49 protein-coding genes and 1 tRNA gene (2 of these 50 running past the window's edge) are annotated in these 57671 nt (G+C 64.9%); 24 read left to right on the forward strand and 26 right to left on the reverse strand.

Going from position 1 to position 57671, the window contains the following annotated elements; genetic code table 11:
• The 16 genes from RT460_RS02580 to RT460_RS02655 form a co-directional block, all read right to left on the reverse strand.
• A protein-coding gene (locus tag RT460_RS02580) for a CHASE2 domain-containing protein (protein ID WP_313316974.1) crosses the window boundary here: on the reverse strand, positions 1–182 show its 5' portion. Its footprint begins 1462 nt before the window's first position; only the first 182 of its 1644 coding nucleotides appear in the window; it begins with the start codon at positions 180–182; its stop codon lies beyond the left edge, outside the window.
• A complete protein-coding gene (locus RT460_RS02585) occupies positions 179–1831 on the reverse strand; it encodes a FecR domain-containing protein (RefSeq protein ID WP_313316975.1) in 1653 nt (550 codons plus the stop codon). Before RT460_RS02585 ends, RT460_RS02580 begins: the two co-directional genes overlap by 4 nt.
• Positions 1832–1996: 165 nt before the next feature.
• Positions 1997–2860 carry a thioredoxin gene (gene trxA / locus RT460_RS02590; protein ID WP_313316977.1) on the reverse strand — a complete coding sequence of 288 codons (864 nt, stop codon included), beginning with the start codon at positions 2858–2860 and terminating at the stop codon, positions 1997–1999.
• Positions 2861–2978: 118 nt separating this feature from the next.
• Positions 2979–3704, reverse strand: coding sequence for a DUF2968 domain-containing protein (locus RT460_RS02595; protein ID WP_313316978.1), 726 nt, complete (start codon positions 3702–3704; stop codon positions 2979–2981).
• Between the two features lie 140 nt (positions 3705–3844).
• Positions 3845–5962: a TadG family pilus assembly protein gene (locus RT460_RS02600; RefSeq protein ID WP_313316980.1), complete on the reverse strand. Its 2118-nt coding sequence runs from the start codon at positions 5960–5962 to the stop codon at positions 3845–3847.
• Between the two features lie 32 nt (positions 5963–5994).
• Complete coding sequence (locus RT460_RS02605) at positions 5995–6396, reverse strand: DUF3613 domain-containing protein (RefSeq protein WP_313316982.1); 402 nt, start codon at positions 6394–6396, stop codon at positions 5995–5997.
• On the reverse strand, positions 6393–7232 hold the full coding sequence (locus tag RT460_RS02610) for a tetratricopeptide repeat protein (RefSeq protein WP_313316984.1): 840 nt from the start codon (positions 7230–7232) through the stop codon (positions 6393–6395). The genes RT460_RS02605 and RT460_RS02610 overlap by 4 nt, the downstream gene beginning before the upstream one ends.
• A gap of 1 nt (position 7233) precedes the next feature.
• Positions 7234–8166, reverse strand: coding sequence for a type II secretion system F family protein (locus tag RT460_RS02615; protein ID WP_313316987.1), 933 nt, complete (start codon positions 8164–8166; stop codon positions 7234–7236).
• A gap of 25 nt (positions 8167–8191) precedes the next feature.
• Complete coding sequence (locus tag RT460_RS02620) at positions 8192–9103, reverse strand: type II secretion system F family protein (RefSeq protein WP_313316989.1); 912 nt, start codon at positions 9101–9103, stop codon at positions 8192–8194.
• A complete protein-coding gene (locus tag RT460_RS02625) occupies positions 9100–10452 on the reverse strand; it encodes a CpaF family protein (protein WP_313316990.1) in 1353 nt (450 codons plus the stop codon). Before RT460_RS02625 ends, RT460_RS02620 begins: the two co-directional genes overlap by 4 nt.
• 2 nt (positions 10453–10454) lie before the next feature.
• A complete protein-coding gene (locus tag RT460_RS02630; RefSeq protein WP_313316992.1) occupies positions 10455–11705 on the reverse strand; it encodes a fimbrial protein in 1251 nt (416 codons plus the stop codon).
• A gap of 26 nt (positions 11706–11731) precedes the next feature.
• Positions 11732–13057 carry a type II and III secretion system protein family protein gene (locus RT460_RS02635; RefSeq protein WP_313316993.1) on the reverse strand — a complete coding sequence of 442 codons (1326 nt, stop codon included), beginning with the start codon at positions 13055–13057 and terminating at the stop codon, positions 11732–11734.
• Between the two features lie 14 nt (positions 13058–13071).
• Positions 13072–14124, reverse strand: coding sequence for a Flp pilus assembly protein CpaB (cpaB, locus tag RT460_RS02640; protein WP_313316995.1), 1053 nt, complete (start codon positions 14122–14124; stop codon positions 13072–13074).
• A 53-nt stretch (positions 14125–14177) separates the two neighbouring features.
• Positions 14178–14660, reverse strand: a complete 483-nt coding sequence (locus RT460_RS02645) for a TadE/TadG family type IV pilus assembly protein (RefSeq protein ID WP_313316996.1) — start codon at positions 14658–14660, stop codon at positions 14178–14180.
• Positions 14653–15183 (reverse strand): prepilin peptidase, encoded by a 531-nt coding sequence (locus tag RT460_RS02650; RefSeq protein ID WP_313316997.1) that lies wholly within the window; start codon positions 15181–15183, stop codon positions 14653–14655. The genes RT460_RS02645 and RT460_RS02650 overlap by 8 nt, the downstream gene beginning before the upstream one ends.
• Positions 15184–15205: 22 nt before the next feature.
• The gene (locus RT460_RS02655) at positions 15206–15397 is read right to left on the reverse strand and encodes a Flp family type IVb pilin (RefSeq protein WP_313316998.1); all 192 of its coding nucleotides are present in this window, start codon (positions 15395–15397) and stop codon (positions 15206–15208) included.
• A 463-nt stretch (positions 15398–15860) separates the two neighbouring features.
• Here RT460_RS02655 and RT460_RS02660 point away from each other — a divergent pair, with 463 nt between their 5' ends.
• The 11 genes from RT460_RS02660 to RT460_RS02710 all read left to right on the forward strand — a co-directional run bounded on the left by RT460_RS02660 (position 15861) and on the right by RT460_RS02710 (position 29892).
• A complete protein-coding gene (locus RT460_RS02660) occupies positions 15861–16841 on the forward strand; it encodes a helix-turn-helix domain-containing protein (RefSeq protein WP_313316999.1) in 981 nt (326 codons plus the stop codon).
• Positions 16842–17039: 198 nt separating this feature from the next.
• On the forward strand, positions 17040–21881 hold the full coding sequence (locus tag RT460_RS02665) for an ESPR-type extended signal peptide-containing protein (RefSeq protein ID WP_313317000.1): 4842 nt from the start codon (positions 17040–17042) through the stop codon (positions 21879–21881).
• Between the two features lie 49 nt (positions 21882–21930).
• Complete coding sequence (locus tag RT460_RS02670) at positions 21931–22701, forward strand: OmpA family protein (protein ID WP_313317001.1); 771 nt, start codon at positions 21931–21933, stop codon at positions 22699–22701.
• Positions 22702–22823: 122 nt separating this feature from the next.
• Entirely contained in the window at positions 22824–23423 is a 600-nt protein-coding gene (locus RT460_RS02675) for a DUF998 domain-containing protein (RefSeq protein ID WP_313317002.1), read from the forward strand.
• 180 nt (positions 23424–23603) lie between these two features.
• The gene (leuS, locus tag RT460_RS02680; RefSeq protein WP_313317003.1) at positions 23604–26246 is read left to right on the forward strand and encodes a leucine--tRNA ligase; all 2643 of its coding nucleotides are present in this window, start codon (positions 23604–23606) and stop codon (positions 26244–26246) included.
• 199 nt (positions 26247–26445) lie between these two features.
• A complete protein-coding gene (gene lptE, locus RT460_RS02685; RefSeq protein ID WP_313317004.1) occupies positions 26446–27012 on the forward strand; it encodes an LPS assembly lipoprotein LptE in 567 nt (188 codons plus the stop codon).
• 39 nt (positions 27013–27051) lie between these two features.
• A complete protein-coding gene (gene holA, locus RT460_RS02690; RefSeq protein ID WP_313317005.1) occupies positions 27052–28095 on the forward strand; it encodes a DNA polymerase III subunit delta in 1044 nt (347 codons plus the stop codon).
• Between the two features lies 1 nt (position 28096).
• Positions 28097–28774 (forward strand): nicotinate-nucleotide adenylyltransferase, encoded by a 678-nt coding sequence (nadD, locus tag RT460_RS02695; RefSeq protein ID WP_313317006.1) that lies wholly within the window; start codon positions 28097–28099, stop codon positions 28772–28774.
• Between the two features lie 58 nt (positions 28775–28832).
• Positions 28833–29246 carry a ribosome silencing factor gene (gene rsfS, locus RT460_RS02700; protein ID WP_313317007.1) on the forward strand — a complete coding sequence of 138 codons (414 nt, stop codon included), beginning with the start codon at positions 28833–28835 and terminating at the stop codon, positions 29244–29246.
• A 74-nt stretch (positions 29247–29320) separates the two neighbouring features.
• On the forward strand, positions 29321–29791 hold the full coding sequence (gene rlmH / locus RT460_RS02705) for a 23S rRNA (pseudouridine(1915)-N(3))-methyltransferase RlmH (RefSeq protein ID WP_313317008.1): 471 nt from the start codon (positions 29321–29323) through the stop codon (positions 29789–29791).
• A gap of 24 nt (positions 29792–29815) precedes the next feature.
• A tRNA-Asn gene (locus RT460_RS02710) sits at positions 29816–29892 on the forward strand.
• A 92-nt stretch (positions 29893–29984) separates the two neighbouring features.
• On the opposite strand, the gene RT460_RS02715 is transcribed toward RT460_RS02710, so the two are convergent.
• From RT460_RS02715 to RT460_RS02725, 3 genes are all read right to left on the reverse strand, one after another.
• Complete coding sequence (locus RT460_RS02715; RefSeq protein WP_313317009.1) at positions 29985–32804, reverse strand: TonB-dependent receptor; 2820 nt, start codon at positions 32802–32804, stop codon at positions 29985–29987.
• Positions 32805–32982: 178 nt separating this feature from the next.
• Positions 32983–33657 carry a TonB family protein gene (locus tag RT460_RS02720; RefSeq protein ID WP_313317010.1) on the reverse strand — a complete coding sequence of 225 codons (675 nt, stop codon included), beginning with the start codon at positions 33655–33657 and terminating at the stop codon, positions 32983–32985.
• Positions 33658–33877: 220 nt separating this feature from the next.
• A complete protein-coding gene (locus RT460_RS02725) occupies positions 33878–34615 on the reverse strand; it encodes an SIMPL domain-containing protein (protein ID WP_313317011.1) in 738 nt (245 codons plus the stop codon).
• Between the two features lie 131 nt (positions 34616–34746).
• On the opposite strand from RT460_RS02725, the gene RT460_RS02730 reads away from it, so the two are divergent.
• From RT460_RS02730 to tldD, 4 genes are read left to right on the forward strand one after another with little or no spacing between them, the layout of a single operon-like run.
• Positions 34747–35343, forward strand: coding sequence for a Maf family nucleotide pyrophosphatase (locus tag RT460_RS02730; protein ID WP_313317012.1), 597 nt, complete (start codon positions 34747–34749; stop codon positions 35341–35343).
• A gap of 5 nt (positions 35344–35348) precedes the next feature.
• Positions 35349–36839 (forward strand): ribonuclease G, encoded by a 1491-nt coding sequence (gene rng / locus RT460_RS02735; RefSeq protein WP_313317014.1) that lies wholly within the window; start codon positions 35349–35351, stop codon positions 36837–36839.
• 36 nt (positions 36840–36875) lie between these two features.
• The gene (locus RT460_RS02740; protein WP_313317015.1) at positions 36876–40700 is read left to right on the forward strand and encodes a YhdP family protein; all 3825 of its coding nucleotides are present in this window, start codon (positions 36876–36878) and stop codon (positions 40698–40700) included.
• A gap of 48 nt (positions 40701–40748) precedes the next feature.
• A complete protein-coding gene (gene tldD / locus RT460_RS02745) occupies positions 40749–42194 on the forward strand; it encodes a metalloprotease TldD (protein ID WP_313317016.1) in 1446 nt (481 codons plus the stop codon).
• A gap of 213 nt (positions 42195–42407) precedes the next feature.
• On the opposite strand, the gene yjgA is transcribed toward tldD, so the two are convergent.
• Positions 42408–43001, reverse strand: coding sequence for a ribosome biogenesis factor YjgA (gene yjgA / locus RT460_RS02750; RefSeq protein ID WP_313317018.1), 594 nt, complete (start codon positions 42999–43001; stop codon positions 42408–42410).
• A gap of 135 nt (positions 43002–43136) precedes the next feature.
• Here yjgA and pmbA point away from each other — a divergent pair, with 135 nt between their 5' ends.
• Both pmbA and RT460_RS02760 read left to right on the forward strand, forming a co-directional pair.
• Positions 43137–44501, forward strand: coding sequence for a metalloprotease PmbA (gene pmbA / locus RT460_RS02755; protein ID WP_313317019.1), 1365 nt, complete (start codon positions 43137–43139; stop codon positions 44499–44501).
• A gap of 108 nt (positions 44502–44609) precedes the next feature.
• Complete coding sequence (locus RT460_RS02760) at positions 44610–44984, forward strand: DUF4870 domain-containing protein (RefSeq protein ID WP_313317020.1); 375 nt, start codon at positions 44610–44612, stop codon at positions 44982–44984.
• Positions 44985–45079: 95 nt separating this feature from the next.
• On the opposite strand, the gene RT460_RS02765 is transcribed toward RT460_RS02760, so the two are convergent.
• The 5 genes from RT460_RS02765 to RT460_RS02785 all read right to left on the reverse strand — a co-directional run bounded on the left by RT460_RS02765 (position 45080) and on the right by RT460_RS02785 (position 49907).
• Positions 45080–45958 (reverse strand): farnesyl diphosphate synthase, encoded by an 879-nt coding sequence (locus tag RT460_RS02765; RefSeq protein ID WP_313317022.1) that lies wholly within the window; start codon positions 45956–45958, stop codon positions 45080–45082.
• Positions 45948–46208: an exodeoxyribonuclease VII small subunit gene (locus tag RT460_RS02770; RefSeq protein ID WP_313317023.1), complete on the reverse strand. Its 261-nt coding sequence runs from the start codon at positions 46206–46208 to the stop codon at positions 45948–45950. The genes RT460_RS02765 and RT460_RS02770 overlap by 11 nt, the downstream gene beginning before the upstream one ends.
• A 31-nt stretch (positions 46209–46239) precedes the next feature.
• Positions 46240–47538 (reverse strand): tRNA lysidine(34) synthetase TilS, encoded by a 1299-nt coding sequence (gene tilS, locus RT460_RS02775; RefSeq protein WP_313317024.1) that lies wholly within the window; start codon positions 47536–47538, stop codon positions 46240–46242.
• Between the two features lie 144 nt (positions 47539–47682).
• Positions 47683–48192, reverse strand: coding sequence for a WG repeat-containing protein (locus tag RT460_RS02780; protein ID WP_313317025.1), 510 nt, complete (start codon positions 48190–48192; stop codon positions 47683–47685).
• A 14-nt stretch (positions 48193–48206) separates the two neighbouring features.
• Entirely contained in the window at positions 48207–49907 is a 1701-nt protein-coding gene (locus RT460_RS02785) for an alkaline phosphatase (protein ID WP_313317026.1), read from the reverse strand.
• Positions 49908–50058: 151 nt separating this feature from the next.
• On the opposite strand from RT460_RS02785, the gene RT460_RS02790 reads away from it, so the two are divergent.
• The 7 genes from RT460_RS02790 (at position 50059) to RT460_RS02820 (ending at position 57343) form a co-directional block, all read left to right on the forward strand.
• A complete protein-coding gene (locus RT460_RS02790; RefSeq protein WP_313317027.1) occupies positions 50059–51384 on the forward strand; it encodes a dicarboxylate/amino acid:cation symporter in 1326 nt (441 codons plus the stop codon).
• Positions 51385–51674: 290 nt separating this feature from the next.
• Positions 51675–52205 carry a hypothetical protein gene (locus tag RT460_RS02795; protein ID WP_313317028.1) on the forward strand — a complete coding sequence of 177 codons (531 nt, stop codon included), beginning with the start codon at positions 51675–51677 and terminating at the stop codon, positions 52203–52205.
• On the forward strand, positions 52202–52846 hold the full coding sequence (locus tag RT460_RS02800; RefSeq protein WP_313317029.1) for a hypothetical protein: 645 nt from the start codon (positions 52202–52204) through the stop codon (positions 52844–52846). Before RT460_RS02795 ends, RT460_RS02800 begins: the two co-directional genes overlap by 4 nt.
• Before the next feature lie 78 nt (positions 52847–52924).
• The gene (locus tag RT460_RS02805; RefSeq protein ID WP_313317077.1) at positions 52925–54352 is read left to right on the forward strand and encodes an adhesin; all 1428 of its coding nucleotides are present in this window, start codon (positions 52925–52927) and stop codon (positions 54350–54352) included.
• Positions 54353–54495: 143 nt separating this feature from the next.
• Positions 54496–55197: a C39 family peptidase gene (locus tag RT460_RS02810; RefSeq protein WP_313317030.1), complete on the forward strand. Its 702-nt coding sequence runs from the start codon at positions 54496–54498 to the stop codon at positions 55195–55197.
• Positions 55198–55208: 11 nt separating this feature from the next.
• Positions 55209–55976, forward strand: coding sequence for a hypothetical protein (locus RT460_RS02815; RefSeq protein ID WP_313317031.1), 768 nt, complete (start codon positions 55209–55211; stop codon positions 55974–55976).
• A 50-nt stretch (positions 55977–56026) separates the two neighbouring features.
• The gene (locus RT460_RS02820; protein ID WP_313317033.1) at positions 56027–57343 is read left to right on the forward strand and encodes a transporter; all 1317 of its coding nucleotides are present in this window, start codon (positions 56027–56029) and stop codon (positions 57341–57343) included.
• A 55-nt stretch (positions 57344–57398) separates the two neighbouring features.
• Here RT460_RS02820 and RT460_RS02825 read toward each other — a convergent pair whose 3' ends face one another.
• Positions 57399–57671: the end of a sigma-54 dependent transcriptional regulator gene (locus tag RT460_RS02825; protein ID WP_313317034.1), read on the reverse strand. 1062 nt of this gene lie beyond the right edge of the window; 273 of the gene's 1335 nt are visible here — the last part of the coding sequence; its start codon lies beyond the right edge, outside the window; its stop codon occupies positions 57399–57401.

Genomic DNA, 57671 nt, shown 5'->3' on the forward strand with positions numbered 1-57671 from the left:
TCGTCGATGGCGACGATGGCCAGTCGTGGGTCAGGTGGATAGTCCCAGTCGCCTGCCAGCAGGTCGTAGACGGCTTCATCCTGTTGCCAGAACAGGCGAGTGTGGCTGACCACGCCGGCCAGCATGCCGAAGACAAGCGCGAACAGCAGCCGGCGACGCCAGCTCAGGCGCAGCGGCCTCATAGCACCAGCAACAACAGGGCGCCGGCACCGGCGCCATAGCACAGGCGGCAGCGCAGCTGGATCTGCTGGGCCGGCGAGAACGGGCTGGCATAGCCGTCATCAGCAATGCCTTGAATGCGGATGTACAACCTGCCGCCGCGCCAAGGCTGCTTGAAGGTGAGCTCAGGGCTGTCCACCAGACTGTCTACCAACGGGTTGGAGAAGTCCTGTGCGCGCGCGACCTGCACGCGATACCGCGGGCTGCTGTCGTCGGTTTGCCAGCGCAGGGTGAGCATGCCCTTGCCGGGCTGCAGCTGTTGCAGAGCCGGGTCGCTCGGGTCATCACTTCGCTGCAGTTGCAGGGCTTGTCCATAGGGCCCTGGCTGGCCGCTTGCATCCAGCGATGCAACCCGCCAGAAGTACGCGCCGGGCGCCAGTTCGGTTGGCGCGCGCCAGCGGGTGGCGGTGGTGTGTTGTTCGATCACGGGGTGCAGGAACCCGGCGTCGGTGGCCACCTGCAGCACGCTCCCGCTGGCGCCGATGACCTTGGCCCACTCGAAGCGGGGCTGGGGCTGCAGGACGATCTGGCCATGCCGCGGGGCGAGGGTAACCGGCGCAGGCAAGCCATCGGGCACCGAGAAATCACGTTCCGCATCCAGGCCTTCGGCGCCGTCAGCGGCGATTGCGCGCACCAACAGCCGAAGTTCGCCGGCAGGCAATTGGTCCACCCGCAGCTCGGTGGCGCTGGTTTCCTGGGCGAACAGCAGTACCTCCGGTGCGCCCGACTGCACCACCTCGACCCGGTAGCCGACAGCGCCTGCGACGGGCTCCCAGGCGGCCTGCAATGGCAGCGGCTGCAGTTGCAGGCGTTCTTCGCGAAGGCGTGGTGCCGGCATCAGCGCTTGCAGGGCGGGGGGAGACTGGCCGTTGGTCGGCCCCAGGCTGGCATAGCCGGGCCCCACCAACTGCCGGCTGCCGGACGCGTCAACCTGCACCTTGCCTTCCATGACCTCGGTGGCGGCCACCTCGCCCTGGACACCGGCGCTGACCCGGAACAGCGTGCCGCGCACGCTGCTGGTCGCGGTGGGGGCGGTGATGATGTAACGCGAGGCCGGGCCGCGCGCCGGGGTGACCCGGCTGCTGCTGCGGCCGCGTTGCAGGCGTAGTCGCGTGTCAACCATGCCGGTGGCGCCATAGCTGCTGAGCTGGTCCAGCTGCAACTGCGAGTTCTCCCGCAGCTGCAGGCGCGAATCGTCGGCAAAGCGAAGCGTGACACTGGCGTCGGCACCGGTCTGCACGGTGCTGCCGATAGGCAGCAGCATGTCCTTCTGCAGCGGCCGGCTGCCGCTCGCATCGCTGAGCTGCACCGGGCCACGCACGGCCAGCACCCGCGCCGGCGCCGGAGATACCCGCAACCAGGCAATCGGGAAGCGCAGCTGCCTGCCGGGTGGCAGGCGATACGGGTCATCAACGTGGTTGTGCGCCTGCAGGCGCTGCCAGGCGACATCGGCTTTCAGATAGCGCGCACCCAGGTCCCACAGGTTGTCGCCCGGGCGGACGCGGTAATTCCAGTCCTGCGCCTGCGCTGCGATGGGCGTGAACAACAGCAGGGCGGCAAGCAGCCACGGCCGCGTACCGGGGTTAACAAGACGGTGAAGACTGAACGTCACTGGCGCAGGGATCCTTGGTGAAAGGGACCATGACGCCGGCTTCCAGGCCGCTGCATCTCCATCCCCCGGGCGGCGCAACTGGCGTCGCGCCGCGCCCGCCGGTAACCGACGGGCTTCACATTTTCATCCAGAACGGATGGCGCCAGACTGAATGGGGCGCAGGTCTCAGAACAGCAGCGAGGACATCCGGCGCCGATAGCGGCCGACCAGGTCTTCATCCTCGATGACGCGGAAGGCGTCGATCAAGGCCTTCTTCGGCAGGCTGTCACGGAAGCTGCGGTCGATGCGCAGCATCTCGATGAATTGTTCCAGCGCGGCCTCGTCATTGCCGCCGAGCAACTGGTGGATGCCGAACTGGTAACGGGCCTCCAGGTCGTTGCCGTCAGCCTGGATGCGGCTTGCCAGTGCGTCCGCGGTGGGGGCGCCCTGCAGGGCGTTGCCGAAATCCAGGCGGGCGCGGGCACGGATGGCGCGGTCATCGGTGGCCAGGTTGGCGGGCAGGGCATCCAGCAGCGGGCCGGCTTCGACGGTGGCACCGGTCTTGATCAGGGCCAGGGCCAGGTCCAGCTTCAGCTCGGCCTTGTCCGGGTCGGCGGCGATGGCCTCGCGCAGGGCCGCGATTTCGGCCAGCGGGTCGATCGGCAGGGCTTCGGGTGGCGCGGCTTCGGTGGCTGCTGCCTCCAGCGGGACCACACCATGTTGGGTAAGGAACTCACGCAGTTGACCCTCCGGCATCGCGCCGGGAAAGCCATCGACAATCTGCCCGTCCTTGATCAGGAAGACGGTGGGCACAGAACGGATCTGGAAGGCGGCAGCAATCTGCTGCTCCTTGTCCACGTCGACCTTGGCCAGTTCGAAAGCGCCGTTGTAGTCACCGGCCAGCTTTTCCAGGATAGGGCCCAGGGTCTTGCAGGGGCCGCACCAGGTGGCCCAGAAATCGACCAGCACCGGCGTCTGCAGGGATTTCTGCAGGACCTCGGCTTCGAAGGTTTCGGTGGTGGCCTCGAATACGTGGGGAAGATCGCTCATGGCTGGCTACGTTGCGGACAGGAATACCCTTTATGGCGACGCCACTGCCGCTTCTCAACCGCCAAAACACACAGCCCGCCATGCGGCGGGCCGGGTGCGGTCTGGCGAGCTGTAGTGCTCAGGGCTGCTGGGCCGGAACATCCTGGGGCTGCGCAGGCACCGCATGTACGGCCGCAGGTGCCACCGTCGGTGTCGCCGGCAACGACAGCTCAGGGTTGACCTGTTGGGCCTGCAAGGCCTTGATCTGCTGGTTCAAGGCTTCGAGCTGGGTATTGGTGGCGCGCAGGTCCGAGCTCAGCGCGACGGCCTGTTGCTTGCGTTCCTGCAGCGCGGTGCTGACCTGCAGCGACTGCTGGCGCTGCTGCTCCACTTCCTGCTGCAGGCCGCGCAGGCGGCGTTCGTTCATGGCGACGAGCTTTTCGCTGTAAGCCTTGCCTGCCTGCAGCCGCACCGTGTCCAGGTATACCTGGGCCAGTTGCTTGGTCTGCTCGGCGAAGGTCAGGTACAGCGTTTCGGCGTTGTCCACCGACTCGGTGCGGATCACCCGCCAGAACTCCTTCTCGTGGAACAGCGCCACGTAGTAGTTCAGCGAGTCGGCATGGAACAGCAGGCTGGCGCCGTAATTGCCGTTGTAGGTGGTGCGCAGCTCGGTCAGCTCATGGGCGTTCATCAACCGCTGCAACTCGGCGACGGTATTGCCTACGGTGGTGTCTTCGCTGTTGGCAGGGGCAGCAGGCGGCTCGGCTTCGCCGCGTTGCCAGCGCCCGGCCATGGCCTGCGGCGCGGCCAGCAGGCCGGTGACAACCAGCACGGCCCAGCACAGCCGGGTTGAAAGCGTCTGCATACGTCTCATGGTCCTCGTAATTCCCCCGAATTGCGATGGCCGTCGCATTATATGAATGCGCACGGATCGGCAGCGAGCATAGCACGCGTGTTGCGTTGTACAGCGGTGTCCTGGAGGCTTTGGAGCGCTGGTCATGGCCTTTATTCCACCAACTGGCTGCGGCCGCACTGGATCGACTGCATGTGCACGTCGGTGCGCCCCAATTGCAGCCCCAATACCTCCGACAACAGCGAGGACAACAACTGGCCGATGCCGTTCAACAGCGGCCGCAAGGTGTTGTCCACTATCGGCTTGAGCAACATGCACAGCACGCTGGAGCAGCTGCCGGTGCCGGTGACCGGGTTGTAGCTGCCGGTGCCGCTCAAGCCGCCGGGTTTGGTCTGCAGGTATTTGGCCAACGAGTTCTCCACGCAGGCGTTGTAGGCCAGCAGGCCGGTGAGCAGGCCCTTGCAGGAGGTGATGCCGAGCACGTCGAGAAGACCGCCGATCAGGCTGGGGTCGCTGACATTGGTTTCGTACAGGAAACCGTCCCAGACGTTGCCTTGCACCTTCTTGGGTGTGCAGCCCAGCAACCAGTTCTGGCAGGAGGGAATTTCCGTGGTCCAACTCCCGATGGCGGGCAGGTTGGCGGTGGGTTTGCCGTCGCGCAAGGCATTGACCACCGCCTCGGGTTGGTAAAAGCCGTTTACCTTGGTGGCTTCCAGGTACTGCGCGGCAAGGTCCTTGGCCGCGTCGCTGCTGTTGCCCTGTGGGGTGAACAGCGATTGCACGGTGCCGAGCAGGGTGTCCACCAACTTGGACACAAGCTCGCCGATGCGCAGCTCGTTGGGCTTCACCGTGCCGATCTGCCCTTCGCTCAAGGTCAGCTGATCGCGGGATGACAATGCATCCAGCGCGATGCGCTTGGTCAGCACGTTACGGCCCAGCAGGGTGACAAGCTGCTCGTCGGCCAAGCCGGTGCGGCACAGGTCGCGGGTCGAATCCCAGGGCGTGCTGGCCTTGCCGATGCAGACGTTGGCCACGGCGCTGGTGACGTCAACGGTGGCGGTCTTGGGTTGGGCGCTGCAGTTGATCGCGGTGAGTTGGCCAAAGCCATCGACCACATCGATATAGGTGGGCAGCTTGATGCGTGTGCCAAGCCAGCCCAGCAGGGTCCCCAATGCCGGTATGCGCTGCGAGTCGATATCAAGGAACAGCCGCACCTGGCTGTTGTAGGCGGTGGTACCGACCGGGCCGATCGCGATCGAGGCCGGCTCGACGATGCTGGCCTTGGCTTGCAACAGCCCCAGCACATCAAGTTTGGGCACGGCCACTGCATGTTTGGAGTTGGCGATGGAAATGCTGGTGCCCACCAGTTCCAATGCGTTGACATCCACATCAAGCGCGCCACCCGCCGCTTCACTGCCGCCGACAATCTGTGCGAACAGTCCCGCGCTGGTGGCGGTGGAGCCCAGCTGCACCATCACGTCGTCCAAGCCGACCCTGGCCAGTTCGTTCTGCAACAGGCCAAGGCTCAGGCCCAGTACCTCCTGCTTGCTGCCCAGATCGGCCATCACATCAAGCAGTTTGGCCACCGAGACCTGTTGGGCGGCCAGCAGGTTGTTGAGTTCGCCGGCGCTGATGTCGGCGGCGATCGGTATGCCCAATGCTTGCAGCAACCCGCGCGGGGTGATCTTGACCTGGGCCAGGCCCTGGTAGCTGGCCACCTGGGTCTGATTCAAATCGATCCCCACCAGCCGCAGCAAGCCCTGCAACGGCGCATTGTTGTTGATGTTGAGCAGCCGCGATCCGACGCTGAAAGCCGCCTGCGGTGCGGTACGGCGCGCCACGGCCGTGGCGCTGATGCGCGGCATGTCGCCGATCTGGCCAAGGAAGGGCAGCGATTGCCGGGATGCGGTGACCTGCACGGCATTCAAGGGACGGCTGCTGCCGACGCTGACAAAGCGGGCGCCGCTGGGGAGCTCGGCGCCCCAGTAGCCGCAGTTGATCGCCAACAGGCCTTGGAAACCGTTGTCGGTGGTCGCGTTGCTGCGCGCGGCCAGGTTGTCCTTGTAGTCAGTGGTGCACTGTTCGAGCCGCTGCGCGCCAGCAAGTGCGGCCAGGTCGGCGGTTTTCTGCACGTCGCGCTTGCTCCAGTACAGGTAGCCAACCTCCACCAGGCCCAGCACCACCACCAAGCCCAACAACACCAGCATCATGGTTACCGCCGCGCTGCCGCGTTGCCGATGCGCGGTGGCTGCGCGGGGTGGGTTTGTCACTGCAACATCGGCAGGACACGTCATTGCGCACCTCAGCGGCTGCTGCCGCCTTGCTTGGGGTCAGGGAGGGCTGCTTCGAAAAACTCGGGAATGGGGTGCTCGAAGCTATTCAAGTAGCGTTGGTAGCTGCGGCTGGCGGCTTCACCGAGCATCGGCAGGGCTGCGCCGGCCTGGCTGCCCTGTGCCTGCAGGCGCAGAAGGGCGCGGGTGGTATCGCCGATCTGGGCCGGTTGGCTGTCGCCTGCTGTGCTCGCGCCGGCATCGATGTAACGCCCTTCTTGTGTGGACGAGGTATCGCTGGGCGCGGTGGGCTGCGCAGGGGGTGTGCTGCCATCGGCCATGCGCTCGATCAGCGGAACATGTTGGGCATGGCTGTTGCCTGCCAGGGCCAGCAGGCCGATCAACAGCAACGGGGCTCTCAGCGGCTTGCTCATTGCACGATCTCCTGCGGCTTGGCGATGGTGGGGGTGAAACGGTCGAGCATCGATCCCGGCGGGATCGGGCGCGTGGTGGAGCGGTTGTCGTCGTCCTGCCGCGTTGCCAATGCATCCGCACGCGCCGTGGTCGCGGCGGAGGTCGTGCTGCTGGTGGGCGAGGTAGGACGCTGCAACGCGCGCGACAGACGATAGATTTCCTGGCGGGTTGCCTGCGGCAGACCAGCGCGCTGGATCATCGCGTCGGCCGTGGATGCTTGGCCGGACATCAGTGCCCATAACGCGAGATTGGAAATGGCCCGGGCATTGTCCGGAGCCAGTTCGGCAGCCTTGGCCAACGGCGCGCGCGCCTGCGGCAGCTGCCCGGCCTGTAGCAGCGCAAAACCAAGGTCGCCGAGATAGGTGGTGTTGAGCGGATCGGCGGTGACGGCGTTGCGCAACGCCTGCTGCGCCGTATCGGTGTCATTGGCGGTGACGGCGACGAGGCCAAGGCCGTGCCACGCAGGCGCCGCCTGCGGCCCTTTCAGCAGGCTGCGGTATACATTCGCGGCCGCGGTGCCATCGCCGGTCTCGCGCAGCGCGTGCGCCAACAGGATGCGCAGCTCAGGGCTGTCACCGAAGCGTTGGCGGAAGGCATCGATATGCGCCAGCGAGGCAAAATACGCGCCCTGCGCCTGCATCTGGCGCAACAGGTCCAGGTACATGCCGCGGTCATTCTGCGGGGCCTCGGCCAAGGCCGGCTCCACCGGGGGCTGCTTGTAGGCAACGTGCTTGCCACAGCCCGCCAGCAGCAGGGCTGCCAGCGGCAACAAGAGGAGAACGTGCTTCAGGTGCATGTCACATCCCCTTCAATGCGCTTGCCAGGGAAATGATCGCTGGCCCGGCCAGGACCAGCATCAGGGCCGGCAGCAGCGTCAGCATCATCACCACGGTCATCTTGACCGAGAGCTTCCCGACCTTTTCTTTCATCTTCATCCTTCGTTGCTCGCGCAGGCGCATGCCGAATTGCTTCAGCGGTTCCTGCACTGCGCCGCCGTGCTGGTGCACCTGCAGGATCATCTGCATCAGACTGCGCAGGTCGTCGTTGTCGAATGCGTCCGACAGCCGCCGCAGTGACTGTGCACGGCTGCGACCACGGCTGTAGCCGCTATTGGCCAGTTGCAGTTCCTTGCCGAGTACCGGCACTGCGATGTGCAGTTTTTCACCGATCATCTGCAGGCTCTGGTCGATGCTGAAGCCGACGCCCTGCAGCAGGCGCAGCAGGTCGATCAGCAAGGGAAGTTCGTCGTCCACTTTCTTGCGCAGCCGGCCTGCCCAGCTGCGCAGCACCAGCTTGGGTAGCAGGACGCCAAGTGCAAAGCCCACCAGCAGGACGAGGAAGAACTTGCTGCCTTGCGGGTTCAGCAGCAGGACGCCCAGCAGCGGCAACACCAGGGCAAGCAGTAGACGCAGCGCCAGGAATGCTGCCGTGCCACTGCTGTGGTTCCAGCCCACTTGTTCAAGCAGCAACTTGTCTTCGGGTGCAAGCAGGGCTTTCTGGACGCGGCTGCCTTCGAAGTGTTGGCCGATGGCGCTCAGGTCGGCCAGGCGCCGTTGCCACCAGCCACCGCTGGGGGCCGCTTCCGCAGCGGGGCGGTAGTTGGCATCCAGGGCGCTCTGCAGCGCTGTGCTGGCCTGCTGGTTGCGGCGGCCGTAATACAGCAGCCCGCCCGCGGCCAGGAACAGGGCCAGCATGACCAGCAACATCGCGATGACGAGCAGGGGATTCATGGCCGGCTCCGATAGGGCTGGGCTTTCATAGCGATTTGGCCAGGCGGTACAGCAGGAAGCCGCCACCCAGTTCCATCAGGGCAGCGACCAGCAGGATCTTCTTGCCGAGCGGATCATGGAACATTGGCTGGAAGAAATCAGGGCTGCCCAAGGCCATGATCAGCCCGGCGACGATGGGCAACAGTCCCAGTACCCAGGCGGACATGCGGGTTTCCGAGGTGGTTGCCTGCAGTTCGCGCTGCACTTCTTCCAGATCGCGCATGAAATCGCTCATGCGTTGCAGGATCTGGTCGCTGCGACCGCCGATACGGATGCTGGTACCAAGGATCACGGCAAGCATTTCCAAAGGACGCAGGCGATAGGACTGCGCGGCGTGTTGCAGTGCGCGGTCCAGGTCCATGCCGGCCCGGGTATAGGTGAGCGCGTTGTCGAGAATGGGGCGCAGCGGCGGATCAACGTTCTGGGTTGCGCTCTGGAATGCCATGGAAAGACTGTTGCCGATGCCCGCCATCCGCACCATGTTTTCGAGAAAGTCGGGCATCTGCGACACCAGACGTTGCTGGATCTTCTCCATGCGCCGGTACAGCCACAGGCCGATGCCGAGCACATACAGCGCAAAGACGAACAGCCCGAAGACGGCCACGCCAAGCCGCATTGCGGCGGCGATTGCCAGCACGATTCCTGGCACTAGCAACAGCACCACGCTGCGCACGGTTGGGCTCAACCCGGCCCGTCGCAGCAGATCCTGCCAGCGCTTGCTGGGCGGTCGCTGGTTGCGCGCATCGTCAGTGGGGGTCCTGGCTGCGGGCTGGGCCAGGCGGCTGGCGGCATGCTCGGCCGCGGCGCGCTGCTGCACGCGCGTTGCCAAGCCCCACCACAGCGCCATTGCTGCGGCGACCAGCAACAAGGCGGAGCTGCCCAACAGCAAGGGCGTCATGCAAACCCTCCCAGGTTGGCCTCGCGCAGCTCCTGGCGGAACGGTTCGAGCTTGTAGCAATGCGGATGGAAGCCCAGGCCCACCCAGCGGTCGCGTTCACGGCTGTCCTGGTCGACCCAGGTCTCGTGCTTGAACAATTCCTGGCTGGTGATGATGTTGTCGCTGACGCCGGTAATCTCGGTGATCGACAGGATCACGCGGCGACCGCTGCCCAAGCGCGATATCTGCACGATGAAGTCGATGGCGCTGGCGATCTGCCGACGCAGGCTGTCCTCGCTGCCCTGGAAACCGGCAAAGCCGGCAAGCATCTCCAATCGATAGAGGCAGTCGCGGGCGTTGTTGGCGTGGACGGTGGCCATTGAGCCGTCATGGCCGGTATTCATGGCCTGCAGCATTTCAAGCACTTCGGCGCCACGTACCTCGCCCACCACGATGCGGTCCGGGCGCATGCGCAGGCTGTTGCGCACCAGGTCGCGGATACTCACGGCACCGGCGCCGTCGAAGCCTCCCATGCGGCTTTCCAGGCGGACCACGTGCGGATGGTTCAGCGCCAGCTCTGCGGTGTCTTCAACCGTGATGACGCGTTCGTTGTGCGGGATGAAGGTCGCCAGTGCGTTGAGCAGCGAGGTCTTGCCCGAGCTGGTGCCGCCGGAGATGAGGATGTTGCAGCGGCCACGCACCATGGCATTGAGCAGTGCGTACATCGGCTTGTCGAACGCGCCGCGTCCCAGCAGTTCATCGGGAGTGAATGGGTCCTTGCGGAATTTGCGGATGGACACCATCGGCCCATCCACGGCCAACGGCGAGATGATGGCATTGAGCCGCCCGCCGTTCGGCAGACGCGCATCGACCATCGGATTGGAGTCGTCCAGACGCCGCCCCAGCGGGGCGATGATCCGGCGCAGGATGCGCAGCAGATGACGATCATCGCTGAAGCGTTGTGTGGCCCGGCGCAGGATGCCGCCGCTGGAAATGTGTACGTCCTTGTAGCCATTGATCAGGATGTCTTCGATATCCGGATCGTGCAGCAGGTCGTCCAGCGGACCGAATCCAGTCAGCTCTTTCTGCAGGGCCGTTGCGACGGCATCCATTTCCTGCGCGTTGACCGGTATCTTCCACTCCTTGACGAAGGCTGCGGTCTGCGTCTGCACGTACTTGCCGATGGTTTCAGGCGACCAGGCATCGATGTCGACGCGCTGGTCCTCGATATGGTTGAGCAGGTACTCGTGGGCGGCGGTAAGCACGCTCTGGAATTGCTCGGTCTGCTCGAACGCCAAGCCGGGAGGTGGATCCTGCGCCAATGCAGCAGTCGCCAAGCGGGGGGAGAGGGGAGTGACTTTGTCTTCCATCGTTATTTACCCAGCAGGTTGGCGAGCCGCGCCAGCGGCGATACCGGCGCGGCAGGGGCGGAGACGGGACGGCGCCGGTCCAGGCGCTGCAGCAGTGGCACCATGGCCTTGAGGTAGGGGTCGCGTGGCGCGGCTTCGGTCAGCAGGCGGCCCAGCCCGGCGTTGGAGCGCAGCACCCGTGAGCGCTCTGGCAGTGTCGCCAACAGGGGCAACTGGAAGCGTTGTGCGATCTGGACGTCCGCCAGTCCGGCATTGGCGTCGTAGTGATTGACGATCAACTGCAGGCGGTCGTCGCGCAGCCCGCGTTGCTCCAGCTCGCGCATGGTCTGGTCCAGTGATACCAACGAGCCGATGGACTGGTCGGTGACCAACCACACTTCGGTGGCGTTCTGCAGCACTGCGCTGGGCATCAACTGGATGGGAAGCCCGCCGCTGTCACACAGGGTGAGGGCAAATACGCTGCGCAGGCGTTCGAGCAGGGCCGTGGGTTCGTGCTTTTTCTGCAGCGTGCCGCTGCTGTTGCCCAACAGGGCCAGGCCGCTGGCATGGTGTGCAAAGGCGGTGCCGGCAAAGGTGCGGTCCAGGCGTTCGACGTTGCGCAGGGCTTCGTCATAACTGAACTGGCTTTCCATCCCCAGGTACAAGGCCGCATCGGCGGACGGCTGGCCCAGATCCAGCAGCAGCAGCCAGCTTTGCGGCTGGCTGCCATCGCGCTGTGGCGAGTGCTGTTCGGCCAGCGAGACGCCCAGGTGGGTGGCCAGGGTGCTGGTGCCAACGCCAGGGCGCACGCCCAGCAGGACGATCAGGCGGCCCAGCGTTGCCGGTTCGATGCTGGGGGACGGTGCTGCGCGTGGTAACACCGGTGTACTTGCGCGCTCGAAGACTTCCAGCATCTGCACGGCGGTGTTGTCGACATCGATGAAGTCGCGCACCCCGGCACGCATGGCGGCCAGCAGGTGATTGGCCTGCTCGGGCCCGGACGTACCGATGCCGACCACGGGCACCATGGCCTGCAGCGTGGCCAACTGGCGCGCGATATCGGTTGAATACGCCGCGTTGCCGCCGCAATAGTCGAGCAGCACGATGGCGTTGCCGCTCGCCCCGTCCAGGAGTTGGCGTGCGCTGGTCTCGCGTGCATCCACCCAGCGCAGGCTGGCTTGGCCGGATAGCACGGTCCCCAACCGCGCCATATGCCGGTTGTCCGGCGAATACAGCAGCAGCTCTGGCTCAGTGGCGCTTTGGTTCAGGGGCAACGGCATCACCGGGGGCATGGGAAGTATCAGCGGGAAAAGCCGGGCAGTTGATCGGGGCTTGCCGGATGCAGCAGCCACGATCCCCAGACCGGGAGATGGGGTTGAGCTTCGCGCTGGCCAGGCAGCGGGATTTCCGTGCCGCGGGCCAGCGGGCGCACCAGGTGGGGCGTCACTACGATCACCAATTCCTTGTCCTCACGCTTGTAGCTGAGATTGCGGAAGAACGAGCCCAGGATCGGCAGGTCCCCCAGCAGCGGGATCTTGTTGACGTTGGAGGACAGCTGGCTGCTGACCAGTCCACCGATCACGAAACTTTCGCCATCGCCCAGCTCGATGGTGGTATCGGCACGGCGCGTCGAAATGGCGGGGATCTGGGTGCCGTCCAGGGCAATGCCGCGGGTGTAATCCAGGTCGCTGGCTTCCGGTGCGACCTTCAGCGCGATGCGCTCGCCTGCGAGCACGGTGGGGGTGACGGTAAGGCCGATGCCGAACGGTTTGAAGGTCACCGTGGTGGTGCCCAGCCCCTGCGGCTCCAGGATCGGCAGTTCGCCGCCGGCGAGGAAGCTGGCGCTCTGCCCGGACAGCGCAACCAGGGTCGGTTCGGCCAACACACGTGCCATGCCGTTGGCCTGCAGCAGGTCCACATTGGCCAACCACTTGCCCGGGCCGGATTGGGCCAGCAGTTTGAATGCAGAGGACAGTGCGCCGGTGGTGCTGCTGCCGCCGGCCGGCGAGGTGATGCCGTAGGTGAAGCCACCATTGGTGTTCTGGAAGCTGATCCCCACCTGGCGCAGCACGGTCTTGTTGAACTCGACGATCTTCACTTCCACCTGCACAACGCCGCCGTTGGCGATGGTGGAAGCGTCGTTGATCACCCCTTGTGCCCCCACCGCCGAGGCCGCCGCCTTGCGGCTGGCTTCGTGCTCCAGCAGGGAGCCGGCGCTGCCAGACAGCAAGGCTTGGCCGCCTTGCACGGTTACCTGGTTGCCGCCTGCACCCAGCAGCCCTCCCTGGATGGCGTTGCGCACCTCAACGCGCACGCGGGTCGGCGTCGCCTGGTTGCGCAGCCACAGCAGCAAGGTGGTGCTGCCTGCCGATTTTCCGACCAGCAAGGCTTCGTTGTTGCTGCCGACACGGGTGATATCGGCAACTGCGGGATCGGCGATGGCGATGCGCTCCACGCCACTGGGAAGATTCCAGGGGCGCTGCTCGTTGAGCTCGAGCAATACCGCGTTGCTCGGTGTCGGTGCCTGCGCATGCGCCGGCGCCGCGGCCAGCAGGCATGCGGGCGCAGCCGTTGCCAGCGCGAGTACGGAGAACAGCGAGACTGCTTTGCATGGACGCTGGAACAAGACAGGCCCCCTGATCATGGTGAAGACAAGCGATTGGACGGTGTTGCGCCGCGGATGATTTCAATGCCACGGCGCGAGGCCGAGCGTGGTGCGTGGCTGCGTGCCGGTGCAGTGGTGCTGCCGGTTGCGGCTTTGGCCTGGCCATCACCAGCCAGCGCGCTCAGGCTGATGCCGGCATAGGCCTGGTTCTCCGGGCGCGTGGCGGCTTCGCTCATCTCGCTGTCCAGTCCCCTGCGCAAGCTCAGCACGGGCGGCGGTTCAACGAAGATGCTGCTGTCTGCCAGTGCGGTGTCACCGGGATTACGCAGCGCCAGGAACAGCTTGCCGCTGTGGGCAGCGAGCAGCAGGCGGCCGGCATCCTGCACGGGCACCGCAAGAATCGCGCTGCGTGCCTGGACACCGTTGTTGGTGCTGTTGGTAGAGGCGCTTTCGCGTGCGGCAATGGTCTCGGCACGGCTGCCCGGCGCAGGCTGCACGGCATCTGCGTTGTCGTCTTCGCGTGCGGCGGCCGGGGCCTGTTTGGTTACGTCGTTGTCGCCATAGCCAAGCACGCGCAGGCGCGACAGCAACAGCCGGGCCTGCGGGTTGGCGCGGCCACTGCTGCCGTCAGGGTCCTGCAGGCTCATGAAAACATCCACGAAATCGCCGGGCTGTACGCGGTTGCTGACGCCGGCCAGTTCGTCCACCGGCACCGCCAAGGCACGCTCACCGGGCAGCAGGCCGACGGCCAGACCCTGTGCGAGTTGGGCGGGGGACACCATCGCACCCGCGGCGATGGTGTGCGTTGGTACCCGGCCCACCACGTCACTGATGCTGCTGAAGCCTTCGCCGGGCGCAACGGCCAGGTCCGCATTCGACAGGTCACTGGCAAGGATGGGCTGTCCTGCCGGCAGGGCAGCGGTAGCGACGACGACCGCGCGCTTGGGCTGGGAGCTTGCAGCGGGGGGCTGGGCGGTGGCCGCTTGTGGCTGGGTTTGTTGTCGCCCCAGTCCACTGATGGCGAGCACGCCCAACAGCAGGCCCAATGCCAACAGGATGATGGCGGTGATGCGGATTGCTTTTGGCATCTGGAGCTCCTTCCCCTCTGGAACGTATCTGGAACAGCAACGGTTGAACTGGGTCAGCGGTTGCCAAGGTCAAGCTGCACGACGGCAGTACTGCTCAGTGATCGGCCCATGCTCCATGACAGCAGAGCGCCGGTGCCAGGCAGGAATGGGTGGGCATCGTGGTCGTAGGACGTGGTGACGCGGATGCATTGCACGCTGTTGTCCGCGCTGCACGCATAGGGCTGTGACACTGTTATTGGCGGTGCGTCGGCGCTGCCGCAGGTCGGAGCCGCTTTGGAATAGTTGAGCAGCCACTGCATGGAACGGGCGGCGGCGGTGCAGGCATTGCTACGACGTTCGGCGGGCGTGCCGTAGCGCAGCGATGCACGGGCGCCTTCACCTGCAGCCAGCGCCAGCGATTGCTGGGCTGCGAACACCATCACGCCGGTGAAGGTGAGCATGAGCAAAGGCAATACGCCGAACATCAACAACAGGGCGAACTCGATGGTGACCACGCCGCGTGCACGCTGGCGATTGACGCTGATTGGCTTAGGCATACCCGGCTCCATGCAATACATGGCCGACCATCGCCAGACCCAGGTAGGCGCCGTAGGGGATTCCCTTACGTCCCTGTCGGGCGGAGCGGAGATCCATGCGCCAATCCGTCACCACGGACGAGGCCTGCACAGCCCAGGCAGCCTTGCGCAGCAATAGTGGGCTGGAGCGTGCAACCGAGGGCCACGCGATGACAATCAGTGCGTGGACCCCGGCTGCAAGACTGGCCGCGACCCAGATTGGAAGCAGTGCGTTGGCCCCCAACAGGAAGCCGATGGTCGAGAACAATTTCACATCGCCTGCGCCCATCCATCCCATCGCATAGAACGGCAGCAACACGGCCAGCCCGACCATGCCGCCCAGCAGGCACTGTGCAAGTGGGATCTGCGCGCTGGGGAGCATCTGGAAAGCCAGTGCAACCGCCAGCACGCATAGCAGCACGCGGTTGGAGATACGCCGCGCCAGCAGATCGCCGACGCAGGCCTGGATGCCGAGCAGCAGGGCGATCAGGCTGGAAATGGTCATGGCGGGGGGCCTTGGTGAATGCTCAGGGGCTCGGCGTTGTGTCGCCCCCGCCCACCGCAGACTTCAACTTGTCGATCACCAGGGTAAAAACTTCGGTGAGACCATCCTTGGCGAAGAAAATGATGACGCCGGCGATGACGGCAGCCAGAAGCCCGTATTCCAGTGCGGTAACACCATCTTCTTCCTTGAAGAACTTGCGGATCTGAGCATTCATAGCGATCTCCATGATGACCCGGTGCCGGTGTTGCACCGACGCTGGCCGGGCAAAGATGGGCATTTCTGCCCGTAAGAGTCATGGGAATGCCTGATGCCGGCGTGGGTTTGCCGTTCGCGCAGATGGCCCTGTTGGATGCAGGGATCTGTAATTGCCGCTTCCGTTTTCCCCTGTCGGCATGCACGCATGCCCGGAAGCATCATTGCAATGACGATCAACAACGCATACGCAAATTCGGCAAGAAGCAATTGTTTTTCATATGTGTGATGTGCATCGCCGTTTCATACGTTTGGGCCAGCGTGAAGATGTTTTTTTTTTGTCAGTATCGGCCTCAGCAGACCGTGTTCGTGGTTGTAGGCGTATCGGCTTTCATGCGTCCGGATACTGTCTGGTTGTGCGCTGCGCATTAGGGGCTCACGGACGATATGTAATGCCCGTGACAGATGTTTCGCTGAGCGAAAGGGTGTCTGTGGATACCGCAGGGGGCGTTCACATGGATGCGGTGGAAGGCAAGGGCTTGCGATCTTTCGACCTGGCGTCGCTGGGGGGAACGCTGCGGGTCTGCCACGTGGAACTGGTGCTTCTCGACGATCAGCCCCCGACAGCCCGTATCACTTCCTTCGTGCATGACCAGGCGCTGTTGTGCACGTTTGAGATTGGCGCCCGCGCCCGCGGGCGATTCGTGTTGCCGCTGGACTGGTGCCTGCTTGGGTGCCTGCAGTCGGTTGATCCGGATACCAGTTGGTGTCATGGCGTGCCGCTCACATCCGGCAACATCGTTTCGGTGATGCCTGACGGCGTTACCGAGTTCGCATTGGGTGCCGGCAGCCGCGTCACCTTCGTGCTGGTGCCGCTCAAACGATTCAAGGAGCGCGCCGCGGCGCAACGACTGGGCGGCCTGGTTGATGACGCGCCTGGGGTGCCGCTGGTCAGTGGTGCCGGCCATGTGCCCTTGCAGGCCTACTACCAAGGCCTGCACGAACGCATCCAGCAAGGTGAGGTGGACGCGACCGAGATCGAGGCCATGCTTGATGCCCACGTCAAGGAAATCATCGCCAACGGGCCGCCCGAACGCACCGCGTGCAGCCGTAGTCGTCGCGCCCGCTATCTGATCTTTCGTCGCGCCGAAGACATGATGTACGCCAACCTGCGTCGCCACATCTATATGCAAGAGCTATGCGATGCCGCCGGGGTGAGCGAACGCGCGCTGCGGTACGCGTTCGAGGAATTGGTGGGCATTTCGCCCGTACGCTATCTGTCGATGCTTCGACTGTGCGAAGCCTGTCGCAGCCTGGCCAGCGCCGATGCAGGGCGTAAATCGGTCAAGTCGATCGCGCTCAGCTGCGGGTTGTGGGATCTGTCGCGGTTCGCCGACAACTATCGCCGTGTCTTTGGTGAGTTGCCCAGCGAGACCTTGATGCGTGGCAACTATAGCCACGCCTGACAGTGCGGTTATTCCCTGTGTGATGGTCATCAAGTATTCGGGCTGATTGCCGAATTGGTGCATTGGCGTGCCGGTAAAGCGCAACGCTTTGCCAAATCACGCTATGGATGTGCCGGATGCGGGTAAGTGCCGCATGTCCGAAGCGGTGTACTGGCCTCACACAGCCGCCCATCCCGGGCGCCTTGGAGGCCCCCCTTCATGAACCGCATCTATCGCCTGGTATGGAATCGCACCCTCAACGCTTTCGTGGTTGGCTCGGAACTGGCGAGCGCACACGGCAAGTCATCGGGGGCATTGAAATTGTCGGCGCCGGTCGGTCCGCTTGGCTGGACCAGCGCCGCCGGCATGCTGGCCTTGGTGATGACGTTGCCAGCATATGCATCCGACACGCGTCTGGACGATCTTCAATCGTTGGTCGCCAAGTACAGCAGCGACGAAAGCCAGCAGGTGCTGCAGCATCTCCCCGTTCCTGGAGTAAAGGCAGGTGCCGGTGCGGCCGTCAGCATTGCCGTTCCCTCGTTGATCCGCGCTGACGTTGCAGCGGCGGCCAAGGTCCATATCCAAACGCCCGCAAAGACGGCGGCCGCCCGCCCGACGCTGCAGGTCGCGGCCAAGCTGCGCGCGAATATCGATGTGCCTGTGGCAGGCAAGGTGATCGGAGAAGTGGCACATGCAGCAGCCCCCGTCGTCCAACTGCTGTCGGGTGCCGCGCCCAGCGCGCCGACAGGTGGCGGCAGAGGGGGGCTGGTCAATGGGCTGACCAACCTGTTGTCACCGGGCAAGGAAGAGAACGGCGCGCCGGTACGCGATACGGTTACCGGGGTGCTGGGAGTGGTGACGGGGCTGGCAGGCACGGCAAACGACGGCAATGCATTGTCTGGTTTGGTTGAAGGGCTGGGTGACGGTGCCGCGCCGCTGCTGGGCGGGCTCGGCACGGTTGCAGGCGGTGTCGTCGCCGGCGTCAGCGGTTCGGCTTCGGGCGGCGCAGCGGTTGCTGCGGGTGTGACTGATATTGCAGGGGCTGTCCACGCCACGACTGATGCTTTGGCCAACGTGCTTTCGTCCGGCAAGCCGCAGTCCGCGCCCGTGCTGGGAGGGGTGCAGCAACTCGTTGGTGGTGTCGCCGGCGTAGTGGAAGGGGCAGGCAATGCCGGCGGCGGCCTGGTCACCGCAGTGACGGGGTCGACGCAGTTGGGCGGAGTGGTGAGCGGCACGGTGGCTGGCGTTGCCGGCGGCGTGCAGCGTGTTGTCGGTGCGCTGGGTGAGGTGACCGCTCCCGGAGCAGGCGGCAGCACGCCAGCACTTGGCGGTGTGCAGCAACTGGTGGGCGGGTTGACCGGTGCACTGCAGGGTGGCACCAACCCGGGGCAGGCCGTCAGCGGCGTACTGAATGCAGTGGGGACGGTGGGCGGCAGCACGGTCACCGCCGTGACCGGCTCATCCCAGTTGGGTGGGACGGTAAGCGGTACGGTCGCCGGTGTTGCCGGCGGCGCGCAACAGTTGCTCGGTGGACTGACCGATGGCTTGCAAGGCGGCGATGGCAATGGTGCCGGTGCGTCCTTGGGCGGCTTGCTGGATGGAGTAGGCGGCGTTGTCGGCGGTGTCCTGACCGGCGTGACGGGTTCCACGCAACTGGGTGGCACCGTGTCCAGCACGGTTGGCGTCGTTGCGGATGGGGTGGAACAGGTCACCGGCGCGCTCACGGGTGCGGCAGTGTCGGGCGGGCAGGGAAGCAATCCGCTGGCTGGTGCGGTCACCGGCGTTGTCGGTGCCGTCACCGATACTGTGGGCGGGGTGGTCGGCACGAGTGGCGTCGGTAGCGTGGTAGATGGCGTCGTGGGCGGTGCCGCGCCGGTGGTGGATGGCCTCGGGCAGGGCGTTGGCCAGTTGGTCACCGGCGTCACCGGCTCCAGCACGCTCGGCAATGGTCTGGATCAAAGCGTGGACACCCTGAACGACGGGCTGCAGCAGACGACCGGCGCACTCGCCGGTGGCGACGCAGTCGGTGCGGTCCAGGATCTGCTGGGCACGGTCGATGGCACCGCCAATGCGGTGCTCGATACAGTGGGCAGTACGCTCGGCGGGTTGACGGGCTCGACATCGGGTGTCGGTGGCTTGACCGGCACGCTCGGCAACGTGGTCAGTGGCGTGACGGGCGGCGTATCGAACGCGGTGGGGCAGTTGACCGGTGCACCAGCAGCGGCGCCGGCGGCCCCGGTTCCGCCGCCGCCGGCTGCAGGTGGCAGCCTGATCGTTGGCAATGGCGGCGCTGTCGGTACTGTTGGCCAGATACTGGCCCCCACGTTGTCCTCGGTGCTGGGTGGCAATGGCTACGTGCAGAACGGCAGCCTCACCGTTAACAGTGCCAACATTGCACAAGGTTATACCGTGGTGTCGGTGCTCGGCCTGCCGACGGTGAACCTCAGCCCGGTTGGGGAACTGCTTGACGGCGTGGGTGGGCTGGCCACGGGCAGCAATTCGCACCTGACCCTGCTGGGTGGGGTGACATCCGACAGCTATATCTACAACATCAACAATGGCGACCCCAATGGGTTGTTGGGCCTGCTGCTGCCCGATGAGGCACCGGCATGGGCATCCACCTGCGCCAACCTGCTGGGCCTTGCACAAGTGGATTGCTGGGGCATCAACGCGGCGCAGGATTACCAGGTGCTGATCGGCGACGGTGCATTCGCCAACGGCTCCAAGGAAGTGGTGATTGGTACCAATGCCCAGCATCGCCTGGCCATGCAGGATGCCAATGATGTATTCACCGGAGACGGCGTCAACGATCCGGACAACCCGACCGGCGTGCCGACCGCGGACTACGATGCGCGCCTCGGGCATTCGGTGGTGATCGGTGACAGCGCCATCGGCACTGCCAACGGACAAACCCTGTTGGGTGCCGGTGCGACGTCGGACAAGGCCAACAGCGTGGCGCTGGGCTACAAGTCCAATGCCGAACGCGGCGGCGTGGACAACTACACGGCGTTTGGCCTGAGTGCGACGCAATCGTCGATTGGTGAAGTGGCGGTGGGTTCGGCGGGGCGTGAGCGCCAGGTCACCCATGTCGCTGCGGGCTCGCAGGCCACCGATGCGGTCAATGTCGCCCAGCTGCAGGGCGCGATCAGCCAGATCAACGATGTAAGCCTGCAGGCCGTGCTGTACGACCTCGACGCCAATGGCAATGTCGACTACACCCGGGTATCGCTGGGCGGCAGCAACGCGACCGTCGGTACTACCCTGGACAACCTGGCCGATGGCGCGCTGGCGGCGGGCAGCATGCAGGCCGTCAATGGTGGCCAGATCCAGGGCATGGGCCAGTCGCTGGCAGGCTATATCGGTGCCGGGGCGGCCTTCCTTGCCGATGGCACGTTCAGCGCACCCACCTTCAAGATCAACAGCATATCGATGGCGGGACAGGCCTCGCTGCAGGACTATCTGAACTTCGACAGCGCGTTCACCTCGATCAGTGATTCGCTGTTGAACCTGTCGGCGCGGCTACCTGCTGGCGGTGATCCACTGGCAGTACTTTATTCGGCCGATGGCGCCGGCAATCCGCTCAATGAGGTCAATCTGCTGGGGGACGGCAGTGGCGCAACGGTCGCGCTGCGCAATGTGGCGGCTGGCGCCATCAGCGTGGGCGGCACCGATGCAGTCAATGGCGGGCAATTGTTTGGTCTGGGGCAAAGCATGGCAGCTCATCTGGGCGGCGGGGCCACGCTGTCTGCCGGCGGGGTGCTGACAGCTCCCAGCTACCAGATCGCAGGGATCGATATGTGGGGGGATACCGCAGTTGGCAGCTTTGGCAACATCGGCGTTGCGTTCGATTCGATCAGTGATTCGCTGGTCAACCTGCGCAACCTGATCAGCCCGGGCGGAAACAACGGCGGTGGCGGCTTCGATCCATTGAACGTGCAGTATTCGGCCGACACCAATGGTGAGCCGATCAACGAGGTTTACCTGGTTGGTGCAGGCAATGGCGAGGCGGTGGCAGTGCGCAATCTGGCCGCCGGTGAAGTGGCCGGCGGCAGCCTGGATGCGGTCAATGGTGGCCAGTTGGCCTCAACGAACGCGGCGATCAGCCAGGCCATTGGTGGCACGATGAGCTTCGATGCGAGCACCGGGTTGTGGGCCGCGCCGAGTTTTGCGGTGACCTCGGTGACCAGCAGCGGCGACACCAACCAGGTCGTGCTGGACAACGTCACCGACGCGTTGGCAGCGATGGACAGCTCCATCGTCAACGTCAACAACCGCATCGACAATATCCAGAACGGCGGTGCGGGCAGCGCCTACTACGCCGTCAATTCAACCAAGCCGGCGGCTTCGGCCACGGGCCAGGATGCGGTTGCGGCCGGTCCCCAGGCGACCGCCAGCGGCAACAACGCGGTGGCGATCGGTAACGGTGCCAGTGCCAGTGCGACGGACAGCGTGGCGCTGGGTGCAGGTTCCATCGCTGATCGCGCCAATACCGTCTCGGTCGGCGCAGCGGGCAAGGAGCGACAAGTCACCAATGTCGCCGACGGTACCGAGGCGACCGATGCGGTCAACGTCCGTCAACTCGAGGCATCGCAGCAGGGCACGGTGCGCTATGACCAGAACACCGATGGCAGCACCAACTACGGCAGCGTGACCATGGGCCGGTCGGGGACCAGTACGGTCATCCACAACGTCGGTACGGGCACGGCGCCCACCGATGCGGTGAACGTTGCACAACTCAACAAGGGACTGGGGGACGTGATGGATTGGTCGAAGAACTACACGGATCAGCGATTCAACGACATTACCCGCGATATCAAGCGCGTCGACGATCGGGCTTCTGCGGGTATTGCCTCGGCCATGGCGATGGCCGGCCTGCCGCAGCCATCGGAAGCCGGCCGGCGCATGGCGTCGTTCGCGGCCAGCTCCTTCCATGGTGAATCCAGCATGGCGGTGGGTGTATCCGGGGTCAGTGATGGAGGGCGCTGGATCTACAAGCTCAGTGGCTCGGCCAATACCCGCGGCGACGGTGGCGTGACCGTTGGTGCAGGTTTCCAGTGGTAAGCCCTGTTGCCTGATTCCAGGCCGACCTCGACACGATGCGGAGAAGCACATGGACATGAAATGGACGGGGCTGGCGCTGCTGGCACTGTTGGCAGGGTGCGGTGCGGGCAAGGCGCGGGACGCCTTTCCTGACCCGGCAAAGGCCTATCCGGCCGGCGGCACCTACGTGAACCTGGACAACCTGCGCCAGTACGCGCCGGGCATGAGCAAGCGGCAGATACAGCAGTTGCTGGGCACCCCGCAGTTCAATGAAGGTCTGTGGGGAGTGCGGGAGTGGAACTATGTATTCAACTTCCGGCGTTCGGTGGGGGCCGCGCCGGTGCAATGCCAGTTCCAGGTCCAATTCGACGGTAACGGAACAGCGACAGGGCAGGCCTGGAAACCTGCCAGTTGCGCCGCGTTGCTTGAGCCAGCTCCCGCACCTCCCCCTCCTGCGCCGCCGCCCGCGGCACAGGCCCCGCTGCGCATCTCGGCCGATGCCTTGTTCGCCTTCGACAGTGCGGAGCTGTCCGATGCCGGCAGGGCGCGACTGGATGAGGTGGTGCGCAGCCTGGGAGGCAATGCGGCCCAGGCGAACCTGGTGGTGGTGGGCTACACCGATCGCATTGGCAGTGACAGTTACAACCAGGGCCTGTCGCAACGTCGGGCGGATAGCGTACGCGCCTATCTGGTCAGTCAAGGTGTTCCGGCTGCGGCCATCCGTGCCGAAGGCCGTGGCAATAGTGAGCCGTTGGTGGATTGCGCTGACAGCGGGCGAGGCAACCTGGTGGCCTGCCTGGCCCCCAATCGACGCGTGGAAATTGCCGGCATCCGTGGCTGAGCAGCGTACGACCGGCAGGGGGTGGGGCACGGCGGCCGGTGCGATTGCCGGCCGCTGTTGTCACAATGCCCGCCGGTAGCCGCGACACACCTGACGCGGCCGAGTGATCAGGGTTGGATACGATGGCGCGCAAGTTGTGGCACTGGGCTGGGCCCGCGGCGGTGATGATCTGGTTGGCTGCGGTGATTGTTTTTGGCCTGCGCCTGCCCGGCTACGACCAGATGCGGCACCCGGTGTCGTTGTTGGGCGCGCATGGCGTTCCAGGTGGCGTGATGTTCAGCTGGCTGGGGTTCGTGCTGCCCGGCCTGCTTGCTGGCCTGGTCGCACTGGACATGGTGCTGCGCATGCCGGCCGCCGCGCCGCGCGCGCTGCGCGTTGGTGGGCAGATGCTGTTGCTGGCCGCGCTCGCCTTCGTCGCGATGGGATTGTTCCCATTGGACGTGGACGACATCGACAACCGCGCCAGTCAATTCCACGCCAGTGCCTGGCTGCTGTGGTTGCTGGCGTTCTGCGCCGGAGCGGTGGCGCTGCGGTTGGGGACGGCGAAGGACAGCAGTTGGCGTCCATTGGCCAATCTGGGGGTGATCTGTGCGATATGGATGGCCTGCAGTGCGTTCCTGTTCGAGGTCGCCATGCCGGCAGCCATGGCACAGCGGCTGGCCTTCCTGGGGTGGCTGGTGTGGTTGGCGGTTGCCGCGCGACTGTTGCCTGCCCGCAGCTGAGGCTGGCGCTGCGGAAGCGGGCAGGGCGCGACGGGCGTTCGCCAGTTTGCCCGGCGGCCTGATCAAACCGTCTATTTTTCAATGACCTGCGGTTTTTCGCGGAAATGCAAACCTGTTCCGATTGGAGTGCAATGATGCACTGCGGTACCCTTTGCCGCTTTGCCGTTGCCCAGCGTTGACATGTCCAGCGTCGAACCGAATATCTACGATCCCCAGCAGGTTGAAGCCGCCGCCCAGAAGTTCTGGGCGGCCGAGAAGGCATTCGAGGTGAATGAAACCTCGGACAAGCCCAAGTACTACTGCCTGTCGATGCTCCCGTACCCGTCCGGTGCGCTGCACATGGGCCACGTGCGCAACTACACCATTGGCGACGTGATCAGCCGCTACAAGCGGATGACCGGCCACAACGTGCTGCAGCCGATGGGCTGGGATGCCTTCGGCCTGCCGGCCGAGAACGCCGCGATCAAGAACAAGACCGCGCCGGCCAAGTGGACCTACGCCAACATCGGCCACATGCGCAGCCAGCTCAAGTCGCTGGGCTATGCCATCGACTGGTCGCGTGAGTTCGCCACCTGTACGCCGGACTACTACGTCCACGAGCAGCGCATGTTCACCCGCCTGATGCGCAAGGGCCTGGCCTACCGCCGCAACTCGGTGGTGAACTGGGACCCGGTCGACAACACCGTGCTGGCCAACGAGCAGGTCATCGATGGCCGCGGTTGGCGCTCTGGCGCGCTGGTCGAGAAGCGCGAAATTCCGCAGTGGTTCCTGCGCATCACCGATTACGCCCAGGAATTGCTGGACGGGTTGGATGAGCTGCCGGGCTGGCCGGATTCGGTCAAGACCATGCAGCGCAACTGGATCGGCCGCTCCGAAGGCCTGGAGATCCAGTTCGACGTGCGCGACCTGGACGGCGCCGCACTGGATCCACTGCGCGTGTTCACCACCCGCCCGGATACGGTGATGGGCGTGAGCTTTGTGTCCATCGCCGGCGAACATCCGCTGGCTGTGCACGCGGCCAAGAACAACCCGCAGCTGGCCGCCATGCTGGCCGAGCTGAAGCAGGGCGGTGTGTCCGAAGCGGAGCTGGAAACCCAGGAAAAGCGCGGCATGGACACCGGCCTGAAGGCCATCCATCCGGTCAGCGGCGAGCAGGTGCCGATCTGGGTCGCCAACTTCGTGCTGATGGGCTACGGCACCGGCGCAGTGATGGCGGTGCCTGGTCATGACCAGCGCGATTTTGAATTTGCCACCAAGTACAACCTGCCCAAGAAGCAGGTCATCGCGCTGAAGTCGCCGAAGAACGACGACGAACGCAGCTACGACGACACGCGCTGGCAGGATTGGTACGGCGACAAGACCCGCGAGACCGAACTGGTCAATTCGGCCGAATTCGACGGCCTGGATTTCCAGGGCGCGTTCGAGGCACTGGCCGAGCGTTTCGAGCGCAAGGGCCAGGGCCAGCGCCGCATCAACTACCGCCTGCGCGACTGGGGCGTGAGCCGCCAGCGCTACTGGGGTTGCCCGATCCCGGTGATCTACTGCGACAAGTGTGGCGCGGTGCCGGTGCCTGAAGACCAGCTGCCGGTGATCCTGCCCGAGGACGTTGAGCTCACCGGTACCGGTTCGCCGATCAAGGCCGACCCGGAATGGCGCAAGACCACCTGCCCGGATTGCGGCGGCCATGCCGAACGCGAAACCGACACCTTCGACACCTTCATGGAGTCGAGCTGGTACTACGCCCGTTACACCTCGCCGGGTGCCCGCGAAGCCGTCGACAAGCGTGGCAACTACTGGCTGCCGGTGGACCAGTACATCGGTGGCATCGAGCACGCCATCCTGCACCTGATGTACTTCCGTTTCTTCCACAAGCTGCTGCGTGATGCGCGCATGGTGGACAGCAACGAGCCGGCGCAGAACCTGCTGTGCCAGGGCATGGTGATCGCCGAGACCTTCTATCGCCAGAACAGCGACGGTTCCAAGGACTGGTTCAACCCGGCCGACGTGGACACCGTGCGCGATGAGCGCGGCCGTATCACCGGTGCAACCCTGCGTACGGATGGGCTGCCGGTGGTGATCGGCGGCACCGAGAAGATGTCCAAGTCCAAGAACAACGGCGTGGACCCGCAGACCATGGTGGCCAAGTACGGCGCCGACACGGTGCGCCTGTTCTCGATGTTCGCCGCGCCGCCGGAACAGTCGCTGGAGTGGAACGAGGCCGGCGTCGATGGCATGGCGCGCTTCCTGCGCCGGCTGTGGGCGATGGTGCAGAAGCACACCGTCGAGGGCGTGGCCCCGGCGCTGGATGCCGCTGCGCTCACGGCCGAACAGAAGGCGATGCGCCGCAAGACCCACGAAACCATTGGCAAGGTCAGCGACGACTACGGTCGCCGCCACGCCTTCAATACCGCCATTGCGGCGGTGATGGAACTGCTGAATGCCCTGGCCAAGTTTGACGATGCCAGCGCACAGGGTCGTGCCGTGCGTCAGGAAGCCTTGCAGGCGGCGGTATTGTTGCTGAACCCGATCACCCCGCATGCCTGCCATGCGATGTGGCAGTTGCTGGGCCATGCTGAAACGCTGTTGGAAGACCAGCCGTTCCCGCAGGTGGATGCAGCGGCGCTGGTCAAGGATTCGCTGACCCTGGCGGTGCAGGTCAACGGCAAGCTGCGCGGCACCATCGACGTGGCTGCCGATACCTCGCGCGAGCAGATCGAAGTCCTCGCCAAGGAAGAGCCGAATACGGCCAAGTTCTTGGATGGGCTGAGCATCCGCAAGGTGATCATCGTGCCGGGCAAGATCGTCAACATCGTTGCCGGCTGAGGTACCGCCGCGCCGTCCATCGGGCGGACGCGGCGGGTACAGCCGCATTGCCCAACGCCGCCGGGTCTGGCCCGGCGGCTAACCCGGGTTCCGGCCTGCGGGTGCTGGCGTCAACGCCGATTCATCCGCGTTCACCCCCGATGCGCGAAGATGCGGCCCTGCTATTGCCGCTCCCGGCCCGCTCCTCCAGACTGTGTCCATGACCCGATATCTGATCGCATTGTTCCTCGCCGCCGGCCTGACCGGTTGTGGTTTTCACCTGCGCAACAAGTTGGAACTGCCCGCCGACATGCCGTCGGTGAAGGTGGAGTCCACCACGCGCTACAGCGAACTGGTGAAGCTGCTTTCGCGTGGACTGCGCTCTTCAGGGGTGAGCGTCGTGGATGACGAGGCGCCCGTCGCTGAGGACAGCGAAGGTGTGGCCCGTTTGGTCATCCGTTCCGAGCGCTGGGGTGACCGCCCGATCGCCATCGACGAACGCGGTCGCTCGCAGGAATACAGCATGCGTTATGCGGTTGTTTTCGGGTTCAATCATCCCGACGGCACCGCCGTCGTTCCCGAGCAGGTGATCGAGCTGTCACGTGATTACGTGTCCCAGCCTGAGGACGACACCGGTACGGCTACCGAGCGCGAGATCCTGGCCGACGAACTGCGCCGTGAGATGTCCGCCTCCATCCTGCGCCGTATCGACAGCGTGGTGCGTGCGAATCTGGAGAAGTCCAATCAGCTGCAGCCGGCTGCCGGGAGCAAGGATGGCCAGGACTGAACGGCCCATGGCGCTGCGCCATGACCGTTGCGTGCGCTGATGGAGCTGCGTCCTGAACAGCTTTCCGGCCAGATCGGCGGGCAGGCACTGGCGCCGATCTACCTGATTGCAGGTCCGGAACTGCTGCGTGTCATCGAGGCTGCCGATGCGGTGCGGGCTAAGGCGCGTGCCGAGGGCATCGGCGAGCGCGAAGTATTTGACGCGGACGGTCGTGATTTCGACTGGGGGCAGCTGTCCTCCAGTTTCAATGCCCCCAGCCTGTTCAGTGCCCGCCGCCTGGTCGAGGTACGCCTGCCCAACGGCAAGCCTGGCAAGGAAGGCGCCGAAGTCATCAGTGATTTCTGCGCCCGCCCCCCCTCCGATGTGGTGCTGCTGATCACCGCCGGTGAATGGAGCAAGGCGCACCAGGGCAAGTGGACCGAGGCCGTCAACAAGGCTGGCGTGCTGTCGGTAGCGTGGGCGATCAAGCCCCATGAGCTGGGCGACTGGATCGAACGGCGCTTGCGGGCCAAGGGCCTGCGTGCCGAACCGGCCGCCGTGCAGCGCCTGAGCGAGCGGGTGGAAGGCAACCTGCTGGCGGCGGCACAGGAAATCGACAAGCTCGCGCTACTGGCCGACGGCCAGACCCTGGATGTGCAGAAGATGGAAGCGCTGGTGGCCGATGCCGCCCGCTATGACGTTTTCCGGCTCAGCGAAGCCGCGTTTTCCGGGCAGGCCGCGGCCGTGTTGCGGATGTTGGCCGGGCTGCGCGCGGAGGGTGAGGCCGTCGCCGCGCTGATGCCCATCATCATCCGCGAGCTGTTGCTCACCGCTGGGCTGGCCCGGGTACAGGCTGCCGGCGGCAACCTGGCGGGCGAAATGAAGTCCAAGGGCATCTGGGAGTCACGCCAGGCGCCGTTCAAGCGCGCCCTGCAGCGTCACCCCGATCCTCGTCGCTGGGAGCGCTTCGTCGCCGAAGCCTCGCAGATCGACCGCATCGCCAAGGGCCGCGCCGATGGTGATGCCTGGCTGGCGCTGGAGCGCCTGCTGCTGGCCCTGGCCGAGGCGCGGGCGGTGAAGCTGTTGGTCCGGGGCGCGCGCTGACGTGGTGCCCGCAGCCGGTCTGCAGGTGTTCTACGGCGGCACTTTCGATCCGGTGCACAATGGCCATCTGGCGATCGCACGGGGCGCGGCGCGGGCGTTGGAAAGTATCGTCCGGCTGATGCCGGCCGCCGATCCGCCGCATCGCCCGCCGCCGGGTGCCAATGCCACCCAGCGCGCGCAGATGTTGCGGTTGGCCACGGCGGGCAGCAATGAACTGCGGGTGGATCTGCGCGAGCTGGAGCGCGCGCGGCGGCACCCCGGCCAGCCTTCCTGGACCGTGGATACCCTGCGTGAACTGCGGGCCGAGTTCGGGCCGCAGCAGCCCCTTGTGCTGCTGATGGGGGCGGACAGTCTGTTGGGCCTGCCCACCTGGCATGAATGGGAGCATCTGCTGCTGTTGGCGCATATCGTGGTGGCCGAACGTCCGGGCAGTGCCCTGGACGGCGAACTGCCAGCGGTCCTGGCCCAGCGTCTGGCATCGGCCTGGGTTGAGTCGCCGGCAGCGCTGCGACAGGCGCCCGCAGGCAAGGTCTGGCGCATGCACCAGCCGCTCCATGCGGAATCGGCCACGGCCGTACGCCGCCTGATTGCCGGGGGCGGCGACTGGCGGCCGCTGCTGCCGTCGGCAGTGGCCGACTATGTCCAGGCCCATGGGCTGTACGCTTACCCACCGTCGTGAATGCCGGCAGCGGCCGGGTTCTCTATAATCTCCCCCTTATTCATCGAGTTCTCCCGCTTTGACCACCGAAGCCCAAGTCATCAAGACACAATTGCCCAACCCGGCACCCTCCGTCCCGGCGCTGCTGGCCTCCGTCCATTCCGCTCTGGAAGAGATCAAGGCCAAGGATGCCGTTGAGATTGATGTCCGCGGCAAGTCCAGCGTTGCCGACTATCTGGTCATCGCCTCCGGCACCTCCACCCGCCACGTCAAGTCGATCGGTGACGAGGTGGTGCGTTTTGCCAAGCAGCTGGGCGTGATGCCGCTGGGTGTGGAAGGCGAGCGTGAAGCAGAGTGGGTGCTGGTTGATCTGGGCGACGTGATCGTTCACATCATGTTGCCGCGCGTGCGCGAGTTCTATGCGCTGGAGCGCCTGTGGACCGTGGGCGACCAGCCGCCGGCCGCTGACGAAGAGGACGACGTGCAGGGCTGATTGCCCTTGCCGTAGTCCGCATGACGGCGCCGCAGGGCGCCGTTTTCATTTGATCCCGTGTCTGGAGCCGCGTCATGAAAGCCAAGTTGATCGCCACCGGTGAGCGTGCCCCGGTCTGGGTCGCACAGGGCTTTGCCGAATACCAGAAGCGCCTGTCGCATTGGCTACCACTGGAGCTTGTGGAAATCGAACCTGGCCTGCGCGGCAAGGGCAGGGATCCGAAGCGCGCAATCGAAGACGAAGGCAAGCGGGTACTGGCGGCACTGCCGAAGAATCCCTACGTGGTGGCCCTGGATGTGCCAGGTAGGCAGCTCAGCTCCGAGCAGCTGGCGCAACGGCTGGAGCATTGGCGCTCGCAGGGGCGCGACCTGGCGTTCCTGATCGGCGGCCCAGAAGGCCATGCCGCCGAGGTCTCGGCAGTGGCCGACGAGAAGTGGTCGATCGGCCCACTAACCTTGCCGCATATGTTGGTTCGGCTGGTTGTGGCCGAACAGTTGTATCGCGCAGCGGCAATGTTGGCCAATCACCCCTACCATCGCGCGTAACAACCGTATAGAATGCGCGTCCCCGCCCGAATAGCTCAGCCGGTTAGAGCACTTGACTGTTAATCAGGGGGTCGTTGGTTCGAGTCCAACTTCGGGCGCCAGATCAAAAGAAAAAGCCGCGAGGAATCGCGGCTTTTTCTTTTGGTGCGTTTCCAACCTGCCCGGCGATCCATCGCCGGGCAGGTTGAGTCCATCAGTTGAAGGTGTATTTGGCACCGATGGTGTAGTAACGGCCAATGGCACCGCTGAAATGCAGCGGGTTGTAGTTGACGGCACCATAGGTCAGTGGGTCCAGCGGAGCCACGCGATCGGTGACGTTCTGTACGGATCCGAAGATCTCGAAGGAATCCGTTGCACGCCAACGGCCCGACAGGTCGATGGTATAGAACGAGCGCAGCTCGCAACCGCGTGGAGCATCCGAGCCATCAGTGTAGTGGTTGGCGCAGCTGTCACCTTCGAATGCCACGTTGTCCATGCTGCCGATGTAGTTGCCGATAGCGCTGATGCTGAAACGGTCCATGTCCCAGGTCACGCCAAGATTGATACGATCTTTGGGCGTACCGATGCAGTTGGTCACGTCGCAGTTGCCGTGTGTGCCTGCGTACTGGTACACGGTGCCGGTGCCATCGTCGCGTTCAAAGGAGTTGATGCGTGTCCACTGCAGGTCCATCAGCAGCTTGCCGTAATTTCCCAGGTCCGCGCGTTGCCGGATATCGAAGTCAAAGCCCCGGATCGTTGTGGACGCGGAGTTGATGTAGTCAACGCTGACCGCAAGCAGGCTTCCGCTGTTGGGTATGCCTGGCAGGTCGTTGTCGGCACGGATGCCGCGTCCTGCTGCAAGTGCCAAGTCGGTATCGCCCTGATTGATTTCATTGGTGCGTTTGATCTGCCATGCATCCAGGGTGAGTGTGGTGGTCGGCGTGGGGTCGAGTACCAGTCCGACGGTATAGCTCTTGGATTCTTCGGCCTTCAGGTTGGGATTGGCCGAAGTGATGATTGCCAGATTGACCGCGCAGTCGGCCGCAGTTGCCCCAGGGACGGGAGTGCCGCCCGGGCAGCGCACCGGGTCGCGTGCCGTGCTGAAGGCGGCCAGGCCACCATCGCCGGCTTCGGCCGGACCTGGTGCGCGGAAACCTTCGGCATAGGTGGCGCGCAGGGCAATCCAGTCCGTCGGGGTCCACTTCACGCCGAACTTCGGCGTGGTTGCGGTTTCACCATCCTTGTACTTGTCCACGCGCAACGCGCCGGTCAATTCCAACGAGTCCAGCAACGGTGCAACCATCTCCGCGTAGGCCACCGCGACTTCCTGGGTGCCCTTGTAGGCCGAATAGCCCAGACCAATGATGTCGCCTATGTCGGTGTAGCTCTGAGGGTCCAGATTGGCTTTCTGGCGGCGGTATTCGGCACCCAGCGCCAGGCCCAGCGGACCACCGGCAAGATCGGCCAGGCTGCGGGTGGCCTTGAAGTCGATCATGTCCAGAGTGGTGGACGCATTGGCATGGATCGTGGGGGAAATGTAGTCGTAGAGCGCCTGCGAGTTCTGCCCCGCGTTGGCACCGATCCGCCACCAACCCACTGGGCTGTTTGGATCGGTCAACGCCGTGCGCACGTGGCTGTAGCGCAGGAAGCCGGTGCGCTCATTGACCAGTTGGGTTGCCGAATGCAGATACGCGGTATCGATGTCCCACGCACCTGCAGTGCCCTTCACACCGACCAGGAATCGTGTGAACTCGTTCGTGTTGGTGGTGACGCGGGGCCCAACATCGAAGGCGGCATAGCGTAGCCGGGCATCGACCCCCAGCGGGTTGTCCGGATGATCTGCGCCAAGCACGGTTGCGCCATCGCCGCTGCTGGCATTGACCGGTCCGCCGGGATAACCCCAGGATCCGGAGACGCCGCTTGGGGTGTTGTAAAACACATTCTTCTTCTTCGAATAGCCGAACTCGCCATACATTTCGAAGTTGTCGGACAGTACGAACGTGCCGCGCGCGAACAGATTGCCGAACTCTTCGCTGGGCGTCAGGCTGCGGAAGTCCTGGGTTTCCCACAGGCAGCCGCCGCCCGGGTCGGCGGGCGTGATGTTGGACAGTTGATCGCAGCCCGGCAGAGATTGATAGAGACCCGTCGCGGGATCGCGGATGCTGCCCGCCGGCGAGTTGCCGGCAACCGTGCCGCCAGCGGTGATGGCGCCGTTGAGCGGGAAGAACTGGCCACCAGCAACGCGATCGAAACCGTAGGGGCTGAGGTCGCCGTTTCCGATCCATTTGCGGTTGCGGCGGTCGGAAATGCGGATATCGTCGGTCTTGCTGACGTCGATGCTGACGAAGGCATTGAAGCCATCCTCGTCCAGATCGCCAATGCCTGCGGTCAATGAACCTTTGCGTGCGTTGCCATCGCTGTCCCCCGATGTTCCATACGAGGCCTTGGCGGTGGCGCCAGTGAAATCACGGCGGAGAATGATGTTCACCACGCCGGCAATGGCGTCGGATCCATAAATGGCCGATGCGCCATCCTTCAGAACTTCCACTCTCTCAACCGCATCCATCGGGATGACGCTCAAGTCGGTGAACACCTTTTGACCATCGTCAGCCAATCCATAAGGCGCCATGCGCCGGCCATTGAGCAGCACCAGCGTGGAAGCTGCACCGAGGCCGCGTAGCGAGATGCCCGAGCCACCACCGGCAAAGCCGGTGCCGAAGCTCTTGGGGATGGACCCGGCACCGTCACTGGTCAGGGTCTGTAGGTATTCGCCGATGGTCGCCCGTCCGGTGCGCTCGATCTCCTGTCGGCTGATGACCTGAACCGGCGATGCGGTTTCGGTTGTCGTGCGCGGGATGTTGGAGCCGGTCACCATGATCCGGTCCAGGTTTGTCGTTTGGTCCTGGGCCATGGCCAGGGAGGTGCCCGCGAGCAGCCCCACGGGTACCAGCAGCAGTTGTGTCAGGTGGGTGGTAATGGCTGCGCTCAACGTGGAGCGCGTGCAGTCAAGCGTGCGGTGGGTCGAATGTTTCACGGTCTCTCTCCAGGGAAGTCCAGCAAAAGGGCCACAAAAAACGCGGCCGACGAACATCGACGGCCGCGAATCTAGGTTTCCTGCAAGTGACGAGACGGTGAAATAAAGATTAATAGCTGGCCTGTTCGTGCCATCCCTTTTGCATTCGTTTAGAAAGCGTTTCCGGCACTTGTTCGGATCAGTCCAGGGTGAAGTCCACCGGAATCAAGCCGTATGCCTGTACAGCTTGGCCTCCATCAGTGGCCGGCTGGAATTTCCAGCGGCGCAGCACCTGGGTCTTCGCCGCAGTATCCAGACTCCGGTTGCCACTGCTGCGCTCCACATCCACCTGCAGCGGCACGCCGTCAATGCCCACCAGCACGCGCAGGATCACGGTGCCTTCGGCGCCCGCGCGCAGGGCTTCACGCGGATAGGCCGGGGGTGGGGCGTTGAGGTAGCGCAGTTGTACGCCGGTCAGCGGCTGGCTGGGCTGGCTGATGACCTCGCTTGGCGTCGGGTCGGTGGAGGGAGCGGCAATGTCGGTGGTGGGCAGGTTGACCACGGCATCGGTGGCAAAGATCGGCAACGGTGCGGTCTCCACCGGTGCAGGAAGCGCCGGCGTGGGCCGTTCCGGCGGGGCTTTTTCGGTGACCGGTTCGGTCGGCGGCGGCGGTGTTGGCGCGGGGGCGACCGGTTTGAGTTCAGGAAGTATCCAGCGCTCCTGGCGTGCCTGATCGACCCGTATCGGCGACTGCGCCAGCGGTATCAGCAACAGGGCTGCCGCCAGAAGGTGCAGGGCGATGGCGGCGCTGTAGGCCAGGATGCGTGCCGGTTCGAAATGGAAAGACGTGCTGCCGTGCTGTGTACGGACCATCTTGCACCTCCATGCGTGGGCGTGTGACAGAGAACAACGCGCGATGACACGGGACGGGGTTTGCGTGCTGCGTCCCGTGGGTCCAGTGCGCCTGTTATTGCGTTGGCCGGCAAGCGGGGGCGGGAATTCCGGTTATCTGGCAGACAGAAAGAAGCGGACAGATACCACGCAAACAACAACGGCGCCCGTAGGCGCCGTTGCGTGGCTCAGGTGGCTGGGATCAGCGGCCCAGTTCGAACACCACGTCGAGGTTGACCGATACCGTGCTCTCGCCCGGTGATACGGCCGTGTCCATCTCCGCCTTGGCACTGCGGCCGGCGGACATGGCCATCATCGGCATCGGACGGAAGCCGCCCTGGCTGCCTTCGGAGATGCTGACGATGCGGCGCACACGCAGGTCAAGCGACTTGGCATAGGTCTCGGCGCGAGCCTGGGCCTTCTTCAGTGCGGCCAGGCGTGCCTCGTCGTACACCGGCTCAGGCTGGTCGATCTCGAAGCTGGGGCCGTTGATCTGGTTGGCGCCCTGGGCGGCCAGGCTGTCCAGTACCTTGCCCAGCTTGGTGATGTCGCGGACCTTCAGGCTGACCGTGTTGCTGGCCTGGTAACCGGTGATCTTCGGGGCCTCGTTGTCCGCATAGCGGTATTGCGGGTTCAAATTGATGCCGCTGGTCTGGATGTCACGCTCGGCGATGCCAGCCGCCTTCACCGCAGCCATGACCTTGTCCATCTGCACGGCGTTCTCGCGCATGGCGGTATTGCCGTCGACGGCCTGAGTGACCACGCCGGCAGACAGGGTAGCCACATCCGGCACCCGCTTGGCCTCGGCCTGGGCCGATATGTTCAGCAGGGTGGCATCGCTGGCGACAACAGTGGGGACGGATTGGGCGTGGGCGGTCATCGAGGTTCCCAGAGCGAGTGACAGGGAAAGCAGCAACGGGGCGAGAGCGGTTCGGCGCATGGTGATCCTCCTTGGCTGGATCGTGAAAATGAACACGTGGCGATGAACGGGTGGTGAGCCATGATGGGGTCGCCGTCACTTTGCCGGCAATGGCGATCATTCAGGTTGCTGGCGCAGGTTATGCTTCCGCGATGCTTTATCTCGCCTCCCGCTCCCCCCGCCGCAACGAATTGCTGTCCCGCCTTGGTGTGCCCTTCCGTGCGCTCGATCTCGAAGTGCCGGAGCTGCGTGCGCCCGGCGAGGCGGCCGAGGCCTATGTGCGACGGGTAGCCTTGGACAAGGCGCGGGCAGGGCTGGCGCTGGTGGCCGACGACGCGCAGGCGGTGGTACTGGGCTCCGATACCGAGGTGGTACTGGACGATCGCGTGTACGGCAAACCGGCCGATGCCGCCGATGCGGCGGCCATGCTGGCCTCGTTGGCTGGCCGCACGCACCGGGTGATCACCGTGGTGGGTCTGGTCGGGGCCGGCCGGGAAGCGGTGACGACGGTGGTGTCGGAAGTCAGCTTTGCGCCGATGAGCGCAGCGGATATCGCCGCCTACGTGGCCACCGGTGAACCGATGGGCAAGGCCGGCGGTTATGCCATCCAGGGCGGGGCCGAGCGCTACATCCATCACCTGGCCGGCAGCTACTCCGGGGTGATGGGTCTGCCGTTGCAACAGACAGCCGACCTGCTGGCGGCGTTTGCCGCGGGCGCGGCAGGTGATTCCATGGACCAGGGGGAGTGAAGGACGTGTCTGAAGAGATTCTGGTGAACGTCACCCCGCGCGAAACCCGCGTGGCGGTGATCGAGAACGGCATGCTGCAGGAACTGCACATCGAGCGCGGTTGGCGCCGCGGCGTGGTCGGCAACATCTACAAGGGCAAGGTGCAGCGGGTGATGCCTGGCATGCAGGCCGCTTTCGTCGAGGTAGGGCTGGACCGCGCTGCGTTCCTGCATGCCAACGACGTGGTGCGGCCGGCGCCTGTCGCCGCCGATACCGAGGAAACCGCCCCCAGTTTGCCGCTGCCGTCCTCTGTCCCCATCGTCGAGCTGCTGCGCGATGGCCAGGACGTGGTGGTACAGGTGGTCAAGGACCCGATCAGCACCAAGGGCGCCCGGCTGACCACGCAGATCAGCATTCCGTCGCGTTACCTGGTGCTGTTGCCGCAGTCCAAGATGGTGGGGGTCTCCGCCCGCATCGAGGACGAGGCCGAACGTGCCCGGCTCAAGTCGTTGGTCACCGAGATCTCGGCCCAGCACGGCGGCTACGGCTACATCGTGCGCACCAATGCCGAAGGCCAGCCGGCCGAGGCCCTGGCCGAAGACATCTCCTATCTGTCGCGGGTGTGGGCAGTGGTGGAGCGGCGTGGTCGCGAAGCGCCGCCGTGCAGCATCATCTACGAAGACCTGAGCCTGCCGCTGCGCTCGGTACGCGACCTGATCCGCAAGGACGTGGACAAGGTCAAGGTCGACTCCAAGGAAACCTTCGGCCAGCTGCAGGCCTTCGTCGCCAAATACATGCCAGTGCTGGGCGAGAAGCTGGAGCTGTATACCGGCGACCGCCCGATCTTCGACATGTTCGGGGTCGAGGACGAGATCGTCCGCGCCTTGAACAAGCAGGTGCCGCTCAAGTCCGGCGGCTACCTGGTCATCGACCAGACCGAGGCGATGACCACCATCGACGTCAACACCGGTTCCTTCGTTGGCCAGCGCAACCTCGAAGAAACCGTGTTCCGCACCAATCTGGAGGCGGCACAGACGGTGGCCCGCCAGCTGCGGCTGCGCAACCTGGGCGGCATCATCATCATCGACTTCATCGACATGGATGACGCCGAGCACCGCCGCCAGGTATTGCGCACGCTGGAAAAGGCACTGGCCCGTGACCATGCCAAGACCACGGTGTACGACTTCTCGCCGCTGGGCCTGGTCGAAATGACCCGCAAGCGCACGGTCGAGAGCCTGGAGCGGCAGCTGTCCGAAACCTGCCCGCAATGCAGCGGCCGCGGCAGCATCAAGACCGCCGAGACCGTCACCTACGAGATCTTCCGCGAGATCACCCGCGCCGTGCGCCAGTTTGAGGCGGCACGTTTGCTGGTGATTGCCTCCAGCAAGGTCGTGGCTCGCATCACCGACGAAGAGTCGGCGGCGGTGGCCGAGCTGGAAGAATTCCTGGGCAAGAGCATTCGCTTCCAGGCCGACGATCAGTACCTGCAAGAGCAGTTCGATGTCGTATTGCTTTGACCTGAACGCTGCTGCCGGAGCCCCAAGTCGCAGCTGATGACGACGTTGTTGCGCCACCGCCTGCGCCGTGCACGACGCTATGCATTGATTGCATTGGCGATCGTGCTGGTGGGCGTGGCCTTGCTGGTGGGCACGCTGAGCCAGCTGTTGCCGGCAGTGCAGGCACATCCGGAAAAGGTTGCCGCCTGGCTCAGTGAGCGGGCCGGGCAGCCGGTGGCGTTTGATCGGCTGCAGACCCGCTGGACCCGACGCGGCCCGCTGCTGCAGTTGGATGGCCTGCGCATCGGCCAGGGCGAGGGCGTGCGTATCGGCCAGGCCGAGGTGCTGGTGGCGGTGTACTCGGGCCTGTTGCCCGGCGCACCCCTGACCGAGCTGCGTCTGCGTGGCTTGGCGCTGACCTTGCAACGTGCCGAGGATGGGCGCTGGTCCGTGCTTGGCCTGCCCAGCAACAACAGCGGCGGCGATCCCCTCGACAGCCTGCGCCGGCTCGGCGAGCTGCAGGTCATTGGCGGCCAGTTGCAGGTGCAGGCGCCCGGAATTGGCTTGCAGACCCGTATCCCGCGTATCGACCTGCGGTTGCGGGTGGATGGCGAGCGTCTGCGCGTGGGGGCCAAAGGCTGGATAGACACGGCCGCTCCGCCGTTGACCGCCGTGCTGGATTTCCAGCGCAAGCAGGGTGACGGCCAGGCATGGCTGGCAGCCGAGCCGGCGGACCTGGGGGCTTGGGCGCCCTTGCTGCACGTGGCCGGCATACAGGCACGACAGGGGCGGGGCGAACTGCACGCCTGGGTGCAGTTGCACGATCACCGCGTGGTGGCGGTCACCGCCGCGGGCGAGCTGGAAAAGGTTGTGCTGTCCGGTGCCGCGCTGCCGGCAACCAAGGCAGCCCCGCAGGTGGGTTTGAACAAGCTGGAGCTGCGCGCGCGCTGGCAGGCCGGTGCTGATGGCTGGCGTCTGGACGCCCCCCTGCTGCGGATCGACAGCGCTGGCGGCAGGCAGGTGATGGATGGCTTGTTGCTGGCCGGCGGCAAGCATTTCGCGCTGCAGGGCAAGCAGGTGGATGTGGGGCCGCTGTTGCAGGTGGCAGCGCTGAGCGATGCGCTTGAGCCCAGCCTGCGACGCTGGCTGACGCAGTCACGGCCCTCGCTCCGCTTTGCCGATGTCAGCATCGCAGGTGAGCGCGATGGCCCGGTCCGCGCCAGCGGCGAGTTGCTTGATGCCAGCTTTGCCGCCGTGGGCGGCAGCCCGGGCATCAGCGGCCTGCGTGGCCATTTCCAGGGTGATGCGCAGGCGTTTTCGTTGGCGTTGACCCCCGATCACCTTGTGCGTTTTGACTGGCCCACCGGCTTCGGCGTGGTGCATGACCTGCATCTTGCCGGCGAGCTGGTTGGCTGGCGCGAGGGCGCGGGCTGGCAGGTGGGTACACCCGCACTGCGTGTACAGGGCGAGGATTACGCCGCCAACCTGCGCGGTGGCATGTGGTTCCAGGGCGATGGCACGCGCCCATGGATCAATCTGGCGGCCCAACTGGACGACGTGCCGATGACCGCGGCCAAACGTTTCTGGGTGCGCTCCCACATGAGCCAGGCGGCAGTTGATTGGCTGGATGCGGCGCTGGTCGATGGCCATGTGCGCAATGGCGTGGGTTTGGCGGTAGGTGACCTGGATGACTGGCCGTTCACCGGGCACAACGGCCGCTTCGAGGCGGGCGGCCATATCGACAATGGCAGCATCCGCTTCAATGAGCACTGGCCGTTGATGCGCCAGGTGAATGCCGATATCAACTTCATCGCCAACGGTTTCGAGTTGAACGGGCGTGGCGAGCTGGCCGGGGTCAAGGTGGCCAGCATGCAGGCTGGCATCGCCGACTTCCATGAGTCCAAACTGCGTGTGCAAGCCAGTACCGTCGATGACGGTGCGCGGCTGTTGGCGCTGTTGCGGCAAAGTCCGCTGCAGGCCAGCTACGGCGAAACCCTGGACAACCTGACGGTTGCCGGCCCGGCTGCGGTCAACTTTGACCTGATGTTGCCCTTGCACCATGAGGACGGCAAAAGCGAGCTGCGGGGTGAGGTCGAGTTGCGTGGCGCACGTCTGGCCGACAAGCGCTGGGACCTGCAGTTCGACAACGTGCAAGGCAAGGTGGTCTACAGCGACGATGGCTTTGATGCGCCCGCACTGCAGGTGCGCCATCAGGACCGGGACGGCGTACTGGCATTGCGCGCGGGCGGCTTCGCCAAGGAGCCGGGCAATGCGTTCGAGGCGGAGCTTGGGGCGGCACTGGATGCCGGCAAGTTGCTCGATCGCGCACCGGAGTTGAACTGGCTCAAGCCATATATCCATGGCACTTCGCAGTGGACGGTGGGGGTTACCCTGCCCAAGCAGGTGGCAGCCGGTGCGGTGACGGTGCCGACCATGCTGACCTTGCATTCGGACCTGCGCGGCACGCGCCTGCAGTTGCCAGCGCCCTTGAACAAGCCCGCAGCCGATGGCTTGGCAACGACCGTGACAGCTGCCTTGCCGATGGGTGCAGGTCGCATCGATGTGGCCTTCGGGCGGCTGATGGCGTTGGCCGCACGCAGCAACAATGGCAAGACCGGCGTGCAGGTCACCATGGGCAGCGACAGGGTCGCCCAGGAGCCGCCGGCCGACGGCTTGCAGGTCAATGGCCGTACCCCGTCGCTGGACGCGCTGGAGTGGATCAGCCTGGCCCGGGGTGGCAGCGATGAAGGCGAGGGCGGCTTGGCGCTCAAGCATATCGATGTGCTGGCCGACGAGCTGCTGCTGATCGGCGGCCACTTCCCGCAGACGCGGTTGCAGTTGCGGCCCGGCGCGGAGGCCATCGCGGTACGTCTGGATGGCCCGGCGCTGGCGGGTGATCTGCGGGTTCCCAATGCCGACGGTGCCGCCGTGAGTGGCGCACTGGATCGGGTGCATTGGCAGGCTGCACAGCCGGCAGCTGCAGCGGAGTCGTCGGATACCCCGACAACGCCGATCAACCCGGCAAAGATCCCGCCGTTGTCGCTGGATATTGAGGATCTGGCCTTTGCCAGCGTCCAGTTGGGCCAGACCCGGCTGCGAACCCAGCCGCTGGCCGATGGCATGCAGGTGCAGCAACTGCAGTTCCGCGCGTCCAAGCAGAGCATCGATGTGCAGGGCCAGTGGCGGGGCATGGGCGAGGCCGCGACCACCCGGGTCAGCGCCGACGTGAAAAGCGAGGACCTGGGCGACCTGCTGCAGCGGCTGGCCTACGGCGGCCAGGTGCGCGGCGGTGAGGGCCAAATCCAGTTGCAGGCCGGCTGGAGCGGTGGGCCGATGGCGTTCAAGCTGGCCAACCTGGAAGGCACGCTGGACATGAAGCTCCGCAACGGCCAGCTGTTGGAAGTGGAGCCGGGCGCTGGCCGTGTATTGGGGCTGCTCAGCGTGGCGCAGCTGCCGCGTCGGCTGCTGTTCGATTTCCGCGACCTGTTCTCCAAGGGCCTGGCGTTCAACCACGTCGAGGGCACGGTGCAGTTCGGTGACGGGCTGGCGCGCACTGACAAGGTCGCCATCGAGGCACCGGCGGCGGACATCAGCATCCGCGGCCAGGCCGACATGCGCACCCAGCAGTTCGACCAGACCATCGACGTCAACCCGCGCTCGGGCAACCTGCTTGCGGTGGTGGGCGCAGTGGCCGGCGGCCCGGTGGGTGCGGCGGTAGGTGCCGCGGCCAATGCCGTGCTGAGCAAGCCATTGGGTGAAATCGGCTCCAAAACCTATAAGGTGACGGGGCCATGGAAGGACCCCAAGGTGGAGGTGATTGATCGCGATGCGCCGCGCACGCCCCCGCCCGTCGTTACCCCGGCGGCTGCCAACAGCCCCTGATTCAAACGCTGGCTTGCCTCTGGCGCGCCAGCCCCCATCTGGAATGTCATGACAGACAACGCACTCACCCTTGCCGAGTCCCGCCTGCTGCTGCCGGCTGGACTGGATGCCAATCGCCTGGAACGCACCTTCGGCACCTTGCTGGGGCCGGGCATCGATTTTGGCGACCTGTATTTCCAGCACTCACGGCGAGAGAGCTGGAGCGTGGAGGATGGCATCGTCAAGGACGGCGCACACTCCATCGAGCAAGGCGTGGGCGTGCGCGCGATTGCCGGTGAGAAGACCGGTTTTGCCTATTCCGACGACATCCAACCGGCCGCGTTGCTGGCGGCCGCGCAGTCGGCGCGCGCCATCTCGCGTGAGGGCGGGGCCCAGGACGTTCGCTCGCTGGTGCGCGGCGGCGCCCGCGCGCTGTATCCGGCGCTGGACCCGGTCGACAGCCTCGGCAACGAGGCCAAGGTGGCGGTACTCAAGCGCCTGGACCGTTACCTGCGTGCCGCCGACCCGCGCGTGCAGCAGGTGATGGTGAGCCTCTCCGGCTCGGTCGACACGGTGCTGGTCGCACGCAGTGACGGCGTGCTGGCGGCGGACGTGCGGCCGCTGGTGCGCTTGAACGTGCAGGTCATCGTCGAACAGAGCGGTCGGCGCGAATCCGGTTATGCCGGCGGCGGCGGGCGCTACAGCTACGAGGAATTGTTTGCCGGCGAACGCCCCGAGGCCTTTGCCCGCGAAGCCCTGCGCCAGGCCCTGGTGAACCTGGAAGCCATTCCCGCCCCTGCCGGGGTGATGCCGGTGGTGCTGGGCCCGGGTTGGCCGGGCGTGCTGCTGCATGAAGCGGTGGGCCACGGCCTGGAAGGCGATTTCAACCGCAAGGGCACCAGTGTCTATGCGGGGCGGATCGGCGAGCGGGTTGCCTCCCCCGGCGTGACCATCGTCGATGACGGCACCCTTGATGGCCGCCGCGGCTCGCTGAACATCGACGATGAAGGCACCCCGACCCAGTGCACCACGCTGATCGAGGACGGCATCCTGGTCGGCTACATGCAGGACACGCTCAATGCCCGCCTGATGGGCGTGGCGCCAACCGGCAATGGCCGTCGCGAATCATTCGCGCACATGACCATGCCGCGCATGACCAATACCTATATGCGCGCCGGCCAGCACGATCCGCAGGAAATGATCCGCTCGGTGAAGAAGGGCTTGTATGCGGTGAATTTCGGCGGTGGCCAGGTCGATATCACCAGCGGCAAGTACGTGTTCTCGGCTACCGAGGCCTACCTGATCGAAGACGGCAAGATCACCGCACCGGTGAAGGGTGCAACCTTGATCGGCAACGGCCCGGAGACCATGCAGAAGGTGCGCATGATCGGCAACGATCTGGCGCTGGACGAAGGCGTGGGCATCTGCGGCAAGGACGGGCAGAGCGTGCCGGTCGGTGTCGGCCAGCCGTCGTTGCTCATTGATGGGCTGACGGTGGGGGGAACGCAGGCTTGAGGGTGTGGCTGAAGAGCCCCCTCATCCGCCCCTTCGGGGCACCTTCTCCCGCGTGAAGGAGAAGGGAATGCTGGCATTCGAGGCTGGCCCGGATTTCGCTCAAGTAGCAGTGACCCAATCCCTTCTCCCGCTTGCGGGAGAAGGTGCCCCGAAGGGGCGGATGAGGGGAAGTTTTTCGCTACAGAACTAAACCGGCAGCCCGCTCAATCCAGATCAATCCTGCTCGTCGTCGCCATCCACGTCATCGGCGTCGTCATCGCCACCAACTTCCGCGGTCGCATTCAGAACCGGTACCAGCATCAGCTCGCGCAACACCTGGTAGATCTCGCGATAGGCGCGCGGCGGCTTGTTCTTGGCCTTTTCGGCCAGCGCGTTGCGCACCAGCGTGCGCAGGCCTTGGCGGTCTGCTTGCGGGTATTCGTCCAGCAGCTCGCCCAGGGCGACGTCGCCCTCGGCCAGCAGGCGCTCACGCCAGCGCTCCATGCGATGCATGATCGCCACTTCGCGGCGCGAGGTCTCGCTGTTGGCATCGAGCGCGTCGCGGATGGCTTCCAGCGTCTCGTCTTCCTCGCGGCGCATCTGCTTGGCCAGGAAGGCCAGCTGCCGCTTGCGGGCACCGTGGGAGGTGATGCGCTTGGTGTACTCGATGTGTTCCAGCAGACCTTCCGGGATGGGCAGGCGCGCCAGCTGGGCTGGGGTCAGGTCCACCAGCTTTTCGCCCAGGGCCAGGACTTCCAGCGCCTCGCGCCGGTTCTGGCTGCGGCTTTCGCCCAAAAATTCGCCGGTTTCTTGATCGCGTCCGCGCATCGTGCTGCTACCTACTAAACTTCATGACAGGAAAGCCGGGTAGTTGCCAGGCTTCACGAGAAATCCCCCACATCCGACCGTTGGCCATGGAAAGCCCGTCGGATGTGAACTGATTCGGTCCACAAGGATAAAGCATTGAACGCCATTACCACCCAAACCGCGGGAACCGATGACAGCCTGCAACGGCTTGAGCAGCTTGCCGACATCTCCCAGCGGTTGCTGGAAAAGGCCCGTGCGATGGGCGCCAGCCAGGCCGAAGTCAGTTGCAGCGAGGACCGCGGGCTGGATGTGAACGTGCGCCTGGGTGAGGTGGAAACGGTGGAATCCACCCATGATCGCGGCATCGCCGTGACCGTCTACTTCGGGCAACGCAAGGGCAGTGCGAGCACCGCCGACCTGCAGGACAGCAGCCTGGACGCCACCGTGGCCCAGGCCTGCGCCATCGCCCGCCATACCGAGGACGATGCCGCTGCCGGCCTGGCCGATGCCGAGCTGATGGCAACCACTTTTCCGGACCTGGACGGCTGGCACCCCTGGGAGCTCAGTGCGGAGCAGGCCGTGGACCTGGCCCTTGCCTGCGAAGCCGCAGGCCGTGCCGATGCGCGCATCAGCAACTCCGATGGGGCCTCGGCCGCCACCGCACGCAGCCTGTCGGTCTATGCCAACTCGCATGGTTTCATCGGCCGTGACCGCAGCAGCCATCATTCCATCGGCTGCGCACTGATCGCAGGGCAGGGCGATGGCATGCAGCGTGATGGGTGGTACACCAGCGCGATTGCCCGCGAAGACCTGCAGGACCCCGTTGCAGTCGGGCGCCTTGCCGCCGAGCGGACGCTGGCACGCCTTCAGCCCCGTTCCCTGCCCACGGGCCAGGTGCCGGTGCTGTTTGCCGCCGAAACCGCACGTTCCCTGATCGGCCATCTGCTCAGCGCGGTATCCGGCGGCGCCCTTTACCGGCGCGCGAGCTTTTTGCTGGATAGCGCAGGCACGCAGCTTTTCCCCGATTGGTTTGCGATCGACGAATTGCCCCTGCTCAAGCGCGGATTGCGTTCCAGCGCGTTCGATGGCGAAGGCGTGGCAACCCGCAACTCCGCGCTGGTAAGTGCGGGCGTGCTGCAGCGGTACGTGCTGGGCAGTTATTCGGCGCGGCGTCTTGGCCTGCAGACAACGGCCAATGCCGGCGGTGTCCACAACCTGCAGGTTCGCGCAAATGCCGGTGATCGCGCTTCCATGCTGTCGGGTATGGGAACTGGCCTGTTGGTGACCGAATTGATGGGCCAGGGCGTCAATGGCGTGACCGGTGACTACTCGCGCGGCGCGGCTGGATTCTGGGTGGAAAATGGCGAAATCGCCTATCCCGTCGACGGAATCACCATCGCCGGCAACCTCAAGCAGATGTTCAGCAGCATCGAGGCGGTGGGTACCGACGTGGATCCCCGCTCGCATGTTTCGGTGGGTTCGATCCTGCTGGGTGCCATGACGGTGGCGGGTAACGATTGACGTAGTCTTGGCAAACAGCGGACTATTCTTAATGCAGCAGTAGTTCTGCCCTTATGGCGGAGCGCTGCCAAGCGTTACTACGCCCACTACAAGGATCTTGGGGAAACAATGAGCGATTATCAGAACACCACGCCTCCGCCGCCGCCGGCCAATGCACCGGCTTCGGATGACAACAGCATTGCCATGCTGGTGCACCTGTCGGGGATCTTCCTGGGTTTCATCGTGCCGCTGATCATGTGGCTGGTGAACAAGGACAAGCCCGAGAAGGCATTCCTGACCGAGAACTCCAAGGAAGCGCTCAATTTCCAGCTCACGCTGCTGGGCATTTATTTCATCAGCGGCATTTTGATGATCGTGTTTATCGGGTTCCTCACCTACGCAGCTGCGTGGGTTGCGGGTGTGGTTTTTGCGATTATTGCCGGCCTGGCCGCCAACAAGGGCGAGACCTACCGCTACCCGATGACCGTTCGCCTGATCAAGTAATCGGCGCGCTGGTTGTAAAGAAAAAGCCCGGGATTTCCCGGGCTTTTTCGTTTCTGCGGCGGCCATCATTGCACCGCCCGTGGCGGCACCGGCGATCAATGCGAACGGCGTACCGTCAGTTCGGCCAACGCTGCCAGCGGCGCGGCACGCTGGCCAAACGGGATCAATGCCGCCTGCATGGCGGTCGCCAGTTCGGCCAAGGTCGCCTTGGCACCGTCCATGCCCAGCAGCGACGGGAAGGTGGACTTGTGCTGGGCCTGATCCTTGCCGGCGGTCTTGCCCAACTGCTCCGAGCTGGCCTCGACATCGAGGATATCGTCGCGGACCTGGAAGGCCAGGCCCAGGGTGTCGGCAAAACTGTCCAACTGCGCCAGCTGGGCGTCGCTGGCTTCGCCGCACAGTGCACCCATGCGAACCGCTGCGCGGATCAGCGCGCCGGTCTTCAGGGCGTGCATGCGCTTGAGCTCCTCCAGCGCCTGCTCCTGACCGGTGGCATCGATGTCCAGTGCCTGTCCGCCGCACATGCCGGCAGCGCCGGAGGCGGTCGCCAGGGTCCGCATGCAGTCCAAGGCCAGGGCCGGCGGCATCCACGCGTCAGCCAGGATCTCAAAGGCACGCGTCTGCAGGGCGTCGCCGGCCAGGATCGCGGTCGCCTCGTCAAAGGCGATATGCGTGGTCGGGCGGCCGCGCCGCAGGTCGTCATCGTCCATCGCCGGCAGGTCGTCGTGGACCAGCGAGTAGGCGTGGATGAATTCCACCGCCACGGCCGCCGCATCCAATCGCGCTTCGTCGGCGCCGAACAGGTGGCCGGTGGCGTAAACCAGCATCGGCCGCATCCGCTTGCCGCCGCCCAGCGCCGCATAGCGCATGGCCTGGTGCAGGCGTTGCGGTGCTGCCTCGGGATCGGGCAGGGCGTGTTGCAGCTGTTCTTCCGTGCGTTGCAACCAACGGGTGAGCAGGGCTTCAGTCGTCATTGCCGCTGCTTTCAAAGGGTTCGGACTTCTCCGGCTGGGCCGGATCGGTCAGCAGGCGCACGCGCAGCTCTGCCTGTTCCAGCGCCTGCTGGCACTGCCGGTACAGGCCTACGCCACGTTCGTATGCGGTCAGCGACTGCTCAAGACTGAGGTCGCCGGCTTCCATCTTCTCGACCAGCTGTTCCAGTTCTTCGAGCGACTGCTCGAAGTGGGCGACCGGCGAGGTTTCATTGGGGGACTTCTTTGCCATGGGGCAAGTGTGAGCGGGCAATGGAAAAGGGTCAATTCACCTGATCTGGCGGTTGCCAGTGCAGGGTTGCCTCGTGGGCCCGCAACCAGTCCAGCAAGGGTCCGGACAGGACACGGTCGGCGGCCGCCAGCACCACATCGCCGTCGCATAGCAGCGGCAGGTGCGGGCGCAGCCACGGCGGGACATCGGATTGTTGCAGGCAATGCTTGAGTTGATGGCTGTGGCTGCGTCCGGACAGATGGATGCGTTCGCCGCCACGGCGCTGGCGCAGCTGCAGCGGCCGGTCGAATCCGCTGGCGCCCCGCAGGGTGAGGGTGCCGCCATCGGGGAGAACCGCCGGTGTGCCGCCGTCCCAGGTGCGCTGCCAGCCTGCGGGCCACGCTGCCAGCGGCGGCACCACGTGCAGTTGATCACGCCAACGCACGATACGGGCCTGCTGCCAGCGGAACGCCGCCTGCTGGTCGTGCCCGGCCTGCAACAACTGCTGCTGGATCGCGGCGACACCGCTGGCTGGCAGCGGCGGCAACTGATGGTGTTGCGCCCACCGCCGCAGCACCCGAGCCTGCTGCGGGTCGGCCAGTCGGCGCAATGCGCTCAGCCGCAAACTGCCGGCCTGGCTGCAGCATTGCTGCAGCAGATCTGCATCGGTTTCACCCAGCAGCTGCGCTGCCTGTGCTGCCAGCCCTGCGCTGCGCGCGATCGCGGCGCTGGCATGTGGCCAGCGTTGACGCAGCAGTGGGATGACCTGCAGGCGCAGGAAATTGCGGTCGAAATCCGGGCTGCTGTTGCTGGGGTCCTCGATCCACTGCAGTTGGTGTTGTCTGGCATAGGCTTCCAGCTCGGCACGCGGACATTGCAGCAGCGGGCGCCACAGCATGCCGTTGCCGAACGCTCGTTGCGCCCGCATCGCCGCCAGGCCATCGACACCGGCACCGCGCAGGGCGCGCAGCAGGAAGGTCTCGGCCTGGTCGTCCTGGTGATGGGCCAGGGCCAGCCACTCGTCCTTGCCCAGGTGCGTCTTGAACGCAGCGTGGCGGGCCTCGCGCGCAGCGGCCTCCAGGCCTAGTCCGCTGTCGCGTGGCACGTCGACGTTGACGGTCACCAACGGCACAGCCCACTGCGCGCACAGCTGGCTGCAATGCCGTTGCCAGTCATCGGCACGGGGGTGCAGGCCATGGTGCACGTGCAGGGCGCGCACACTGCCTTGCCGACGCCTGCGGGCGTTGACGAGCAGATGCAGCAGCACGGTGGAATCCAGGCCGCCGCTGAAGCCGACCATCACCGGTCGGTCACTTGCGGCGTGCAGCAGGGAAGGGGGAAGCGGAATCATGGCCGCGCCGAGTATCGGTGGCGACGGCCCTGCCTGCAATTGCAGCCGCCAGCGCGCAGGAGCGGGCCACGGCGCAAAGCAGGCAATGTGTCGCTGACAACCCGGCGCAGGTCATCGCCGCGATCTGGGTAAAGGCAGGCCTGGCTAGGGCAGGCGTTTGCCCTGGCGATCGATGTGGTAGTGCGTGCCGCCGACGATGGACGCGTGGCCATCGGCATCGGGCTTGCCGGGGTGACAGTCCTGGCAGACCTCGGCAATTCCGTCCTTGAACGGCCAGCCCCAGTCGAAGCTGTCGGCGAATGCTGGCCGTAGCTGCTTGTCGTAGTAGCTGATGCGGCCGTTGATGCTGGCCCGGGTCAGGCCTTCTTCAAAGTAATCGGGCCCATTGTCATAGGTGATAACCGCCAACCGGCGGCCATCACCACGGAGGTAATAGTGCTGCTTGCCGACAAGAATGGCGGACAGCCCATCCGCATCGTATTCAAGCCGGGCCAAGGCAGCCGGGGTGATTTCCAGCGTGCCATCCTTGCCTAGCTGGCAGCCATCGAGAACCTCGAACATCGAGGTGTCCATGCGGTAACACGGCTCGGCGGCCAGTGTCATGGCTGCGGGCAGGGCCAGTGACAGCAATGCCATCACTGACCAGCCCTTCATGTGCCCGGGTCGGCTCACGGTGCCTTGCGTTCAAACCTGGCCGGCTGCGGCAGCTCCACCGGTACGCCGTGTGCGTCGCAGGTGCCGACGCTGCACAGGCGTTCGCGCAGGCGCGGGGTGGACTGCACGATCAGGTGGTAGATCGTGTTCTGTTCCAGCGTGCCGCGCACGGCCTTGCTGCCGGGGCCACGCGCCCAGATGCCGACGTCCTCGCCACCATGTGATTCGGCCTTGGCCGGCACCAGTGCTTCCTGCATGTAGTCCGGGTGCTCGGTGTCGACGTGGGTCAGGTCCGGGCGACCGTTGGCCGATTCAAAGCTGCTCGGGGCGTGCGGGAAGCGCTTCGGGCCGGCGGCCTGCTGGTTGCTGGCACCGGTGTAGCCGGGACCATTGGCATAGCTCAGGGTGGTGTACGGCAGGCCCATGCCATCGCGGGCCAGGTCCAGTGCGCCGATCCCGTCTTCGCCGCCCTTGTCCTTGACCTTGCCCAGGATGGCATTGCCACGCGCCGGGTAGCCGACGAAGTTCAGCGTATGCGAGTGATCGGCGGTGACGATGATCAGCGTGTCCTCGGCCGATGTCGCCTCCACTGCGGCCTTGACCGCGTCCGACAGTGCGATGGTGTCGCCCAGGGCACGCGCGGCATTGCCACTGTGGTTGGCGTGGTCGATGCGGGCGCCTTCCACCATCAGCACGTAACCGTCCTGGTGCTTGGACAGGTTGGCGATGGCGGCGCGCGTCAGTTCGGCCAACGAGGGCTCGCCAGCCGGGTCCTTGGCGCGGTCCTGCTCGTACTGCATGTGGTCCGGTTCAAACAGGCCGAGCAGTGCCGGGGCATTGCTCGCTGCCTTGAGCTGGTCTGCGTTCCACACGTAGGCGCCCTGCGGATGGGCCGCCTGCCATTCGGCGACCAGGTTGCGCCCGTCCAGGCGCAGGCCCACCTTGTCGGCGTATTCCGGGTCCTGTTCGTTGATGGTGGTGAACTGCCCGCGACCACCGCCCAGGGCGACCTGCGGGCCGCGCCCGTAACGCGAGGAGGACAGCAGCTGCTGGGCAATATCCACGCACCCCTCGGTCTTGGCAGCGGCGGGCAGGTCGACGTCGGCCTCCCAGTTGCGCTCGGGCGAATGGGCGTAGGTTGCCGCTGGCGTGGCATGGGTCAGGCGCGCGGTGGACACCACGCCGGTGGCCAGGCCGGCGCTGTCGGCCAGCTCCAGCCAGGTCAGCAGGCGCTTGTCGAGGCTGTCAGCGCAGTTGCTGCGGGTGCCTGCGCTGACACCGATGGCGCCCATGTGGCTCTTCACGCCGGTGGTGATGGCGGTCATGGTGCCGGCGGAGTCCGGCGTCTGCGAGTCGGTGTTGTAGGTCTTGCTGAACGCCGTGGCCGGGAATCGCTCCCACGACAACAGGTTTTCTTCACCCGGGTTGCCGTTGCGCTGGCCTTCCAGGATGCGCGCGGCGGCGACCGTGGTCAGGCTCATGCCGTCACCCAGGAACAGGATGACATTCTTGGCCTTGCCGGCCATGGCACCGTTGCCGGCCGCCCGCGCCGCGCCGTCGCGGTACCACCATTGCGGTGTTTCCCCGTCCGGATGGGTGATCCGGGGCACGTCGACGCTGATGGCGGAGGCCTGTCCGGAAGGGGCGCCGGTACTGGCGCAGGCGCCCAGTAGCAGGGTGGACAGGGCGGCGGACAGGAAGCTGGCTTTGTGCATCGTGGGTGTTACCGCTGGATGAAGACAGACCCCCATTATGGTCAAGCCCAGAAGGCATGCATATGACACGCAGCTTTTCTGTGTGGGCATCGTGCTGGCAGGGGGCTTGCGTTATCGTGAGAGCCTTCGATTTGTTCTCTGGATTCGCAATATGAATGTGGTTTCTGCCTGGCTGCGGATCCCCTTCTGGCAGCGGGTGGTCGGCGGCTTCGTGTTGGGAGCGCTGGCCGGCTGGGCGCTGGGGCCGGCTGCCGAGACCTTTTTTGGTCCGCTCGGCGAGCTGTACGTCACGCTGATCAAGATGATCGCGGTACCGCTGGTGTTCTTCGCGGTGATCAATGCGATCGGCTCCCTGCACGGGCAGAAGTCGGTGGCCGCGCTCAGTGGTCGGACGTTCCTGTGGTTCGTCATCACCGCTGCGCTGGCGGTGGGTATCGGCTTGCTGGTCGGCACGGTCATGCAGCCCGGCACCGGTGGCCTGAAACTTGCGGTGGACTCGGCCTATACGCCGCGTGACGTGCCCTCCGTGGCCAAGGTGCTGATGGACGTGGTGCCGTCCAACGTGTTCTACGCGTTGTCGGGCATCGGCACCAAGGCAAATGCCGCAGGTGAGCAGGTGCTGGCGGCCGGGCGTGGTTCGATCCTGCCGGTGATCTTCTTTGCCGGCCTGCTTGGCTTTGCGATGGTCAAGCTGGGCGAAAAGGTCAACGAGGCGCGCAAGCTGGTCGGCCAGATGAGCGAGATCATGATCCAGGTGACCCGCTTCGTGCTGGAGATGACGCCGCTGGGTACCTTTGGCCTGATTGCCGGCCTAGTGGGCAGCTATGGCTTCGAGAAACTGCTGCCATTGGGCAATTTCGTATTGGCGCTGTATGTGGCCTGCGCGCTGCATATCGTCATCGTCTACAGCGGCCTGCTGTTGGCGCACGGTCTGAACCCGTGGAAGTTCTTCCGCGGTGCGGCGCCGGGCATGCAGGTAGCGTTCGTGGCGTCCTCCAGTTTCGCGGCCATGCCGGTGGCGATGCGCTCGATCACCGACAACCTGGGGGTCAACAAGGATTACGCCTCCTTCGCGGTGCCGCTGGGCGCCAGCATCAAGATGGACGGTTGCGGTGCGATCTACCCGGCGCTGTGCGCGGTGTTCATTGCGCAATACACGGGCGTACCGCTGACACCGGAGCAGTACGTGATCGTGTTGATCGCTTCGGTGCTGGGCAGCTTCGGCACGGCAGGTGTGCCGGGTACGGCGGTGGTGATGGCCACGGTGGTATTGAGCGCAGCCAACCTGCCGTTGGAGGCGATCGGCTACCTGTATGCCATTGACCGCATCCTCGACATGATGCGGACCATGACCAACGTGACCGGCCAGATGGTGGTGCCGGTGATCGTGGCCAAGGAAACCGGGCTGCTCGACCAGCAGGTCTACGAGGCTGCGGGTACGCCGGCCATGGGCCGTGGCGGCGATCGATTGTCCTGACCGCGTTTGCGCATGCGCAGCAAGGCCGGCCCAGTGCCGGCCTTTTTCTTGCCTGTAGCAGGCTGTAACAGCCCCCTGTAACAGCCCTGGTACACCTCGCCGAGAGCCCGACTATGGCGGGCTGGCGCCGGCGGTTTGGCTGGCAGGAACCGTGCGCGCGGGCTGTGCTGTTGTTACAGGGATACAGGTGTCAATCGCGTGCATGGCCTGCATGTTGTTGTTTTAGCTTGGAAAATGTCGTTGGCACGGTAACTGCTCTTTATCACCCGTTGATTTGAGTGGACGGCGCCATGGACAGCTCGACGTTTCATCGGATGTGCGCACTAGCAGGTTTGTTGATGGCCGGCCTGGTGATCGGCCAGGCCGAGGCTTCCGGTGCGCGGCAGGGTGTAAAGCCACAGCCGGGCGAGATCGTTCTGCTGCGCGACGTGTCCGCGCGTCCGGCCTACCGGATGCAGCCGCCGGGCATGGCGCTGATTGCTGATCCGTCGCCGCGCAAGGAGCTCAGTGCTGCACTGGGTGTCGGTGGCGTGGATGAGTTGAGTGATGCCGACTATGCCGGCATGGATTCCAGCCTGGCCGATCTGGCCGGCTCGCGGCACGGCCAGACCACGGTTGAGCGGGTCGCAGAAGGCGTCGTCGGCGGCACCATGGGTCGGGTCACTGGGGAGGGTGGTGCGCTGTCCGGCGGCCAACTCTCGCGCGCCATCGGTGGGCCGATGGGTGCGGTGGGCGGCGCCACCCGCGGCATCGGTGACCAGGTACGTGGCGCATTGGCGCAGTTTCCGCTGGGGCAGCCGGGCGGGGCGGGTGGCAAATGAGCAGCCGCGCATCCAACGTGTCCGTCGGTCTGTTGCTGGTCCTGGGGCTGGTCATCGGCCAAGCCGCTCCCGCGCAGAACGTGGCAGATGGCTACAACGGCATGCTGTCCTATCTCTCGGCCGACAGCCGCATCGACGGCAGTGCCTTGGCCGGCGCCAATGGCTCGATCAAGATCAACCAGGCCGCTGGTGAGCTCAACCTGCAGGCCAATCTGCACAGCATGGCCAGCGGTGGACGGGCGCAGGCCAACGTCGACGCCAGCCAGCTCCAGCAAGCTAACCGTTTCTCTACACCGACCTTGGCCACGGCCACGATCGGCGGCAATGCGCTGGCCGGGGCCAGTGGCATCGCATCAATCAATCAGGCCAGCGGTGGCGGCAATACGGAGCTGAACTCCGTGAGTGCCGTGCTGGCCGCACAGGGCATACGCGAGGCAAGCGACGAGGCAATGGCCGCGTCTGGCGCACTCGCGTCGGCGGGGGACCAGCCTGCCATCAGTGATCCACGTACAACCCGACGAGTGGGCGTGGAGGCATCCGCATTGCGCGGTTTCGATGGCGTGCTGCAACTCAATCAAATCGCGGGATCCGGCAACGCAACGGAGAACAGATTAAGCATCTCCGTGCAGGGCAGCCCGTGACCACTGTTCCATCCACCCGATGCACTACCAGACTGAATGAGGGGCACCATGAAAGCGAACAAATGGACTGTACTCGCCATGGCGGTTTCCGCGCTGACCCTCAGCGCGGCGGCCAATGCGGCGGATGACAAAGACCAGAGCGCGAACATCGATCACCAGCACAACGTGACCGAGACCCGCACCAATACCAACACCAACACCGACACCAATACGCTCACCAACACCACGACCAACACGGCCACCAACACCAACGTCAACACCAACATCGATACCGATGTTGACCTGAAGTTGGATGCGGCCGCCACCCTGCGTTATTCGGACACGCGCTCCAACGTGGAGCGGACGCGTTCGACGTCCAACGAGGAATACGAGAACATCCAGAAGACCTCGAACGTCAGTGCCGACGAACGCAAGGAAAAGAACAACCACGGCGTCGACGTGAATCTCGAAAAGGACATGCGTCTGAGTTCGGACGTCAATTTCTCGGGTGATCCGACAATCACCGGCGATATCGACCTGGATTCAGCGGCCATCGCCATCATCGACAACCGCCAGTCGATCTCGGGCAACACCGCCGAGAACGGCCTGCTGAGCAACGATGCCTCGATCGGCGATGACGTGGGCTCCAATGCATCGGGCAACCTTGGCTTCAACGTCGCCGCCGGTGACAACAATGCCCAGGACAACGCGGCTGCGCTGTCGGCGGCTGATGCTTCCTTCAGCTTCGGCATGGCCGATGCGGAAGTGTTCGTGAACCAGAGTGGCATGAACAACTCGACGATGAACAACGGCGTGACCAACGCTGCTGCCATCGGCGGCAATGCCTTCTCCGGAGCGGCAGGCAACATCGGCGTCAATGTCACCTCGGGCAACAACAACGAGCAGAAGAACGCTCTGGCTGCCTCGGTTGCCACCAGCGCCTACGCCACCTCGAGCATCAGTTCCAACCAGGTGTCTTCGGGCAATGATGTCAGCAATGATGGCTACTACGACTACGTCGTGAACACCTATGCCATCAACATGTCGGGCAAGGTCACGGGCACCACCCGTGGTACGGGCACCGGCCAGTATGCAGGCACGGGCAACTCCTACCAGAAGACCAACTTCTACCCGGATAACTGGAACGGCAACTCGCACCAGGGTGGCAGCCAGACCGGCCACACCGATTGGGACAACCAGACCCAGGGCGCTGTCGCCAATCCCAACCGTCCGGGCGTGGGTGGCATGGCATGGGATACCGATGAGAAGGGCAACCTGAGCTTCTCGGAAATGGGCACCGCCGATCTGACGGCCAGCCTGAGCGGTACGGTGGTGGATATCGACTGGATCGCGGTTGACGCGACCAATACCGCCAGCCTGTCCGGCAGCGCGTTCTCCAATGCCTCCGGCAACATCGGCGTCAACGTGTCCTCGGGCACCGGCAACCTGCAGGCCAACAGCCTGGCCTTGGCCGTCGCACAGCCGTCGACCGGCGGTGGTGGCGGTGGCGGGGAAGGCACCCCGTAAGCAGGCCAACGTTGTACAGGATTGTTCCCCTGTCCTGAGCAAGGCCCGGTCATCCGCCAATGGCCGGGTGTTCCGGGAGTCCCGGTTCCCCTCCCCCGTGGAGCCGGGGCTCCCACCTGATGATCACGTGGAGATGCTGCCCCATGTTTTCCCGACTGCTGCTGATCACTTGTCTGTTGCTGACGATGCCTGCCCAGGCAAGGGCGGGCGAGGTGGCGTTCAACAGCGTTCTGCCCAATGGTGCGTTGTACAGCGGACAGGTCGAGAGCATGAAGGAGCGGCGTTTCCGCAACCTGGTTCGCCAACATACCGATTACAGCTGTGGCGCAGCTGCACTGGCGACCATCCTCAAGCATGCCTATCACCTCAATACCGATGAGGCGACGGTGATCGAGGGAATGATGGGCGTGGCGGATCCGGAGCTGGTGCGCCAGCGTGGCTTTTCACTGCTGGACATCAAGCGTTACGTGGAATCGCTGGGCATGCGCGGTCGTGGCTATCGCATTGACGAGGAGCGGCTGAAAGGCTTGCGGGTGCCGGGGCTGGTGCTGATGGATGTGCGTGGCTTCCGCCATTTCGTCGTGCTCAAGCAGGTGCGCGACGGCAAGGCGGAGCTGGGGGATCCGATCCTGGGCAACCGGGTGATCCCGCTGCAGGACTTTCTGGATGCCTGGCCTTCGCGCGCGGTGTTCGTGGTGATCGGGAGTGACTTCGATCGCAATACCGTGCTGCTACAGCCCAGTGAACAAATCAGTGCACGTGCCTTGGCGGCGCGCCAGGGCAATGGGCCCATTACCGATGCGGAGCTGGTCGACTTCGGCTTCACCCATGCCGACCTGTTCTGAAGGAGTCAGCAATGAACTACGTCCCCCCCGCAGTATTGGCAGCGGCCATGGCGCTTGCGCTGCCCGCCCATGCTGCTGAGCCTGCCGCCGCTGCACCGGGCAGTGGCCTGCATGAGATCCCCGACGAAGAACTGGGCCAGATGCGTGGCCGCTATACGGTCGGCGGCAATGAAGTGGCCTGGTTTGGCGTCACCATGATTTCCACCTGGCAGGCGGCCAGCGGCCAGACCCTGCAAGGGGCCCTGCGCATAGGCATGGATTTTCGCAACGGTGGCTCGCCCAAGGTGAGCTTCACCCCCAGCGTCACCGTTACTGCTGCCAATGCGCCCTTGCCCGACAACATCGGCCGCAGCATAGATGGCAGCGGCCTGGACAACGTGGCTGGCCTGAGCCAGAGCGTACAGATCGCCGGCGACGGCAACCGCGCCAGCAACGTATTGCATCTGAACGTCCGCAACGATGGCGTGGTGCCGCTGCATGAGGGTGGTGGCACAGGTAGCGCCAGCGCACAGCAGGGGGCGGCCAGCGCGGTTGCCAGTTTCGACGGAAATTCCGCGCGCCTGCAGCTGCAGGTGCAAGGGCAGGGAGCCGTGCAGCAGTGGATGCGTAGCGGCGGTATGGGGCAGAGCATCCAACTGCTCGGTGACGGGCAAGTGGCACAGAACCTGGTGCAGATCGACCTGGTGAAACAGTCGCTGGTCGGCAACCTGCCGCTGTCGCAGAACGTGGCACAAGCCATCGCGCTCAATCGGGGGATTGGCGGGGTAGGCGGGCAATGAGGCCGGGCCGGTCAGTGCCGGTGATGAACAACAAGCAGAGGACCGAAACAATGAACAGACTGGCGATGGCGGCGCTGGTGAGTCTGGCTGTGGTTTCGCCCACGGTGGCGGCGCAGGAGGCAACTAGCGGCAACCCGAACGAAGAAGATGTCAGAGCCCTGGTGGCGCAACTGGAGTCACTGAAGGCCAGTTACGCGCAGGAAGTCCGGCGTCTGCGTGAGCTGGACATGCAGGTGCAGGCAATCCAGGCGCGGGTCAGTGGCAAGACGGCACAGGCCCTGCCAGCACCTGCGCAACCCGCAGCGGCTCCGGCTGCTGCAACCGCAGCGACTGCGGCCACCCCGCCGCCCACAGGCGAAGGGTATGCCAGTACCGCGGCCGAAGCGCAGGAGGCAAAAGAAGCCGCGCGGCGCAGTGTGGATGACGTCAAACAACAGCAGTCGGCCTTGTTCAATCGCCGCCTGACGCTGGAAAACAGCATCACCTACGCGCGTTATGACCGCAAGCAGCTCACCCTCAACGGTTTTTTGGCCTTGGACGCGATCTTCCTGGGCAATATCGCCATCGAGAACGTGGAATCCGATTCGCTTACCTACAATTTCGCCGCGCGTTGGGGCGTGAACCCGCGCCTGACCCTGAACCTGGACGTCCCTTACATCGCGCGCAAGACCATTTACCAGAAGGGCGGTGCCGGTGGTTCGGCAGCGGCTATCGCGCAGGAGGAGACCAATGGCACGGGTATCGGCGATGTCACCGTCAGTGCCAATTACAAGTTGTTCGGCGAGCGCGGATGGCGTCCCGAGACCGTGCTGACGGGCGGCGTCACGGCACCGACGGGTCGCGAGCCCTACGGTATGGACTGGAAGGTGATCGAGCGTGACGATGATGACTTCATCCGTTTCGCCGTTCCGTCGGAGCAGCCCACCGGCAACGGCGTGTGGCAGGCCAACATCGGGCTGTCAGCCGTCAAGACGGCGGACCCGGCCATCCTGTTTGCCAACGTTGGCTACATCCATTCGTTCGATCGCAGCTTCGACGACATCGACTCCAACCCCGATACGGTAAATCCCGGTGACGTGCGCCTGGGCAAGTCGTTCTACTTCGGTGCCGGCATTGCGTTCGCCTTCAACGAGCGCACCAGCCTGAGTATTTCCTTCAGCGACAAGCTCAGTGCGCGTGCCTCCACCCGCTACAAGGACGGCAAGTGGATCAAGATGATCGGCAGTGATGCCAACGCCGGCACGTTGAACCTGGGTGTGACCTACGCGCTGACATCCAAGGCGACCTTCGTGAGCATGCTGGGCGTCGGGCTGACGCCGGATGCACCGGACTTCAGCCTGTCGTTCAAGGTCCCGTACATGCTGTAGACCGTTTGCGGCGCCGCTTTTGCAAGGTCTGTGATCGCCGGCGTCGCAGCGGGCTTCAGCGCAGCGTATCCAGGGTCAGTTGGTGCTTGCGGCACAGGCGATAGATCGTTACCCGCGAGACCCGCATGAGGCGCGCACAGGCGCTGACGTTGAATTGGCTTTGTTGCAGGCAGGAAAGCAGTGTTTCGCGTTCGGCATGGATGCGTGCGTTGTCCAGTTGCCCGCCTTCCAGCGCGGTGCCGGCGCTGCTCAGTTCAAGGTCAGCGCAGCTGATCAATTCACCTTCGGCGGTGATGGCCGCGCGCTGCACCCGGTTGAGCAGTTCGCG

The sequence above is a fragment of the Stenotrophomonas sp. genome (assembly GCF_032061965.1).
GTDB lineage: Bacteria > Pseudomonadota > Gammaproteobacteria > Xanthomonadales > Xanthomonadaceae > Stenotrophomonas.

Coding starts and splice junctions, on each gene's coding strand:
- trxA (WP_313316977.1), bottom strand. CDS start 2,860: ATGAGCGATCTTCCCCACGTATTCGAGGCCACCACCGAAACCTTCGAA.
- RT460_RS02595 (WP_313316978.1), bottom strand. CDS start 3,704: ATGCAGACGCTTTCAACCCGGCTGTGCTGGGCCGTGCTGGTTGTCACC.
- RT460_RS02605 (WP_313316982.1), bottom strand. CDS start 6,396: ATGAGCAAGCCGCTGAGAGCCCCGTTGCTGTTGATCGGCCTGCTGGCC.
- RT460_RS02610 (WP_313316984.1), bottom strand. CDS start 7,232: ATGCACCTGAAGCACGTTCTCCTCTTGTTGCCGCTGGCAGCCCTGCTG.
- RT460_RS02615 (WP_313316987.1), bottom strand. CDS start 8,166: ATGAATCCCCTGCTCGTCATCGCGATGTTGCTGGTCATGCTGGCCCTG.
- RT460_RS02620 (WP_313316989.1), bottom strand. CDS start 9,103: ATGACGCCCTTGCTGTTGGGCAGCTCCGCCTTGTTGCTGGTCGCCGCA.
- RT460_RS02625 (WP_313316990.1), bottom strand. CDS start 10,452: ATGGAAGACAAAGTCACTCCCCTCTCCCCCCGCTTGGCGACTGCTGCA.
- cpaB (WP_313316995.1), bottom strand. CDS start 14,124: ATGCCAAAAGCAATCCGCATCACCGCCATCATCCTGTTGGCATTGGGC.
- RT460_RS02645 (WP_313316996.1), bottom strand. CDS start 14,660: ATGCCTAAGCCAATCAGCGTCAATCGCCAGCGTGCACGCGGCGTGGTC.
- RT460_RS02650 (WP_313316997.1), bottom strand. CDS start 15,183: ATGACCATTTCCAGCCTGATCGCCCTGCTGCTCGGCATCCAGGCCTGC.
- RT460_RS02655 (WP_313316998.1), bottom strand. CDS start 15,397: ATGAATGCTCAGATCCGCAAGTTCTTCAAGGAAGAAGATGGTGTTACC.
- RT460_RS02665 (WP_313317000.1), top strand. CDS start 17,040: ATGAACCGCATCTATCGCCTGGTATGGAATCGCACCCTCAACGCTTTC.
- RT460_RS02670 (WP_313317001.1), top strand. CDS start 21,931: ATGGACATGAAATGGACGGGGCTGGCGCTGCTGGCACTGTTGGCAGGG.
- RT460_RS02675 (WP_313317002.1), top strand. CDS start 22,824: ATGGCGCGCAAGTTGTGGCACTGGGCTGGGCCCGCGGCGGTGATGATC.
- leuS (WP_313317003.1), top strand. CDS start 23,604: ATGTCCAGCGTCGAACCGAATATCTACGATCCCCAGCAGGTTGAAGCC.
- lptE (WP_313317004.1), top strand. CDS start 26,446: ATGACCCGATATCTGATCGCATTGTTCCTCGCCGCCGGCCTGACCGGT.
- holA (WP_313317005.1), top strand. CDS start 27,052: ATGGAGCTGCGTCCTGAACAGCTTTCCGGCCAGATCGGCGGGCAGGCA.
- rlmH (WP_313317008.1), top strand. CDS start 29,321: ATGAAAGCCAAGTTGATCGCCACCGGTGAGCGTGCCCCGGTCTGGGTC.
- RT460_RS02720 (WP_313317010.1), bottom strand. CDS start 33,657: ATGGTCCGTACACAGCACGGCAGCACGTCTTTCCATTTCGAACCGGCA.
- RT460_RS02725 (WP_313317011.1), bottom strand. CDS start 34,615: ATGCGCCGAACCGCTCTCGCCCCGTTGCTGCTTTCCCTGTCACTCGCT.
- RT460_RS02730 (WP_313317012.1), top strand. CDS start 34,747: ATGCTTTATCTCGCCTCCCGCTCCCCCCGCCGCAACGAATTGCTGTCC.
- RT460_RS02740 (WP_313317015.1), top strand. CDS start 36,876: ATGACGACGTTGTTGCGCCACCGCCTGCGCCGTGCACGACGCTATGCA.
- tldD (WP_313317016.1), top strand. CDS start 40,749: ATGACAGACAACGCACTCACCCTTGCCGAGTCCCGCCTGCTGCTGCCG.
- yjgA (WP_313317018.1), bottom strand. CDS start 43,001: ATGCGCGGACGCGATCAAGAAACCGGCGAATTTTTGGGCGAAAGCCGC.
- RT460_RS02760 (WP_313317020.1), top strand. CDS start 44,610: ATGAGCGATTATCAGAACACCACGCCTCCGCCGCCGCCGGCCAATGCA.
- RT460_RS02765 (WP_313317022.1), bottom strand. CDS start 45,958: ATGACGACTGAAGCCCTGCTCACCCGTTGGTTGCAACGCACGGAAGAA.
- RT460_RS02770 (WP_313317023.1), bottom strand. CDS start 46,208: ATGGCAAAGAAGTCCCCCAATGAAACCTCGCCGGTCGCCCACTTCGAG.
- tilS (WP_313317024.1), bottom strand. CDS start 47,538: ATGATTCCGCTTCCCCCTTCCCTGCTGCACGCCGCAAGTGACCGACCG.
- RT460_RS02780 (WP_313317025.1), bottom strand. CDS start 48,192: ATGAAGGGCTGGTCAGTGATGGCATTGCTGTCACTGGCCCTGCCCGCA.
- RT460_RS02785 (WP_313317026.1), bottom strand. CDS start 49,907: ATGCACAAAGCCAGCTTCCTGTCCGCCGCCCTGTCCACCCTGCTACTG.
- RT460_RS02790 (WP_313317027.1), top strand. CDS start 50,059: ATGAATGTGGTTTCTGCCTGGCTGCGGATCCCCTTCTGGCAGCGGGTG.
- RT460_RS02795 (WP_313317028.1), top strand. CDS start 51,675: ATGGACAGCTCGACGTTTCATCGGATGTGCGCACTAGCAGGTTTGTTG.
- RT460_RS02800 (WP_313317029.1), top strand. CDS start 52,202: ATGAGCAGCCGCGCATCCAACGTGTCCGTCGGTCTGTTGCTGGTCCTG.
- RT460_RS02805 (WP_313317077.1), top strand. CDS start 52,925: ATGGCGGTTTCCGCGCTGACCCTCAGCGCGGCGGCCAATGCGGCGGAT.
- RT460_RS02810 (WP_313317030.1), top strand. CDS start 54,496: ATGTTTTCCCGACTGCTGCTGATCACTTGTCTGTTGCTGACGATGCCT.
- RT460_RS02815 (WP_313317031.1), top strand. CDS start 55,209: ATGAACTACGTCCCCCCCGCAGTATTGGCAGCGGCCATGGCGCTTGCG.
- RT460_RS02820 (WP_313317033.1), top strand. CDS start 56,027: ATGAACAGACTGGCGATGGCGGCGCTGGTGAGTCTGGCTGTGGTTTCG.